76 protein-coding genes and 3 tRNA genes are annotated in these 52528 nt (G+C 34.8%); 55 read left to right on the forward strand and 24 right to left on the reverse strand.

The genetic code is table 11. The annotated features are described in order from the left end of the window. On the reverse strand, positions 1 to 407 hold a 407-nt coding region (locus tag HPY60_04530), incomplete at its 3' end, for a flavodoxin family protein (GenBank protein ID NPV50448.1). A 65-nt stretch (positions 408 to 472) separates the two neighbouring features. After that, positions 473 to 829, reverse strand: coding sequence for a hypothetical protein (locus tag HPY60_04535; GenBank protein ID NPV50449.1), 357 nt, complete (start codon positions 827 to 829; stop codon positions 473 to 475). Between the two features lie 62 nt (positions 830 to 891). Here HPY60_04535 and HPY60_04540 point away from each other — a divergent pair, with 62 nt between their 5' ends. Next, a complete protein-coding gene (locus HPY60_04540; protein ID NPV50450.1) occupies positions 892 to 1584 on the forward strand; it encodes an MBL fold metallo-hydrolase in 693 nt (230 codons plus the stop codon). Here the strand turns inward: HPY60_04540 and HPY60_04545 are convergent, their stop codons facing one another. Further along, positions 1585 to 2346 carry a DUF1624 domain-containing protein gene (locus tag HPY60_04545; GenBank protein ID NPV50451.1) on the reverse strand — a complete coding sequence of 254 codons (762 nt, stop codon included), beginning with the start codon at positions 2344 to 2346 and terminating at the stop codon, positions 1585 to 1587. A gap of 82 nt (positions 2347 to 2428) precedes the next feature. Here HPY60_04545 and HPY60_04550 point away from each other — a divergent pair, with 82 nt between their 5' ends. Continuing rightward, positions 2429 to 3136: a hypothetical protein gene (locus HPY60_04550; protein NPV50452.1), complete on the forward strand. Its 708-nt coding sequence runs from the start codon at positions 2429 to 2431 to the stop codon at positions 3134 to 3136. 47 nt (positions 3137 to 3183) lie between these two features. Here HPY60_04550 and HPY60_04555 read toward each other — a convergent pair whose 3' ends face one another. From HPY60_04555 to HPY60_04575, 5 genes are all read right to left on the reverse strand, one after another. Next, complete coding sequence (locus HPY60_04555; protein NPV50453.1) at positions 3184 to 4338, reverse strand: MFS transporter; 1155 nt, start codon at positions 4336 to 4338, stop codon at positions 3184 to 3186. Positions 4339 to 4381: 43 nt separating this feature from the next. After that, positions 4382 to 5125 (reverse strand): HesA/MoeB/ThiF family protein, encoded by a 744-nt coding sequence (locus tag HPY60_04560; GenBank protein NPV50454.1) that lies wholly within the window; start codon positions 5123 to 5125, stop codon positions 4382 to 4384. 17 nt (positions 5126 to 5142) lie between these two features. Beyond that, positions 5143 to 5772, reverse strand: a complete 630-nt coding sequence (locus HPY60_04565; GenBank protein NPV50455.1) for a thiamine diphosphokinase — start codon at positions 5770 to 5772, stop codon at positions 5143 to 5145. Beyond that, complete coding sequence (gene thiT, locus HPY60_04570; GenBank protein ID NPV50456.1) at positions 5759 to 6238, reverse strand: energy-coupled thiamine transporter ThiT; 480 nt, start codon at positions 6236 to 6238, stop codon at positions 5759 to 5761. The genes HPY60_04565 and thiT overlap by 14 nt, the downstream gene beginning before the upstream one ends. Before the next feature lie 89 nt (positions 6239 to 6327). Next, positions 6328 to 6879 (reverse strand): nicotinamide-nucleotide adenylyltransferase, encoded by a 552-nt coding sequence (locus HPY60_04575; GenBank protein ID NPV50457.1) that lies wholly within the window; start codon positions 6877 to 6879, stop codon positions 6328 to 6330. A gap of 110 nt (positions 6880 to 6989) precedes the next feature. Between HPY60_04575 and HPY60_04580 the strand changes: the two genes are divergently transcribed. From HPY60_04580 to HPY60_04600, 5 genes are read left to right on the forward strand one after another with little or no spacing between them, the layout of a single operon-like run. Beyond that, the gene (locus tag HPY60_04580; protein NPV50458.1) at positions 6990 to 7334 is read left to right on the forward strand and encodes a prefoldin subunit beta; all 345 of its coding nucleotides are present in this window, start codon (positions 6990 to 6992) and stop codon (positions 7332 to 7334) included. Positions 7335 to 7368: 34 nt separating this feature from the next. Continuing rightward, the gene (locus HPY60_04585; protein ID NPV50459.1) at positions 7369 to 8433 is read left to right on the forward strand and encodes a bifunctional oligoribonuclease/PAP phosphatase NrnA; all 1065 of its coding nucleotides are present in this window, start codon (positions 7369 to 7371) and stop codon (positions 8431 to 8433) included. After that, the gene (locus tag HPY60_04590) at positions 8375 to 9283 is read left to right on the forward strand and encodes a 4-demethylwyosine synthase TYW1 (protein NPV50460.1); all 909 of its coding nucleotides are present in this window, start codon (positions 8375 to 8377) and stop codon (positions 9281 to 9283) included. Before HPY60_04585 ends, HPY60_04590 begins: the two co-directional genes overlap by 59 nt. A gap of 50 nt (positions 9284 to 9333) precedes the next feature. Beyond that, positions 9334 to 9753 (forward strand): hypothetical protein, encoded by a 420-nt coding sequence (locus HPY60_04595; protein NPV50461.1) that lies wholly within the window; start codon positions 9334 to 9336, stop codon positions 9751 to 9753. Beyond that, positions 9746 to 11188, forward strand: coding sequence for an O-phosphoserine--tRNA ligase (locus HPY60_04600; GenBank protein ID NPV50462.1), 1443 nt, complete (start codon positions 9746 to 9748; stop codon positions 11186 to 11188). Before HPY60_04595 ends, HPY60_04600 begins: the two co-directional genes overlap by 8 nt. A 47-nt stretch (positions 11189 to 11235) precedes the next feature. Here the strand turns inward: HPY60_04600 and trxA are convergent, their stop codons facing one another. The 4 genes from trxA to HPY60_04620 all read right to left on the reverse strand — a co-directional run bounded on the left by trxA (position 11236) and on the right by HPY60_04620 (position 13100). Beyond that, positions 11236 to 11559: a thioredoxin gene (trxA, locus tag HPY60_04605; GenBank protein ID NPV50463.1), complete on the reverse strand. Its 324-nt coding sequence runs from the start codon at positions 11557 to 11559 to the stop codon at positions 11236 to 11238. 72 nt (positions 11560 to 11631) lie between these two features. Beyond that, complete coding sequence (locus tag HPY60_04610) at positions 11632 to 11982, reverse strand: hypothetical protein (GenBank protein NPV50464.1); 351 nt, start codon at positions 11980 to 11982, stop codon at positions 11632 to 11634. A 7-nt stretch (positions 11983 to 11989) separates the two neighbouring features. After that, complete coding sequence (locus HPY60_04615; GenBank protein NPV50465.1) at positions 11990 to 12808, reverse strand: radical SAM protein; 819 nt, start codon at positions 12806 to 12808, stop codon at positions 11990 to 11992. Further along, complete coding sequence (locus tag HPY60_04620) at positions 12798 to 13100, reverse strand: lipoate--protein ligase family protein (GenBank protein NPV50466.1); 303 nt, start codon at positions 13098 to 13100, stop codon at positions 12798 to 12800. The genes HPY60_04615 and HPY60_04620 overlap by 11 nt, the downstream gene beginning before the upstream one ends. A gap of 77 nt (positions 13101 to 13177) precedes the next feature. On the opposite strand from HPY60_04620, the gene HPY60_04625 reads away from it, so the two are divergent. From HPY60_04625 to HPY60_04820, 40 genes are all read left to right on the forward strand, one after another. Beyond that, positions 13178 to 14758 carry a hypothetical protein gene (locus tag HPY60_04625; GenBank protein ID NPV50467.1) on the forward strand — a complete coding sequence of 527 codons (1581 nt, stop codon included), beginning with the start codon at positions 13178 to 13180 and terminating at the stop codon, positions 14756 to 14758. 81 nt (positions 14759 to 14839) lie between these two features. Continuing rightward, positions 14840 to 15055, forward strand: coding sequence for a hypothetical protein (locus HPY60_04630; protein ID NPV50468.1), 216 nt, complete (start codon positions 14840 to 14842; stop codon positions 15053 to 15055). A gap of 213 nt (positions 15056 to 15268) precedes the next feature. Beyond that, a complete protein-coding gene (locus HPY60_04635) occupies positions 15269 to 16276 on the forward strand; it encodes a 50S ribosomal protein L3 (GenBank protein NPV50469.1) in 1008 nt (335 codons plus the stop codon). A gap of 3 nt (positions 16277 to 16279) precedes the next feature. Beyond that, entirely contained in the window at positions 16280 to 17050 is a 771-nt protein-coding gene (locus HPY60_04640) for a 50S ribosomal protein L4 (protein ID NPV50470.1), read from the forward strand. Next, the gene (locus HPY60_04645; protein NPV50471.1) at positions 17047 to 17310 is read left to right on the forward strand and encodes a 50S ribosomal protein L23; all 264 of its coding nucleotides are present in this window, start codon (positions 17047 to 17049) and stop codon (positions 17308 to 17310) included. The genes HPY60_04640 and HPY60_04645 overlap by 4 nt, the downstream gene beginning before the upstream one ends. Positions 17311 to 17320: 10 nt before the next feature. Beyond that, on the forward strand, positions 17321 to 18046 hold the full coding sequence (locus tag HPY60_04650) for a 50S ribosomal protein L2 (GenBank protein NPV50472.1): 726 nt from the start codon (positions 17321 to 17323) through the stop codon (positions 18044 to 18046). A 2-nt stretch (positions 18047 to 18048) separates the two neighbouring features. Next, positions 18049 to 18456 carry a 30S ribosomal protein S19 gene (locus HPY60_04655; protein ID NPV50473.1) on the forward strand — a complete coding sequence of 136 codons (408 nt, stop codon included), beginning with the start codon at positions 18049 to 18051 and terminating at the stop codon, positions 18454 to 18456. A gap of 4 nt (positions 18457 to 18460) precedes the next feature. Then, positions 18461 to 18913, forward strand: coding sequence for a 50S ribosomal protein L22 (locus HPY60_04660; GenBank protein ID NPV50474.1), 453 nt, complete (start codon positions 18461 to 18463; stop codon positions 18911 to 18913). Continuing rightward, positions 18913 to 19509, forward strand: a complete 597-nt coding sequence (locus HPY60_04665) for a 30S ribosomal protein S3 (GenBank protein ID NPV50475.1) — start codon at positions 18913 to 18915, stop codon at positions 19507 to 19509. Before HPY60_04660 ends, HPY60_04665 begins: the two co-directional genes overlap by 1 nt. Positions 19510 to 19519: 10 nt before the next feature. Continuing rightward, the gene (rpmC, locus tag HPY60_04670) at positions 19520 to 19729 is read left to right on the forward strand and encodes a 50S ribosomal protein L29 (GenBank protein ID NPV50476.1); all 210 of its coding nucleotides are present in this window, start codon (positions 19520 to 19522) and stop codon (positions 19727 to 19729) included. Beyond that, positions 19722 to 20030: a stress response translation initiation inhibitor YciH gene (gene yciH / locus HPY60_04675; GenBank protein ID NPV50477.1), complete on the forward strand. Its 309-nt coding sequence runs from the start codon at positions 19722 to 19724 to the stop codon at positions 20028 to 20030. The genes rpmC and yciH overlap by 8 nt, the downstream gene beginning before the upstream one ends. Further along, the gene (locus HPY60_04680; GenBank protein NPV50478.1) at positions 20027 to 20260 is read left to right on the forward strand and encodes a hypothetical protein; all 234 of its coding nucleotides are present in this window, start codon (positions 20027 to 20029) and stop codon (positions 20258 to 20260) included. The genes yciH and HPY60_04680 overlap by 4 nt, the downstream gene beginning before the upstream one ends. A 4-nt stretch (positions 20261 to 20264) precedes the next feature. Beyond that, entirely contained in the window at positions 20265 to 20576 is a 312-nt protein-coding gene (locus HPY60_04685) for a 30S ribosomal protein S17 (GenBank protein NPV50479.1), read from the forward strand. Further along, a complete protein-coding gene (locus HPY60_04690) occupies positions 20573 to 20998 on the forward strand; it encodes a 50S ribosomal protein L14 (protein ID NPV50480.1) in 426 nt (141 codons plus the stop codon). The genes HPY60_04685 and HPY60_04690 overlap by 4 nt, the downstream gene beginning before the upstream one ends. A 17-nt stretch (positions 20999 to 21015) precedes the next feature. Next, on the forward strand, positions 21016 to 21381 hold the full coding sequence (locus tag HPY60_04695; protein NPV50481.1) for a 50S ribosomal protein L24: 366 nt from the start codon (positions 21016 to 21018) through the stop codon (positions 21379 to 21381). A gap of 9 nt (positions 21382 to 21390) precedes the next feature. Then, the gene (locus HPY60_04700; GenBank protein NPV50482.1) at positions 21391 to 22104 is read left to right on the forward strand and encodes a 30S ribosomal protein S4e; all 714 of its coding nucleotides are present in this window, start codon (positions 21391 to 21393) and stop codon (positions 22102 to 22104) included. A gap of 11 nt (positions 22105 to 22115) precedes the next feature. Then, positions 22116 to 22646, forward strand: a complete 531-nt coding sequence (locus tag HPY60_04705) for a 50S ribosomal protein L5 (GenBank protein NPV50483.1) — start codon at positions 22116 to 22118, stop codon at positions 22644 to 22646. After that, on the forward strand, positions 22643 to 22786 hold the full coding sequence (locus HPY60_04710; protein ID NPV50484.1) for a 30S ribosomal protein S14: 144 nt from the start codon (positions 22643 to 22645) through the stop codon (positions 22784 to 22786). Before HPY60_04705 ends, HPY60_04710 begins: the two co-directional genes overlap by 4 nt. A 10-nt stretch (positions 22787 to 22796) precedes the next feature. Further along, complete coding sequence (locus HPY60_04715) at positions 22797 to 23183, forward strand: 30S ribosomal protein S8 (protein ID NPV50485.1); 387 nt, start codon at positions 22797 to 22799, stop codon at positions 23181 to 23183. Positions 23184 to 23192: 9 nt separating this feature from the next. Continuing rightward, positions 23193 to 23741: a 50S ribosomal protein L6 gene (locus tag HPY60_04720; GenBank protein NPV50486.1), complete on the forward strand. Its 549-nt coding sequence runs from the start codon at positions 23193 to 23195 to the stop codon at positions 23739 to 23741. Positions 23742 to 23751: 10 nt separating this feature from the next. Next, positions 23752 to 24279: a 50S ribosomal protein L32e gene (locus tag HPY60_04725; protein ID NPV50487.1), complete on the forward strand. Its 528-nt coding sequence runs from the start codon at positions 23752 to 23754 to the stop codon at positions 24277 to 24279. A 4-nt stretch (positions 24280 to 24283) separates the two neighbouring features. Next, positions 24284 to 24745, forward strand: a complete 462-nt coding sequence (locus HPY60_04730) for a 50S ribosomal protein L19e (GenBank protein ID NPV50488.1) — start codon at positions 24284 to 24286, stop codon at positions 24743 to 24745. A 4-nt stretch (positions 24746 to 24749) separates the two neighbouring features. After that, on the forward strand, positions 24750 to 25322 hold the full coding sequence (locus tag HPY60_04735) for a 50S ribosomal protein L18 (protein ID NPV50489.1): 573 nt from the start codon (positions 24750 to 24752) through the stop codon (positions 25320 to 25322). A gap of 271 nt (positions 25323 to 25593) precedes the next feature. After that, on the forward strand, positions 25594 to 26250 hold the full coding sequence (locus HPY60_04740) for a 30S ribosomal protein S5 (GenBank protein ID NPV50490.1): 657 nt from the start codon (positions 25594 to 25596) through the stop codon (positions 26248 to 26250). Positions 26251 to 26258: 8 nt separating this feature from the next. After that, the gene (locus HPY60_04745; GenBank protein NPV50491.1) at positions 26259 to 26720 is read left to right on the forward strand and encodes a 50S ribosomal protein L30; all 462 of its coding nucleotides are present in this window, start codon (positions 26259 to 26261) and stop codon (positions 26718 to 26720) included. A gap of 10 nt (positions 26721 to 26730) precedes the next feature. Next, positions 26731 to 27186, forward strand: coding sequence for a 50S ribosomal protein L15 (locus HPY60_04750; protein ID NPV50492.1), 456 nt, complete (start codon positions 26731 to 26733; stop codon positions 27184 to 27186). Continuing rightward, on the forward strand, positions 27186 to 28562 hold the full coding sequence (secY, locus tag HPY60_04755; GenBank protein ID NPV50493.1) for a preprotein translocase subunit SecY: 1377 nt from the start codon (positions 27186 to 27188) through the stop codon (positions 28560 to 28562). The genes HPY60_04750 and secY overlap by 1 nt, the downstream gene beginning before the upstream one ends. A 9-nt stretch (positions 28563 to 28571) precedes the next feature. Next, positions 28572 to 29126, forward strand: a complete 555-nt coding sequence (locus HPY60_04760; protein ID NPV50494.1) for a DUF106 domain-containing protein — start codon at positions 28572 to 28574, stop codon at positions 29124 to 29126. Positions 29127 to 29138: 12 nt separating this feature from the next. Next, positions 29139 to 29414: a 50S ribosomal protein L34e gene (locus HPY60_04765; protein ID NPV50495.1), complete on the forward strand. Its 276-nt coding sequence runs from the start codon at positions 29139 to 29141 to the stop codon at positions 29412 to 29414. Then, positions 29414 to 29956, forward strand: a complete 543-nt coding sequence (locus HPY60_04770) for an AAA family ATPase (protein NPV50496.1) — start codon at positions 29414 to 29416, stop codon at positions 29954 to 29956. The genes HPY60_04765 and HPY60_04770 overlap by 1 nt, the downstream gene beginning before the upstream one ends. A 12-nt stretch (positions 29957 to 29968) precedes the next feature. After that, positions 29969 to 30226, forward strand: coding sequence for a 50S ribosomal protein L14e (locus HPY60_04775; protein ID NPV50497.1), 258 nt, complete (start codon positions 29969 to 29971; stop codon positions 30224 to 30226). Further along, a complete protein-coding gene (locus tag HPY60_04780; protein ID NPV50498.1) occupies positions 30223 to 31194 on the forward strand; it encodes an RNA-guided pseudouridylation complex pseudouridine synthase subunit Cbf5 in 972 nt (323 codons plus the stop codon). The genes HPY60_04775 and HPY60_04780 overlap by 4 nt, the downstream gene beginning before the upstream one ends. Further along, positions 31194 to 31763, forward strand: coding sequence for a class I SAM-dependent methyltransferase (locus tag HPY60_04785; GenBank protein NPV50499.1), 570 nt, complete (start codon positions 31194 to 31196; stop codon positions 31761 to 31763). Before HPY60_04780 ends, HPY60_04785 begins: the two co-directional genes overlap by 1 nt. Beyond that, positions 31763 to 31847, forward strand: a tRNA-Ser gene (locus HPY60_04790). The genes HPY60_04785 and HPY60_04790 overlap by 1 nt, the downstream gene beginning before the upstream one ends. A 13-nt stretch (positions 31848 to 31860) precedes the next feature. After that, positions 31861 to 32316: a 30S ribosomal protein S13 gene (locus tag HPY60_04795; GenBank protein NPV50500.1), complete on the forward strand. Its 456-nt coding sequence runs from the start codon at positions 31861 to 31863 to the stop codon at positions 32314 to 32316. A 5-nt stretch (positions 32317 to 32321) separates the two neighbouring features. Further along, positions 32322 to 32858 carry a 30S ribosomal protein S4 gene (locus HPY60_04800; GenBank protein NPV50501.1) on the forward strand — a complete coding sequence of 179 codons (537 nt, stop codon included), beginning with the start codon at positions 32322 to 32324 and terminating at the stop codon, positions 32856 to 32858. Next, complete coding sequence (locus HPY60_04805; protein NPV50502.1) at positions 32858 to 33253, forward strand: 30S ribosomal protein S11; 396 nt, start codon at positions 32858 to 32860, stop codon at positions 33251 to 33253. The genes HPY60_04800 and HPY60_04805 overlap by 1 nt, the downstream gene beginning before the upstream one ends. After that, positions 33253 to 34038, forward strand: coding sequence for a DNA-directed RNA polymerase subunit D (locus HPY60_04810; GenBank protein ID NPV50503.1), 786 nt, complete (start codon positions 33253 to 33255; stop codon positions 34036 to 34038). The genes HPY60_04805 and HPY60_04810 overlap by 1 nt, the downstream gene beginning before the upstream one ends. 3 nt (positions 34039 to 34041) lie before the next feature. Beyond that, a tRNA-Leu gene (locus HPY60_04815) sits at positions 34042 to 34126 on the forward strand. 318 nt (positions 34127 to 34444) lie between these two features. Next, positions 34445 to 34648: a hypothetical protein gene (locus tag HPY60_04820; GenBank protein NPV50504.1), complete on the forward strand. Its 204-nt coding sequence runs from the start codon at positions 34445 to 34447 to the stop codon at positions 34646 to 34648. A gap of 77 nt (positions 34649 to 34725) precedes the next feature. Here HPY60_04820 and HPY60_04825 read toward each other — a convergent pair whose 3' ends face one another. From HPY60_04825 to HPY60_04835, 3 genes are all read right to left on the reverse strand, one after another. Further along, positions 34726 to 36735, reverse strand: a complete 2010-nt coding sequence (locus HPY60_04825) for a hypothetical protein (protein NPV50505.1) — start codon at positions 36733 to 36735, stop codon at positions 34726 to 34728. Between the two features lie 111 nt (positions 36736 to 36846). Next, the gene (locus HPY60_04830; protein NPV50506.1) at positions 36847 to 37302 is read right to left on the reverse strand and encodes a 30S ribosomal protein S15; all 456 of its coding nucleotides are present in this window, start codon (positions 37300 to 37302) and stop codon (positions 36847 to 36849) included. Beyond that, positions 37303 to 37860, reverse strand: coding sequence for an XTP/dITP diphosphatase (locus HPY60_04835; protein NPV50507.1), 558 nt, complete (start codon positions 37858 to 37860; stop codon positions 37303 to 37305). Positions 37861 to 37909: 49 nt separating this feature from the next. Between HPY60_04835 and HPY60_04840 the strand changes: the two genes are divergently transcribed. Then, the gene (locus HPY60_04840) at positions 37910 to 38839 is read left to right on the forward strand and encodes a hypothetical protein (GenBank protein NPV50508.1); all 930 of its coding nucleotides are present in this window, start codon (positions 37910 to 37912) and stop codon (positions 38837 to 38839) included. Here the strand turns inward: HPY60_04840 and HPY60_04845 are convergent. Both HPY60_04845 and HPY60_04850 read right to left on the reverse strand, forming a co-directional pair. Further along, positions 38836 to 40089, reverse strand: coding sequence for a hypothetical protein (locus HPY60_04845; GenBank protein NPV50509.1), 1254 nt, complete (start codon positions 40087 to 40089; stop codon positions 38836 to 38838). The two genes, HPY60_04840 and HPY60_04845, sit on opposite strands and share 4 nt — an antisense overlap. Before the next feature lie 25 nt (positions 40090 to 40114). Continuing rightward, the gene (locus HPY60_04850) at positions 40115 to 41572 is read right to left on the reverse strand and encodes a hypothetical protein (GenBank protein ID NPV50510.1); all 1458 of its coding nucleotides are present in this window, start codon (positions 41570 to 41572) and stop codon (positions 40115 to 40117) included. Between the two features lie 59 nt (positions 41573 to 41631). On the opposite strand from HPY60_04850, the gene HPY60_04855 reads away from it, so the two are divergent. Next, entirely contained in the window at positions 41632 to 42957 is a 1326-nt protein-coding gene (locus tag HPY60_04855; protein NPV50511.1) for a GTPase, read from the forward strand. On the opposite strand, the gene HPY60_04860 is transcribed toward HPY60_04855, so the two are convergent. Together HPY60_04860 and HPY60_04865 are read right to left on the reverse strand one after the other, a co-directional pair. Further along, entirely contained in the window at positions 42954 to 43307 is a 354-nt protein-coding gene (locus HPY60_04860; GenBank protein ID NPV50512.1) for a carboxymuconolactone decarboxylase family protein, read from the reverse strand. The two genes, HPY60_04855 and HPY60_04860, sit on opposite strands and share 4 nt — an antisense overlap. Next, positions 43279 to 43656 (reverse strand): carboxymuconolactone decarboxylase family protein, encoded by a 378-nt coding sequence (locus HPY60_04865; protein ID NPV50513.1) that lies wholly within the window; start codon positions 43654 to 43656, stop codon positions 43279 to 43281. Before HPY60_04865 ends, HPY60_04860 begins: the two co-directional genes overlap by 29 nt. Before the next feature lie 62 nt (positions 43657 to 43718). On the opposite strand from HPY60_04865, the gene HPY60_04870 reads away from it, so the two are divergent. Continuing rightward, positions 43719 to 44135, forward strand: a complete 417-nt coding sequence (locus HPY60_04870) for an arsenate reductase ArsC (protein ID NPV50514.1) — start codon at positions 43719 to 43721, stop codon at positions 44133 to 44135. Positions 44136 to 44168: 33 nt separating this feature from the next. On the opposite strand, the gene HPY60_04875 is transcribed toward HPY60_04870, so the two are convergent. Continuing rightward, the gene (locus tag HPY60_04875) at positions 44169 to 44414 is read right to left on the reverse strand and encodes a hypothetical protein (GenBank protein NPV50515.1); all 246 of its coding nucleotides are present in this window, start codon (positions 44412 to 44414) and stop codon (positions 44169 to 44171) included. Between the two features lie 109 nt (positions 44415 to 44523). On the opposite strand from HPY60_04875, the gene tsaA reads away from it, so the two are divergent. Continuing rightward, complete coding sequence (gene tsaA / locus HPY60_04880; protein ID NPV50516.1) at positions 44524 to 44967, forward strand: tRNA (N6-threonylcarbamoyladenosine(37)-N6)-methyltransferase TrmO; 444 nt, start codon at positions 44524 to 44526, stop codon at positions 44965 to 44967. A gap of 76 nt (positions 44968 to 45043) precedes the next feature. Further along, positions 45044 to 45238, forward strand: a complete 195-nt coding sequence (locus tag HPY60_04885) for a hypothetical protein (protein ID NPV50517.1) — start codon at positions 45044 to 45046, stop codon at positions 45236 to 45238. A gap of 101 nt (positions 45239 to 45339) precedes the next feature. Here the strand turns inward: HPY60_04885 and HPY60_04890 are convergent. The 4 genes from HPY60_04890 to HPY60_04905 form a co-directional block, all read right to left on the reverse strand. Beyond that, a tRNA-Glu gene (locus HPY60_04890) sits at positions 45340 to 45414 on the reverse strand. 43 nt (positions 45415 to 45457) lie between these two features. Further along, complete coding sequence (locus HPY60_04895) at positions 45458 to 45601, reverse strand: YHS domain-containing protein (GenBank protein NPV50518.1); 144 nt, start codon at positions 45599 to 45601, stop codon at positions 45458 to 45460. Positions 45602 to 45612: 11 nt separating this feature from the next. Next, positions 45613 to 48027, reverse strand: coding sequence for a copper-translocating P-type ATPase (locus HPY60_04900; GenBank protein ID NPV50519.1), 2415 nt, complete (start codon positions 48025 to 48027; stop codon positions 45613 to 45615). A gap of 358 nt (positions 48028 to 48385) precedes the next feature. Beyond that, positions 48386 to 48877, reverse strand: coding sequence for a hypothetical protein (locus HPY60_04905; protein ID NPV50520.1), 492 nt, complete (start codon positions 48875 to 48877; stop codon positions 48386 to 48388). Positions 48878 to 49026: 149 nt separating this feature from the next. On the opposite strand from HPY60_04905, the gene wecB reads away from it, so the two are divergent. From wecB to HPY60_04920, 3 genes are read left to right on the forward strand one after another with little or no spacing between them, the layout of a single operon-like run. Continuing rightward, positions 49027 to 50115: a UDP-N-acetylglucosamine 2-epimerase (non-hydrolyzing) gene (gene wecB / locus HPY60_04910; GenBank protein NPV50521.1), complete on the forward strand. Its 1089-nt coding sequence runs from the start codon at positions 49027 to 49029 to the stop codon at positions 50113 to 50115. 45 nt (positions 50116 to 50160) lie between these two features. After that, entirely contained in the window at positions 50161 to 51285 is a 1125-nt protein-coding gene (locus HPY60_04915) for an AI-2E family transporter (GenBank protein NPV50522.1), read from the forward strand. Next, positions 51272 to 52330, forward strand: coding sequence for a flippase-like domain-containing protein (locus HPY60_04920; GenBank protein ID NPV50523.1), 1059 nt, complete (start codon positions 51272 to 51274; stop codon positions 52328 to 52330). Before HPY60_04915 ends, HPY60_04920 begins: the two co-directional genes overlap by 14 nt. Positions 52331 to 52528: the final 198 nt, after the last annotated feature.

The following is a 52528-nucleotide window of genomic DNA, read 5'->3' on the forward strand; positions in this document are numbered from 1 at the left end:
CCAATTCCGAATATAATCGCCTGTCTACTTTGATTGGCTAATTTACTCGAATACCGTCTAGGTCTGTCATCCGTAAAGTCATAGAAGCAGTACAGTCTATCTATGAATGTTTTTACCAATGCAGGAACATTGTAGTTGTGAGTCGGAGAGCCAATTATCAAACCCACAGAATCAAAAATTAAGGGATATATACTCTGCATATCATCAGAAAAATTTGTACATATCCCATCTTTTCTACACTTTTCACATCCATTGCATGGATTTATATCTAAATCTCTCAAGTATAAGATATTAAGATCAATTTTTCTAGCATTAGCAGATCTTAAAAAACAATCTAAAAGATAGTCTGTGTTCCCATTCTTTCTTGGGCTACCACTTATTGCCAGGATTTTCTTTTTTAAGAACATGATCTTTAAGCATTAACAAAAATATAATATTAAATTTTTATAATTTTATTTAAATAAAAATAATCCTATAGTTTGAAAGATCTGTTGACTTCCTCTATTAAAACATCACAGTCAGCTTTTATTTTTTCAAGAGTTTTTATTATTCTCTTTTTCTCAAGTTCAACTGCTTTCATGTTTTCGTAGGGTCTCACTGCCTCTCTAAACATCACTTCATCAACTGTGACGTAAGGGCTATCATTTAACTTTGTTGATAGGTCTTCAATCATCTTACCTAAAAAGAGATTCATCTCTTCCTTGACTTTCCTTGATATCATCTTGTCACTATCGAGATGGGTTCTCATAAGCCTTACAATAGTACCCATTGGCAAAGGAAATTTTTGACTGTCTTCACTTGTTTCATCGTTGTTTAATTCTTCTTCCATATAAACACCTATAATCTGCATAGACTATAAAACTTATAAGACTTTCCAATATATTGAAAAATGTGGAAAATTATTTTAATATTATCCAAGTTGGGGTAACAAATTGCTATCTTTTGAAATCTGACCGGTGTAATATCCTAATTGATACAGGTTACAAAGGCAAAGCAAAGATAATCTTAGATTTCCTTGAAAAATACGAAATTTCTCCTGATAGTATCAAACTTATTATATTGACCCATGCCCATTATGATCATATTGGAAATGCTTCCGAGTTGAAAAAAATAACTGGGGCCAAGATACTTCTTCATAAAAAAGATTTCTCCTTACTGGATTCTGGAGTAACAGATTCACAAAGTACAAAACCCCTTAACTTATGGGGTAAACTTCTCTTGAGCAAAGTTTCATCAATCGACACTAAATTCAATCAAATAAAACCTGATATAATAATTGATTCTGAATTTGATCTTAAAAAATATGGATTTAATGGAAGAATAATAAATACTCCGGGGCACTCTAAAGGATCAATTTCTGTCATCTTAGATTCCGGCGATGCGTTTATAGGCGATCTTGCAATGAATGGACTTCCACTTCGGGTAGGCGCTGGAGAACCAATATTTGGTGAGGATATAGATGAAATTTATCAGAGCTGGCAGAAATTAGTCGAAAATAAGGTCAAGAAATTATACCCCTCACACGGGGATAGTTTCGACATCAAAATAATAAAAAAAATACTTTCAAGAAAAGGTCACTTCTAGCTATATTCCAATAAAAGAAAGTTTTGCAAATCCCCATAAGTATAGCAACAGAATTATTACTGGTTGATGAATGAGATAAATTTTAAGTGAATGCCTTCCTAGGAAAGATAGTGCTGTAGATAGTAAATTACTTGAAAAATCAGGGATCTCAAATCTCCTTTGGGAATTAGGGTATACTGAGTTGCCTAGGAATATTCCAATTAGAACAACGCCATACCAAGGTAGTATCGGGAAATAATCAAATGAGAAAAAGGATCTGGGCTCAAATCCTAACCATAATAGATAAGCTGTGTCAAATGTAAAGTTGCTTAAATAAGTGCCCAATAATATTACTAAAACTCCCAACACAAGATTTTTGTATCTGTATTCAAGCAAAGGATAAGAAATTATTATAGAAATCCCGATTAGATGAAGGATTCCAAAAAGAATTACCCCATTATTCACAAAAACAAAAGTAAAGAGCGTTATTATAGCGCCCCAAAAGAATATTTTGGCACCTCTTTTTAGATTTCTAAAGAAGAGATCTTTTTCTGAATATTTTTCTTTTGATTTAAAATGGCTAATTGTTAATGATATACCTACAAGCAATAGAAATAAAGAAGCTGTAGTCCTCTGGAAAAGAACCCAAGAAAGTGAATTAATTTTTATTTGGAAATTCCCTAGAAAGTAAAGGTCATAGCTTAAATGATAGATAACCATCATAACTATTGCTATCCCTCTAAAGACATCAATCTCCCAGAATCTTTTTGAGGACATTTCCATAGAAGATTTTTTAATTTTAGATATATAAGGGTGAGTTTATTTTAACCTTAAGATTTATATTTAATTAATTAGTTGATTTTTCATGGTCAAAAGAAGGGCATTTCTTTTTATTATGGCAATACTAATACCTTTGCTTATTTTATCATCAGGATGTAGTAAAACTAAGGAAGAAACGCCCCCGGTTGTCAATACTAATCCATGTGAGACTGTAGAATGTCCAGATGTCTGCAAAGGAGAGGATCTATGGGCCCAGAAATGTTTAGATGGAGAATGTGTTGATTTTGTAAGATTAGAACCATGTTCTGAAAAATGTGGGTGCGTAGTTGATTTGTGTGAAAGAATCAAATGCAATGACCAATGTAGAGGGGAAGATCTTTGGAATTACAATTGTGTAAATGGTATTTGCGTTCCTGAAGATATTAAAGAAAAGTGCTCCGTTGAATGTGGATGTTCTCCAAAATTTTTCTATAAGTTAGTTCCAGAAGCAAGATATAGACTACGAGAAGTCGGGATAATTGCAAATGTATACTCTATAAGAACTGACCAAGTTATAAGGGCAGTTGTGACTTGCAGAACCTCATTATGTACAGATCCTCCAACAGTATACTACACAAAATTTGAAGACCCTTTTGTCCGAAGTGAAGATGAAACAGTTGACTATTTTGGATCGGCCTGGAAGAACTTCGAAGTAGTGCAGGGAAATGAACTAACTGTCGATGAGGGCGGAACTTATATGATAGGCGTTAGCAATCAGTATTACATCGAAGTAGGATTCTTAGAGGATACATAGAAGATTATATTCCTTGAATAGTAATTACATTTACCATAGCCAATCTTTCAAGTTTTATGTTTTAGATGATGACTTATGACTACCCCAACGACAATAATAATAAGTGAGGCATTTATGAATATGGGGATAAATCCGAATGAGCTCAAAATTTTCCCATTTACAAAAGTTCCAACTCCTCCACCTATGAACATATTAAAAGAAGCAAGTGACATTACAGTACCCCTCTGATTAGGCATTAATTGCTGGGCAGTTTGAATTATTGTAGATTGGAGGATTATAAATGAAAATCCAAATCCAATCAAAGACACCGACATAAGAATTGGATTTTTCCATAAAATCATAGATCCCCACGAGAAGGCTCCAATAATGCCTGCATAAAGAAGCAGATTGTTACCAATTTTTTGCCTTAGCGTTCCAGCCCTTCTACCTCCAAGGGCAGTGGCAAATCCAAATAGGGATAAAAGAGCCCCTATTATTAGAATATTATATTTTAACGTTTCTTGGATGTAATTGCCAGAGAACATGAAGCTTCCAAAAACTGCAAATCCTAAGAAAAAAAGTATACTTACAACTTTCATCAAATTTTTATTGCTGAATGATTTTTTATATACCTCAATAAAATTAAGACTTTCAATTACTCCAGGATTTCTTTCCAAGCTTTTTATCATTATTAATGCGACAATAAGTTCTGCAACACCATATATTAGATATAATAATCTCCACGATCCATAATATGAAACAAGTCCGCCAATACCTGGAGACACAGCCCCTCCAAAAAACATCATTCCGATTACAGCACCCAAAGCATTCTGCCTTTTTGAATCTTCAAAGCTATCCCCTACAAGAGATACTGCAACAGGTAAAACAGCAGCAGCAAATGCACCATTTGCCCCTCTAAGTAAACAAAGTGAAACCAAATCAAATGAGAAAGAACATAACATGCTGAAAATAGCGGTGCAAAAAGCTGCAATATTTAATATCTTCGCCTTTCCATATCTATCTGCCAAAGGTCCAAAAAACAATGTAAATATTCCAAATGGGACCATATAAGCTGAAACAGATAGGGCCGCAGAAGGAATTGTCAAATTTAGATCTTTTGATATGCTCACAATCAATGGTGCCGCTGCGTAGTTGTCTCCTTGGACTAAAAAAGCAATACTACCTAGGAGCAATAATAATTTTTTCGGATTTTTTGAAACCATTTAATTTTACGCTTTTTTTAAATTTATAAGTATTCTCTAATTATTACAAATATTTTGAACAAACCGTGCAATCTTCTTTTCTCTTAAAATTGATAGTTTCAAACTCCATATATTTTAGGTCAACGGTAAGCAGTTTCCCAGATAAAATTTCGCCAATTCCTGTAAGGACTTTGATAACTTCCATAGCTTCAATCGATCCTACAACTCCACAAATTGGCCCAATTATTGGAAATATCTCCCCTTTATTTGGCATATTTGGGAATAAGCATTTTATGCAGGGTGTTTTCTTAGGAATAAGTGTGGTAATTTGACCATAGTACGCCTCAACAGCAGCATGGACTAAAGGGATTTTTTCTTTCAGTGAAAATTCATTCAAAATGTATCTTGTATGAAAATTATCTAAGCAGTCAACTAGCACATCGCTTTCTTTAAACTTGAAAATATTTTTCTCATCAATCTCTAAAGAAAAGGATTTAAGTTCTATGTCACTATTCAATTTTTCTAGTTTTTCTTTCAGCGAAGTTGATTTGTCCTTTTTTCCCAAATCTTCTTCAAAATGCATTATTTGTCTATTGAGATTTGAAAGTTCAGGTTTTTGGAAATCAATCAGATTTATTTTTCCAATACCGCTTGCGGCAAGATAAGTTGCGGTAGGGCATCCAAGACCGCCACATCCAAATATTGTAACAGTTGAATCTTTAAGAATAATCTGAGATTGTTCTCCAAAATCTTTTAGAAGTAATTGTCTTTTATATCTTTGAATCTCCTTTTCTGAAAGTTCAGTTATAGGATCACCACATTTTATTATCTTTTAAGGATAGATAAAACTTTACCTTTCTTAAAATATACCTTTGCTTTATTGTCAATTATTATATTTCTTAAAGTTAGAGTCTGACCCATTTCAACTTTTACATCTTTTAGGTTATACTTACTGCCTTCAATATTTAGCCCCTCAACTGTTTCAGATACGGGAATAAGTGATAATTCATGGCCTTTCTTCCCAAGGTATTCTTTGTTATATTTTATTAGTTCAATTTCGTACTTCTGTGTAAGTAGTCTTGAGTTAATACCTATCTTATCGGCCTTGAAAAGTAAGAATAAATTCCCTAAAGCGTGATCAAGTTCTTCCTTGAAACTACCAAGGATTGTTATCTCTTTTGAATTTTGAGAAATAGCATAGTCTAAAGCTAATTCTCCATCAGTCTTATCCTTGTCAGTCGGGAATGATATAGTTTTGATTCCTTTTTCTTGTGCTTCCTTTAGTTCTTCAATAGTTATTGAATCAAAATCTCCTAGAAGCACATCAACATCTAGCCCCATTTTACTTGCAGTTTTATAGCCGCCATCAGAAGCTAATATGAGATCGAACGTTTCCTCTAGATTACAAGGCTCAGATTCACTTAGTATTATCAATGTTTTTTTATTTGAAGGCATCTATTAACTTCTTTTTGGACAGTATATAAATAAATATCGCTGTCACGATAAGTTCAGGCAGTAAATAAGAACCGTTATAGATTGCCGAATAATATAATGGGCTAAAGCCTTCAGGGGCATACATGCCGAAAAATATGAATCCCGAAAGAAAGTGGCACAAGAATCTAAAAGCTACTCCTATACCTGCGCCGACGAAGGGATATTTTTTCAAGAATGTTGCAATCCCAAGTGCACCAAAAGCTAAAGGATAGTCCAAAAGAAATTGTGCAGGGTGGATAAAGAAGGGCTCAATCATAAATTGAACAATGCCATAAAGAATGGCACCAGTAAGTGCAACTTTTGGTCTGTTTCTTAGTGCAAGATAGATTATAGGGATCATGCTGCCGGCTGTTATTGATCCTCCTTGAGGCATCTGGAAAACTTTGATAAAACTAAGGACTGTTGAGAGCGCTATGGCAATAGCCATCTCAGATATCTCTCTAGCAGTAAATATACTTTTATGTTCCATAATCTAAACCTTTTGATTTATTAGAAAACAGTATTTAAAATTAACTATCAGATTGAGTTTGCCATCTCTTGGTAAGAAGTTTCCTTTTTGTCGGATTTTATTATTTCTAAAAGCCTAGCAACACCATCAATATCCTTTATTACTTCGGCTGTGGCCTTTGGCACTAGACTCTCCCAATCTTGATCTTTTAGGATTCTATTCCTTATCTCTTCTCCGGAGTAGGATGTTCTTTTATAGAATTCTGGCCCCCTTACATCATAAGATGATTCTTTAAATAATCTCACGGTTACAGGTTCATTTGCATATACCACATCAAAAGTCGGGGTAATAGTTTCAACATGCTTTACCCACAAGGCATTTCTATAAATGTCAGGAACTGGTAATATGTGGACACGTCTGAGATCAACACCTTCAGTTTCCAGTGTCTTTTTAATCATGAGAAATCTTTCACCTGCAGTAAAAGGATTTTGTATTGTATGGGAAACTTGGGAGCTCCCTATAGCTATTATTACCTCTTTAGATGAATTTAATATAAGCTTTACAACATGAAGATGCCCAAGGTGGAAAGGTTGAAACCTACCTATGTATAGTGCCCTCATAAATCCTTACTTCTCTTAGGATTATTTAAACTTATGCTACCCAAAGGTTTATAATTGTTGTTTTTTAGATTGGATTATATATAATATTGAGGTGATGTTTTTTGCAGAATATTCCGGAAAATATACAACAGGAACTAATGCAATTCCAACAGTTGCAGAGTCAGTACCAGATAATAGTTAGCCAATTACAATCTTTGAAATTGGAAATGAACGAGACAGAGGTAGCATTGAATGAACTTTCAAAGACCGAAAATCCAGTTGTTTACAAGAGTATTGGTAGCATTCTAATTAAATCTGAAAAAGCAGATATGTTGGATGATCTTAACAAAAAGAAGGAGTCCATCGGTATCCGGATTACTACTATCGAGAAACAAGAAGATAGAGTGAAGAAGAAGCTTGAAGAGATGCAGAAGAATCTTCAGAAGGCTTTAGGTGGACAACCTACATCAGGCTAAAGCTTTGATATTAAATTTTGTTGAGAATGAATAAATGTTAAGTAATGTAGAGTATACTAGATTAATGGAAATTTTATTGCGGCAAGACCAATATATAATACTTCTTCATCAAAATGCGGACCCCGATGCAATAGGGAGTGCAATCGCTTTAAAGGAGCTTTTGAAGTCCCAAGGTAAAAATATAATGATTGGAACAGAGACTTTAAACAATTTGTCAAAAAACTTGCTATCAAGCCTTGGCGAGTTTATTGTCACTTCTCCTACAGACCATAAAAACTTGATAATCCTTGACACTTCTACGCCAGTTCAACTTGGGATTTTTGAGAGCATGGTCGAAAAAGCAGAAGTCGTGATATCAATTGACCACCACGAAACATTTGAAACGAGTAAATTCAAGGGGACTAAATATACATATTTTATTAACAAGGAAAGGACTTCCACAGCAGAAATTATATTCGATATAATGCTTAAGATGAGAGAAGAAGGTTTGCTGGATAAAGAAAATACAAATTGTGACAAAATAATTCGAGGCATACTTACTGGGATAGTGACAGATACTGGACATCTAAGATTTTCAGATGTTAATACTTTGAAGACTTTAATTCATATTTTTAAAAGAGGGTACCATATATCCGATGTCGATGAGCTCTTGAGAGTTGAGGACGATATTTCAAAGAAAATAGCTATCCTTAAAGCACATCAAAGAATGAAACTTTATAGCGTTTCTGATTTTATTGTTGCAACTTCTAACGTATCAAGCTGTGAAGCACTTGCAGCAAAGGCAATTCTTTCAACAGGTGCTGACGTAGCTTTTGTTGGAGCGGATAATGGAAATGAAGTTAGAATAAGCGGAAGAGCAAAAAAAGTGGTCATTGATCGAGGTATTAATCTTGCAAAGATAATGTCTCAAGTTGCTCCAATAATTGGCGGTGAAGGTGGCGGCCATAAAGGCGCTGCCGGGGCCAATGGTAAATCTAACATGGAAGAAGGATTAAAGAAATGCGTGGAATTCTTTGTTCAGGACCTTGGAGGCCAGGGCAATGGAGAAAGTTTGGAGTATACTGAAGAGGCAGAAGTACAGGATTGTTGGGGCACATAGTGCAGTAAAAATCTGTCACTGGACAAAACAAAGTTTAACCGAAGGTAGAGTTTGTTACAAACAAAGATTCTATGGGATTGAAAGCCATAGATGCCTTCAGATGACTCCTTCTGTTGCATGGTGCACACACAAGTGTTTATTTTGTTGGCGTCCTGTTGAATACAATGAAGATGCACCTGCGAAATATGATGATCCTGAGGAAATAATTGAAGGATGCATAGAGGCCCAAAGAGAGCTACTCTCAGGTTACCACGGATTTCTAGAGAAAGTTGACATAAATAAATTGAAGGAAGCAGAGAATCCTACAAACGTTGCAATTTCTTTGGCCGGTGAACCAACACTTTATCCAGACCTATCTGGATTAATTGAGGGATTTAGAAAAAGGAACTTCTCAACATTTCTCGTGACTAACGGAACAACACCTGAAGTATTGTCTTCAATGAGCGCCTACCCAGATAACCTTTACATAACTCTTCCAGCATCTACAAAAGATACTTATGAACACGTATGTAATCCACAGATAAGTAATGGTTGGGAAAAATTGAACGAGTCTTTAGAGCTTTTACCAAAGATTAAGACAAAAAGAAGGATCCTAAGATTAACGCTCGTTAAGGATTTTAATATGGGCGACATAGGTAAATACTCTAAATTAATTGAGAAGGCAAATCCCGACTTCATAGAAGCCAAAGCTTACATGTACGTGGGGTATTCCAGAAAAAGGCTTGAAGTAGGAAACATGCCCACATTTGAAGATATTCTTGAATTTTGTAAGAAGTTGGAAGAAGAATCCGGGTATAGGGCAATTGATTCAGCTTCTGACTCAAGAGTTGTTTTATTATCAAGAGACTGAGACATATAAGTTAATCTTATATATAATATCTCATACATTTGGTTGGTATTATGGGAGGCGTAATTTTAACAGGAATTGAAGCAAAAAGATTCATCAGAGTTGATGAAGGTTCACCATCTGTTAGCATTGCAAGTAATCTTACTTTAACAGATGCGTATTTTAGCAATAATGATAATGTATTTGTAGAATTTGTTTTTTGTTGCAATTACACCCCTAATGTCTGCTCTATTAAAATTGAGGGCGTATTTATTTATGATGGGCCTGAAAAAGAAGGTCTACTTAACGAATGGAAAGAAAAAAAGAGGTTTGACACAGACAAATTTCTTTTTATTCACAATTCAATACTATACAGATGTTTTGTTGAATCAGTAGGTGTTTCTAAAGACATTAATGTTCCATCCCCTGTGTCTATACCTGCAGTTTCAGCAAAGAAAGAAGTTGATCCTGGAGAGGGGCTAGTTTATGGGTAAGCCACACGTTTTAGAAGAAACAATTTCAATGCTTAGAAATATTTATCTTGATCTTGGATTTGATGAAGTTTTCAATCCTCTATTCATAACTGATGATGATATGTATAAACAGTGGGGTTCTGAAACTCCCGCTATATTAGATAGGGTATATTATCTTGCAGGGCTTCCAAGGCCAAATGTTGGTCTTTCAAAGGAAGTCAAGGATAAAATATCCCAGTTTGTAGAGCTTGATGAGAGACGAAGTAGAAACCTTGAAAGAACTCTTCAAGACTACAAGAGGGGAACAATAGAAGGTGACGATTTCGTTGAAGCAATTTCAAAAGGCCTTGGAATCGAGTTTGAAGATGCTGAAAAAGTATTAGATCTTTTTAAAGAATTCAAGGACTTAATTCCAGTTCCTACAAATCTTACCTTAAGGTCTCACATGACCTCTGGATGGTTTATTACTTTACAAGCTCTTGCAGGCAGAAGTGAGTTGCCTTTGAAATTATTTTCAATTGATAGGTGTTTTAGACGTGAGCAGAGAGAAGATCAGACTCACCTTAGAAGCCATTTTTCTGCTTCATGTGTCGTCATGGACAAAGAAATAACTCCTGAACTCGGTAAAGAGATAGTCACAAATTTTACTGAAAGACTTGGATTTGACAAAGTAAAATTCAAAGTTAAAAAAAGAAGTGCTAGCTACTATGAAGCCGGAACTGAACATGAAGCATTTATTAAACTTGGAGATTGGATTGAGATAGCGGATTTTGGACTTTATTCCAAGGAAGTTTTGAAGAAATACAAAATTCCTTATGATGTCTTAAACATTGGCCAGGGAGCTGAGAGAATATCCATGATTAGAAGTGGGGTAACAGATATTCGTGAATTAATATACCCACAGTTTTACAAAATTGATTTCTCTGACCAGGACATTGCAAAGTCTATAGAGTTTGTTGAAGATATCAAGACCCCTGAAGGGGAAAAGCTATTGAAGGCTTTACTAGAAACTGCAAGGCAAAACAAAGATGCGCCTTCGCCATGTGAATTTTCTTCTTATAAGGGAGATTTTTTAGGCAGGAAAATAGAGGTAAAGATTGTGGAGCCTGAAGATAATACAAAACTAATCGGGCCTGCGGGATTTAATCAAATCTATGTTTTTGAAAAAGCTATGGTTGGGATACTTCCTGAGTCTCAGGATGAAAACTCACTAAATATGATAAAAAATGGTGTGGACACCAAAGTTTCTTACCTTGAGGCTTTCTTTAGAAAGGTTGTTTCAAAAATTGAATTAACAAAAGAACAAGGAGAATACGAGGAAAGAATTCCTATTGTTAGAAGTATTTCTGATATCAATATATCTTTACCAACATATATACACCAATACCTTAGGGGTAAAGGTAGAATAGATATCAGGGGGCCAGTCTTTACAACTGTAAAGTGGAAAATACTATAAATTTTTATATTAAAAATAAGATAATAGAAAAGTATTAATTAAAAAACTTAAATGTTTCTCTGTATTCTTTTTATGAGTTCTTCTTTAGGCACGAACCCAATTATCGTGTCAAATACTTTTCCATCCCTGAATATTGCAATTGTAGGTATACTTCTAATTCCATATCTCTGAGCTACTGAAATACTTTTATCAACATCGAGTTTACCAATTTTCCATTCTGGGTGTTCCCCTGCAACTTCTTCAATAATAGGGGCAATCATTTGACATGGACCGCACCAAGTTGCCCAAAAATCAACTATGACCGGTTTAGTAGACTTAATTACTTCTTGGTCAAAATTTGCATCTGTTAGCTCAACAGTGTTCTTTCCCATTTAATTCACCTAAACTTAAAAGGTGGATAATTACTTAAAAATCTTTGGTGTGATATTTTTTTCATATAATCGTTATAGCGATTTAACTGCTTCTTGGAGCCCTTCGTACCAATTGTCAATACTTGCCAGTACCTTCTTTCTAATCTCTTCACGCTCTAAGGATTTATATACAAAATATCTTCCTCTTTTGCCTTGGACACAGCATTTAGACTCTCTAAAAATAAGCCCCTTATCGACTAAAATTTTTAATGATTTTTGAATAGTAGTTCTATCCTTTTTCAAAATGTTTTGAATTTCTTTCACCCTCATACCTTCTGGAGGGAGCATTAGTGTAATACTTACCTCTAAATCTGTAAGATCAAAAGCACATCTTAGGATTTTTTTTATCTCGGTACTACTTTTTATAGTTGGAATATTTTCCATAAAACCACTAACAAACAGAACAACATATATCCTTTACAACTATATTATATTCATTTTTTATAAGTTTAATCATGTTTTTAGATGGATTCACAATATTGTCAAATAGGATTGCAGTTTCATCGAGTTCTTTTATCCTAGGGCGCATACAGCCTAGAGATAATTTTGCATCAGGAAATGATTTTCTTGTATAAATAAAAAAATCTTTTATTGCATGGACATCATAATTGATACTTCCTGTTTTTTCAAGTTCATTTTTAATGAGAACAAGAAGTGTCAACGATTTTATTGGATATTTCTTTAATATTTGAATTGCGTTATACTCCCCCACTATCGTTCCAAGATCAAGGCCAACACATATATGGGGGATAAAATTGACCCCTTCTTCTATTAAAAATCTTAGAGTGTCTTCATAATCAGAAACTTTGAAGGGCATCTTTAGTATATTTTTTATTGTATTGTCACTCCCCACAAAATCTACAGATACTGCATCAATTCCACTTTCCACTATCTTCTTAGCGTCATTTCTTTTTAATAAACCAGAATGGAGATTAATAATAAGATTGGTATCATTTTTTATTTTCTTAAGAATAGAATAGTCAATTGGAACTTTTCCACTTTCATCTAATCCTCCACTAATCAGTAACCCTTTTGCACCTCTTTTTTCAAGTTCAATTGACTTTTGGTATAGGTCGTCTTGGGTAACATGTAACATGAACTTCAAATATTTTCGATTACAGTGTGTACAAGAAAAATGACATTCGTCTCCAGTTATTGAAATGCTGGGGAAAGAATCTTTAGAGGGATAGCAAATATTCTTACCTTTCATTTATTGCCCTCTTAAATGCCTCTTCTAAGTCTTCTTTTTTTATTCCATAGACTTCCACATCAGAAGAAAAAAAATTTTCAATAATGCCTAGCAATTCAGATAGTTTCTTTCCTTCAATAGTTCTTTCTAGATTCTCTATCGATTCTTCAGGGAATACAAAAAAATCTCCATAAATCATTACATCTGAAAATAAGCCGTTCATATAATTAAAAGATATACCTATAAGCTTTCCACCTAATGGTTTATATTCAAAAATAGTCATTCTTATTCTACCAATTTTAAATGGAATCATTTATTTAAATAAATATTGTAATAGAATAAGAATGCCTTAATGTGTATATTTTATATATAAGTCTCTTTAATAATAATTTGAGAAAAATGTCAAATCCTGAATCTCTGAGGCTAAATGATTACTACCTTTGGAAGAAATACCCTACGTATTCTGAGTATCCTTGGGATAGATCTTATTTCAACGTTGAATTCTTAGAATATGAAAGGAAAAGAATTAGCAAGATTGAGATCTGGAATAAAGAATTTAATAGGTCTGAAAATGGAAAATCTTTAGATGAAATATCTCTTTATGTCGTGCCATTGAAAATTGATACTTCGTGGAACGTTGCAATTGAATCCCAAACTAAATCTAAGCCATTAGGACTATCTGCTCTTTTCAATACGCCTATTGTAGTAACGTTAGGTTTGATTCAAGAAGGTAAGAATATACCTGAAAATTATAGTTTGATTAACATCATTAAATCAAAGAAATCATATATTTTTAATGAGAAGTTAAACAAAACAGAATCTGCAGTTTTGATAGAAGAATGGGAAGAACTCCCTTCTGATTCAATTTATTTAGATATCCCGTACGAAAAAAGAGTTATAGAAAAGTTATTTACAGAGAATTTACCATTGGATAAAGAAATCTCAAAATCTTTCCAAGCCCCCATACTAAGTGCACCTTATGATGGAAAAGTTGGCGGGATATCCCTTTCATCTCTTTCTTGGAATTCAAAACTTGCAATTGAATTGATGAAGATTATACAGCTAATGGTTCCACCAGAATATAGGGATATAGGCCCACCAAAAAAAGCAGTTAATGGAATAAATTTTGAGTCAAATGGAATCCAGTACAAACTTTCTGAAAGACCCAAATTAGGGAATAGCATTCTTTCTAAGGTCTACTCAGATAACTATGATAAATTGCATCAATCTCTAATAGATAGAAATAATTTTGATGGCGAGTATTCGCTTTTCTCTTCAATCAAAGTAAGTGAGGGGACAAGAAGGCAGAAGATTTTAGAAACTTTCAGAAATTTTACTCAAACAGAGATTACTCTTTCAGACATAGATCAAATTCTTACGGAAGACGACATGTATGTAAGACCTTTGTTAAAAACTATCGATGAGAATTTATGGATTCAAGTTGTTCATGCACACCAGAACTTTCCTAAAGAAGGAAAGAACTATGATAAAGAATACCATGACATAATAGAATTATTATCTAAAGACTATGATGTTTTTTTGGCTGACAAATTTAAACAAGAAAAAATAAGGGAATTGATAGTTCGGTCAATGTTGAATAAGACAAGTTATAATATAAGAAGACTGGCACAATCATTTGCAAGAGCTGATGATAAAAATGAAATTAAAAATAAATATTTAAAAGAATCAAGGAGAATTACGCTGGATAACTTTGAACGTTTGATAAGTGAGCCTTCGATTAAGAAGGAAATTAATTCCATAAAGGATTACGAATCAAATGAGAGATATAATGCTGTTCAAGCAACTCTAATAAACAATCCCAATCTAACTGTGATTGAAATATTTCGAGAAGTAAAGGCTACCGATTTGTTCAAGGATGAATACGACCTTCAGGATTTATTGGACTGGATGCATAAGAAAGGACACGTTATAAGGGATTCACAGAATCGCTATTCTTTTATTATCCTTTGAAATTAAGAATGGCACAAAAATGTCATAATCAATAAAAACACTTAAATACTTATTTTCTTAACACTCAATTCCGGTGATGCATTGTCGAAGTTGCTACTAAAAAGACTAGAACAATATAGCGGAAAAAAATTAGTGGTATCAATTGACGGTAGCATCTTTAAAGGAAAGTTAGTAGATTTCGATGAAGATGTACTTTGTCTTAGTGATGTAACGGATATCGGCGGTTCCACAGGTAAGGAACTAGTTGTAAGTCTTAGCAATGTGGTCTGGATTATATTGGCTGAGGATAATAAATAATGGAAAAATTAATACACCATAACATTTATAAATCCCATATAATACTGCCAATACAGCAGAAATTGCTTAAAAAAAGACGTTACGAATTACAGACGGGGATAAAGTGAAAGCGACTTTATTCCTCAATTCTTGACTAATAGTAGTACAATAATAAAATTTGGAGATTTGGGCTAATAGGCCTAATACTCTTTATTTAAAGCCGGAGGCTTAAAAATGGGCGGTAGCGGACGAAATAAAAGACCCCGTAGAGGTTCCTTGGGATACAGCCCCAGAAAGAGGGCTTCAAAGATAGTGCCAACTTTGAATAGCTGGCCAGAAGTGGATGATGTTAAGATCTTAGACTTTCCCGGCTATAAGGTAGGGATGTCCCACATATTAAGGATAGATGATAGAAAGTATACACTTACAAAAGGAAAGGAAATGGTAGTGCCTGTAACTTTAGTAGAAACTCCACCAGTTTATGTTTGTGGTGTTAGGGCATATAAGAAGACTCCATATGGATTGAAGACTGTCACGGAGTCATGGGCTGAAGGTCCAAAAGAACTTTCACGATCAAAAACTGTTTCTAAAAATCCTGAAAAAGACCTTTCTAAAATCCAATCACTTATAGAAAGTGGAAAAGTAGATGATTTAAGAGCCATTGTTTGTACACAACCAAAGCTCATCAATCTGAAAAAGAAGCCAGAGGTCATGGAAAGTGGGATTGGCGGAGCAGATGTTAATGCCAAGTTGGAATACCTTAAGGGTGTTTTTGGAAAAGAATTAAATGTAAAAGATGTTTTAGACGAAGGAGAATTCGTTGATGTTATTTCAGTTACAAAAGGAAAAGGGTTCCAAGGCGTAATTAGACGATGGGGTGTAAAAATACAGGACAGAAAAGTCAACGATGCAAGAAGGCATGTTGGTTCAATCGGTCCATGGCATCCACCAAAAGTCATGTGGACTGTACCATTTGCGGGTCAGATGGGATTCCACACGAGAACTGAACTTAACAAAAGAATATTTAGGATAACAAATCCAAAAGATCTCGATATTACTCCGAAAGAAGGATTTAAGAATTATGGATTATTAAAATCTGACTATGCTATGCTAAAAGGTAGTGTAGGAGGATCTACAAAGAGAATCTTAAGGCTTAGAAAATCTGTAAGGGTACCAGTAAGAAGAACTGGAGGAGTCCCAAATATTACTTACCTATACAAAGCTTCTGTAGGGGAGGCATAAAGTATGAAGTCTAATGTATATTCAATAACTGGAGAGAAGATGAAAGCTATAGATCTTCCCTCAGTGTTTTCTTATGAGTACAGGCCAGATCTAATAAAGAGGGCAGTATTGGCATCTATAACCCATAGAATTCAACCTTGGGGAGTAAGCCCAATTGCAGGAAGAATGACTTCTGCACATCCAAGAAGGAAAAATCTTGGAATCTCAAGAGTCCCAAGGATGAAATCTGGCCCAAGAAGGGCTGCATTTGCGCCCCATGTTGTAGGTGGATTTGTTGCTCATCCACCAAAACCTTGGAAGGTCATAAGTGAAAAAATCAATAATAAAGAAAGAACTGTAGCTATCAAATCAGCTATATCAATAACTGGTAACAAAGAAATGGTAATGTCAAGAGGTCACAGATTTTCTGATAAAGTTGAATTCCCAATAATTGTCGAGAATAAGATTCAGACAGTAAAGAAGACAAAGGATACCCGAGAGATATTCAAGAGTCTTGGAGTTTGGGATGATATAATTAGATCAAAATCTAGAACAATAAGGGCCGGAAGAGGAAAGATGAGAGGAAGGAAATACAAGAACAAGATAGGCCCATTAATAGTTATTGGAAAGGATGCAGGCATAATGAAGGCTGCAAGGAATCACCCTGGCGTGGATATTGTAATGGTCGATAAATTAAGCGCCGAACATCTTGCCCCAGGTACTCATGCAGGAAGGCTCACAATATGGACTGAAGATGCAATAAAGTATCTTTCTAAGAATGAGGTGTTCAAGTGAAAAATCCACATGATGTGATTGTCCATCCACTTATTACAGAAAAGACTGTAGCTACTATGGAAAGAGACAATATATTGACATTTATTGTTACTATGGGTAGCAACAAGCAGGATATATACAATGCCGTGGAAGAACTATATGAAGTTGAAGTAGAAAAAGTAAGCACTACAGTTTTACCTTCTGGAAAGAAAAAGGCATATGTTAAACTAAAAGAAGAATACCCTGCTGACGAAGTCGCAACAAAAATAGGTGTATTTTAAGGTGATATGATTGGGTAAAAGAATTATTTCACAGAGAAGAGGAAGGGGAACACATACTTACAAGGCACCCTCCCACAGATATAATGGGAAAGTAAAACATAGAAACTATGATAGCATTGAGAGAGATGGAGTGACCCGTGGTGTAGTTAGAGAACTATTCAACGATCCTGCCAGAACATCACCAGTAGCAACAATTCTTTTCGAAAATAATGAGGAAAAAATATTCCTTGTACCGGAAGGAATTAGACTAGGTAGTAAAATAGCTACAGGAACAATGGCAGAAGTTGAAGTAGGTAACACACTTCCTTTGAGAAATGTTCCAGAAGGAACTTATATTTATAATATAGAATCAAGACCTGGAGATGGTGGCAAATTTGTTAGATCCTCAGGGACTTATGCTACATTAATAGCTCATGATAGCCAGAAGACAGTAATACAGTTTCCTTCAGGCGTAATGAAAACTTTGAATCCAGATTGCAGATGTACAATAGGTGTAGTAGCTGGTGGAGGAAGAAAAGAAAAGCCTTTGGTAAAAGCTGGAAAGAAGTTCCATAAACTTAGAAGCAAATCAACACTTTATCCAAAGGTTAGGGGGGTCGCAATGAATCATAACGATCACCCATTTGGTGGGGGTAATCACAAACACGCTGGTAAAGGTACAACTTCCTCAAGAAATGCACCGCCTGGTAGAAAAGTTGGGCACATAGCGGCTAGAAGAACAGGTAGGAGGCGCTAAACTTGGCTAAAAAAGAATTTAGTTTCATGGGATATTCTGTTGATCAAATGGAAAAAATGTCTATGGACAAGCTAATTGAACTCTTGCCATCAAGACAGAGAAGATCTCTTAAGAGGGGACTTCCTGTAAGACAGAAAAAATTACTTAAAAATATTAGAGAATCAAAAAAAGAAATGGAAGCTGGAAACAAATACGTTGTAAAGACTCACTGCCGTGATATGGTAATCCTCCCTGAAATGCTTGGAGTTACAATAGGAATTTACAACGGCAAGGAATTTGTTCCTGTAGAAATAACGCCTGAAATGGTGGGACACTACCTAGGGGAATTTGCACTTTCAAGAAGAAAAGTTTCACATGGAGCGCCTGGAGTAGGGTCTACAAAGTCTTCCCAGTATGTACCATTGAGGTGATCTTATGCCTTATTCAAGAACTGATATAGATGAAACAAAAACTGCAAAAGTTTACGGAAAAAATATGGATATATCTCCAAAACACAGTAGAGAAATATGTAACACGATCAAAGGCATGAAGATCGAAAGAGCAAAGGAACTACTAGAAAGCACAATGAAACTAGAAACTCCTATACCTTTCAAAAGACATTATAAAAAAGTTGGTCATAAGAAAGGACTTTCAAAATGGTTTGCCGGAAGATATCCAGTAAAAGCATCAAAGAGTGTTCTGAAACTTCTCAAGGAAGCGGAATCAAATGCGGAATATAAAGGACTGAACACTACAAAACTAAGAATAATACATGCTTCAGCTTACAGGGGCAGAGTAATTCCAGGATTCATGCCAAGAGCTTTTGGAAGAGCTTCACCATTTAATAAAGAGCTTACAAATGTTGAGATAATTGTGGAGGAGAGATAATGGCCATTGAGAGGAAGTTTATAGAAGAGAGTGTTTCAAATTTAACGATTGATGAATTCCTTGGGGATTCATTGAGAAGGGCTGGATATGCAGGTATGGACATAAAAAGAAACCCTCTTGGAACTAGAGTTACAGTTTTCGTTCAGAAACCTGGAATCGTTATTGGAAAAAGAGGAAGGGCCATTAAGGATCTAACAGATCAGCTTGAAAAATCTCCATTTAATTTAGAAAATCCTCAGATAGAAGTTCAGCAAATTGAAAATCCTGACCTTAATGCAGAGGTAATGGCATTTCAACTTGCAAGTGCTATTGAGAGAGGGGAACATTACAGAAGAGCAGCTTACAATTACCTTAGAAGAATAATGAAGTCTGGGGCAAAGGGCGCTGAAATTAAGATATCTGGAAAACTCAGCGGTGAAAGAGCCCGTTCAATGAGATTTGCAGAAGGATATTTAAAAAAATGTGGAGACCCAGCTATTGAGCATGTAAGAGTTGGATATTCACCTGCAAAGAAGAAACTAGGTATAATTGGTGTAGTAGTAAAAATAATGCCTCAGGACATATCATTGCCCGATGAAATAAAGTTTAAGTCATAGGTGTATAGTAATGGCAATATATAAAGTAGACGATATAAGGGACCTTTCAGTTGAAGAAATTGAAGGCAACATAGACGAACTAAAAAGTGAATTATCAAAGGAAAGGTCTTTACTTGCTACAGGCAGCGCACCTGAAAATCCAGGGAGGATAAGGGAGCTTAGAAGAACTATAGCAAGATTAAAAACAATAAAGGCTGAAAAGGAGAAACAAAATGAGTGAGATTTGTGCAGTTTGTGGACTTCCCAAAGATCTTTGTGTTTGTGAGGAGATAGCAAGGGAAGAACAACAAATACGCATTTTCACCGAAAAAAGAAGATTTGGAAAACTTATGACGGTGGTTGAAGGGATCGATTCATCAAATATTGACATCAAGGATTTGTGTACAACCCTAAAAACAAAATGTGCATGCGGTGGAACCTCAAAAGACGGAAAGATTGAACTTCAAGGGGATCACAAGAATAAGGTTAAAAAAATACTGATTGACCTTGGATTTAGTAAGAACATGATTGTAGTTTCATGAATCACGTAACACTCCTGGGGAAAAAAGTCGAGGTAATACAAAGCTCAAATAGATACGAGGTTGGCATTAAAGGGCTAGTCATTGAGGATACAAAAAATACGATAAAAATAAGGACAGAAAACGGAGTAAAAATAGTAATAAAAAATAATATAATCCTGATGGTCAACGATAGAAAAATTGATGGTAATTTACTCATAGGGAAGGAAGAAGAAAGAATCAAGAGGATGTGATGTGATGATAGGCATCGGTGTTAAAGAACCTAAAAAAAGTTGTAATAATGAAAAATGTCCATTTCACGGAACTTTACCTGTCAGAGGCAAATTAATGGAAGGGAAAATTGTAAGCGATAAAATGAATAAAACCGTAGTTGTTAAGAAAGAGTATATGACGAAACTTGACAAATATGAAAGATTTGAAAAGAGGAGTACAAAAGTTTCAGCACATATTCCTGACTGTATAAATGCCAAAACAGGCGATAATGTGAAGATAATGGAATGCAGACCATTAAGTAAAACTAAAAAGTTTGTTGTAGTTGAGGTGATCTGATGGCTAAAGGTGCAGGAGCAACTCGTGGAAGATCAACTGTAAGGCCTGGCAGATTTCATACAACAAAAACAAAATTAGTTTGTGCCGATAATACCGGTGCAAAAGAACTTGAAATTGTAGCTGTAATTAATTACAAAGGTACCTCTAGAAGATACCCAAAGGCCGGCGTAGGTGATATGGTAATGGTTTCCGTTAAAAAAGGTAGACCTGATGTCAAAAAGAAAGTATTGCCTGCAGTAATTGTAAGACAAAGAAAAGAATACAAGAGGATAGATGGTACTAGAATTAAATTTGAAGATAATGCAGCCGTAATTACTGGTGAAGACGGCGTTCCGAAAGGCTCTGAGGTAAGGGGCCCAGTTGCAAAGGAAGCAGTTGAAAAATGGGTAAGAATTGCTAACGTTGCAAGTATCATAGTATAGAGGGAGAGATAAGAATGATGAAAAAATACTCAGAAAAACCATCAAAGCAGAGAAAAAGGCACTTTAATGCGCCACTACATAAAAAACATAGCTTAATGTCTTCTCACCTAGCTGTAAGTCTTAGAGGTAAGATAAATGCAAGGTCACTACCCTTAAGAAAAGGCGATAAGGTCAGGGTAATGAGGGGAGATTTCAAAGATCACGAAGGAGAAATAACAAGAGTTGACCTCAAAGGAATCAGAGTATACGTAGATGGTGCAGTAGTCGAGAAGGCAGATGGGACAAGAATTGAGTATCCTATACACCCTTCAAATTTAGAGATTATTGATGTTGATAGAAAAGATGAAATGAGAGATAAAGCTATTGAGAGAAAAGGAGAATAAGGTGGTAAAGTGGGGAGAAAAGGACAGAGAAGATCATTAAAAAGATTGTTTGCTCCAAAAAATTGGAGAATTGAGAGAAAAGTCAAAGAATGGACCGTAAAACCTATTCCCGGGCCCCATTCTAAAGAAGTGTCTATTCCAATTACAATCTTACTTAGGGATTATCTTGGACATGCTACAAATAGGAAAGAAGTAAACTTTATCCTAAATAATGGAGATGTTCTTGTAAATGGAAGACCAATAAAAGATTCCAGTTTCCCTGTAGGACTTATGGACGTTATAGAAATTCCTAAAACAAAGGAATATTTCCGAGTATTATTTGATAAGAAAGGTTCTGTAAATCTTCTTAAAATTGATGAATCTGAAAAGAACACTAAACTCTTCAAATTGATCAATAAGACAATGATTAGAGGAAATAAACTTCAATTGAATCTTCACGACGGAACAAATGTATTATCTGAAGAAGGATATCCAACATCTTCAACACTAGTCATGAAAGTACCGGAAATGAAAGTTGTAGATTCACTTGAATTTAAAGAAGGTTACATTGGACTAGTTATTAAGGGTAAAAACGTTTCAAAGATAGGTAAGATTTCAAAAATCACTGAATTTGGAATATACAAAGATGCAGTATTATTAGAATCAGGAAATGACAAGTTCCAGACATTGAAAGACTATGTGCTTGTCGTTGGAAAAGATTCTCCCATAATTAAAATTGAGTGAGGCTGGTAAAGATGGAAGAGATACTAAAAAATTGGGAAAATCCTATGAGAAAACCTTACCTCTCAAAAGTAACTGTAAACATTGGGGTAGGAGAATCAGGAGAAAAACTAGAAAAAGCTAGGGCACTTCTTGAATTCCTTACTGGTCAGGCACCTATTAGAAATAATGCTAGGCAGACCAATAAAGACTTTGCAATTAGGAAAAGTGAACCTATTGCAGTTTCTGTTACTCTTAGAAGAGAAAAAGCAAATAAATTCCTTATGAGAACTCTTGAAGCTGTTGAGTTTAATTTAAAGGAAAGAAGTTTTGATAATCATGGTAATTTCTCTTTTGGTATAAAAGAACACATTGATCTACCCGACGTTCAATATGATCCTGATGTCGGAATCTTTGGAATGGATGTTTGTGTTAATCTCCAAAAGAGAGGATATAGGGTAAAAGAGAGAAGAATTAAAAAGAGCCACGTACCCAGAAAGCATCAGTTAACTAAAGAAGAAGGGGTACTGTTTGCCAAACAGGAGTTTGGGGTGAACATTATATGAATAAGAAGTTTGGAGTAGGCTCAAGAACGTGCAGACGCTGTGGCACACACCGTGCAGTTATTCGTAGGTATAATCTCATGGTCTGCAGGCGCTGCTTTAGAGAAGTAGCCAGAAAAATTGGCTTCAAAAAATATCATTAGGTGATTAAAGATGAAAATAGATCCTTTGGCCGACGCACTTTCAAATATTTATAATTATGAAAATGCTAGAAAGCCCGATTGTGTTATCCCGGCATCAAAACTTATGGGAAATGTCCTAAGAATTATGCAGAAATGGGGATACATAGGAGCGTTTGAATTTATAGACGATGGTAAGAATGGCCTGTTTAAAGTTGAATTAATGGGGGCCATAAACAAGTGCGGAGTTATCAAACCAAGAACCCCCGCAAAGAATCATGAAATTGAAAATTGGGAAATGAGATACCTTCCTGCAAAGGAGTTTGGGATATTGATTATGTCAACACCAAACGGGGTAATGTCCCATAAGAAGGCCAGAGAGCAAAATATTGGAGGCATTCTTTTAGCTTACGTTTACTAGGTGATGTTTATGGTGCAACATGTCGAGTGGTTGATTGATATACCAGAATCTGTAAAAGTTATGATAGAAGGGGCAAGAGTAACTGTAGAAGGCCCAAAAGGTAAATTAGAAAGAGATTTTCACTTAAAGAACCTTAAGATGGAAAAGCTAGAAGAAGATAAAATTGTTAGAGTATCAATGCCCCATGCATACAAAAAAGAAAAAGCTATGATAGGTACCATCAGTTCACATCTAAAAAATATGATAAAGGGCGTCTCAGAAGGATTTGAGTATAAAATGAAAATAATATATGCACATTTCCCAATGAACGTTAAATTAGATGGCAAGCAGCTTGTGATTTCTAATTTCCTTGGGGAAAAGAGTCCAAGAAGGGCTAATATTTTTGGTAATGTAGCCGTTAAAGTATCTGGCGAATTTGTTACTATAAATGGTATTAACATAGAAGAAGTTGGCCAAACTGCAGCCAATATAGAACTTGCTACTAGGGTTAGAAAGAGAGACCCAAGGGTATTCCAAGATGGTATATATTTATTTGAAAGGGACGGAGCCCCAATATAGGTGAGAAAAAATGAGTTCACGATTATTAAGAGTGAGAAAAAAGCTTAATAGCAAGAGGCCAAAATTTCTGAGATCTGAAACATGGAAACATAAGTCCTTTAAGAACGATCCTAAATGGAGAAAACCTAAAGGTAAAGATAACAAGATGAGGATGAAAAGAAGTGGGAAACAACCACTAGTTTCAGTTGGCTACAGGGGCCCTAAAGAAGTTAGAGGCACACACGCATCTGGCTTGAAAGAGGTCATGATTTCAAATCCCGGGCAAATTGAAGGATTGGAAAATGTTATAGTCAGAATCAATGCATCAGTTGGAAACAAAAAGAAGATTGAAATAGTCAAAAAGGCAGTTATGTCTAACCTCAAAATAGCAAATCCCTCATTGGTATATGTAAAAGTTTCTTCAGTTGAAGAATTTGATGCTATTGAACCTATTAAGAATCATATTCAAAAATTGATAGTCCCGCTTAGCCTTGAAAGCGACACAAGGTCGGATATAGTTAGAAAGGCCGAAGATGCCGGCTTAACGGTGGAGGAGTGATCATATGGATCTAAGTGTACAGAAAAGACTTGCAGCACAATTATTAAAATGCGGCGAAGGCAGAGTTTGGATTGATGGTAACAGCGCATCAGAAATTTCTATGGCAATTACAAGAGAAGATGTAAGAAAATTGATTGATAGCGGCAAAATCAAAAAGAAGCAGGAAGCAGGCATATCAAGGCACAGAGCAAGAGAGAGACACGTTAAGAGAAAGAAAGGAAGAATGAGTGGATTTGGATCTAGAAAAGGAAAAGCCACTGCAAGATATCCTAAGAAGAGAAAATGGATTAATACAATTAGACCATTAAGAAGAACTTTGAATGACTTGAGAGAAAATAAGAACATCGATAAAGTATCTTACAGAAAACTTTATAGGATGGCTAAAGGTGGAGCATTTAGAAGTGTTTCTTACATGAATACTTACATAAAAGAACACGGCCTTATGTCCGAAAAGAGGAAGAGGTGAAACAATGTCAACAGGACCAAGATCAAGAGTACCTTTCAAAAGAAGAAGAGACGGTAAGACTAACTATAAGAGAAGATTAGCCTTAGTTAAATCTGGAAAGAATAGGGTCGTAATAAGAAAATCACTAAATAATATAATAGTCCAAATTGTAAGTTCTACCTTTGAAGGTGATAAAACCCTTGTAACTGCCTTTTCAAAGGAATTAAGGGAGATGGGTTGGACCTTCCATTGTGGCAATACCCCAGCGGCCTACCTAACAGGATACCTTTGTGGTAAAAGGGCTTCTAAAATAGCTGATGAATTCATACTTGATATAGGTCTTCAAAGGTCTATAAAAGGAGGAAGGAGTTACGCTGCTTTAAAGGGATTTATCGATGCAGGGTGTAGCGTTAATGTGGACGAGAGTATTTTCCCCCCAGAGGAGAGATTAAAGGGAGGGGACATATCTTCATATTATGAAGGTCTCGACGGATCTTTAAAGGAAAAAATATTCTCAAATTATTTAAAAAATAAAACAGACCCTTCAAAAATGCCAGGGACTTTTGAAGAGGTTAAATCTAAATTAGACAAGCTATGAGGTGTATATAATGCCAAGAAAGAAAAAAGAAATCATTGAAGAACCTGTTGAGGAAGTTAAGGAAGAGCCATTAGAGAGTCTTGATACTAACGAGATAATTGAAGAACCAAGTGAGGTAGTTGAAGATAATACCGAAGAAGCATTAGAAGAAACTCCCCTGGAAGATGAAGGTACTGAAGAGGACATTATTAAAGATACAGTCTCTGAAGAAGAAGTAATAAAGAAATTATCCATATCAGAGAAAAAGAGACTTGAGGAAGAGAAAAAATCTATGGGAAATAGATGGGTCCCCAAGACAAAACTTGGCAGAATGGTTGCAAATGGAGAGATTACCGATATATCACAAATATTAAATAAGGGACTCAGAATAATGGAGCCTGAGATTGTAGATGTATTACTACCTGAAGTGACTGATCAGAACAATCAGGAAGTCTTGAATATAAACATGGTCCAGAGAATGACTGACTCTGGAAGAAAAGTTAGATTTTCAGTGATGGTTGTTATTGGTAACAGAAATGGTTACGTTGGAATAGGGAAGGCCAAAGCAAAGGAAGTCGGGCCTGCAATTAGAAAAGCAATCAACAATGCCAAACTAAACGTTATCCAAGTTAAGAGGGGATGTGGCAGTTGGGAGTGTAAATGCGGCACAGCACATACAGTTCCATTTAGAGTAACAGGTAAGGCAAGTAGTGTCACTGTAACTTTAATACCCGCTCCAAACGGTTTAGGACTTGCAGTAGGGGGAGTTGGAAAGAAAATCTTAGGACTTGCAGGAATTAAAGATGTGTGGTCAAAAACAGATGGCCAGACACAGACAACAGTTAACTTTGCAAATGCAGTAATGGACGCGCTTTACCAAACAAATACAATGAGTGCTCAGGAGAGAGATATTAAGGTCATAGGTATTGTCACAGGAAATACTAATTAGGTGAGATTATGAACAGACTAGCCGTTGTAAGAGTAAGAGGAAGGGTGGATGTAAGAAAAGATGTACAAGACACTCTTAAAATGCTTAATTTAACTAAAGCAAATCACTGCGTTATAATTGATGATAGGGAATCCTTTGCAGGAATGCTTCAAAAAGTTAAAGATTATGTTACGTACGGGCCGATTGACTCTGATACTTTAGCCAAACTCATAATTAAGTGGGGTAGACTAGAAGGAGACGTTCGAGTAACTGAGGAATATGTAAAGGAAAAAACAGGTAAAGACATAGAATCGTTCTGTAAAGAATATTTGGAATTTAAAGCTGAACTTTCTGACCTTAACATAAAAAAGGTATTTAGGCTTCACCCACCCCATAAAGGGTATGAGGCAACTAAAAAACCTTATACATTGGGCGGAACTCTAGGTCCAAGGGATGTTGAAATCAACGGCCTTATTCAAAAAATGATTTAGGTGTTTTAAGATGATCAGAGTAAAAAAGAAGAGTACAAAAATGAGAGGATCAAGGACATGTGGCGGTGGCTGCTCTAAGAAAAGAAGAGGGGGCGGTCACAGGGGTGGAAGAGGACTTGCTGGTAGCGGTAAGAAAAAGAAGACAAAATGGACAAGAACAATTATCACAATGCCTGGTCACATAGGATCCTATGGATTTTCTAGAGATTCATACTTGAGAAAAGATACTTCCTTTATCAATGTCGGGGCTATTGAAGAACAGATTGAATCTTTAATGGATAAGAACGTTGCTGAAAAGAAGGAAGGAAAGATATATGTTGATGTTTCAAAATTAGGCGTTAAAAAAGTATGCGGAAAAGGTAACGTCAAGGGAACATATGTTATCACAGCAAATGAATTCTCTAAAAAAGCAGAAGAAAAAATATTATCAGCTGGCGGAGAAGCTGTAATTGCAGGTGACAATTAATGAGTGCAGCCGTTGAAGGACTTCAGCAAAGTATATTTAGATTTTTGCCAGAAGTAACATTACCAAAAAAGCGTATCAATCTAAAGAAGAGATTAATTTGGAGTGGATTGATGTTATTCATCTATTTCATATTGGCAGAAATACCTATATATGGGGTAACAGGAAGCCAGATTGATTACTTTGCTGGTCTTAGGGCTATCATGGCTGGAGAAAATGGGTCAATTTTAACATTAGGTATAGGGCCAGTTGTTACTGCAGGAATTATAATGCAGTTACTCGCAGGTTCTGAAATTATAAAATTTGATCTTTCTTCCCCTAAGGGAAAAGCATCCTTCCAAGGCACTCAAAAAATATTAGCAATTTTCCTATGCTTTTTTGAAGCGGCAATATGGATATTGGGTGGTGCATTTGGTAGACCTGATAGTTCATTTTTGTTAGGCTTCATGATTTTACAGCTTGCCATCGGCGGGCTTTTAGTATTAATGATGGACGAAGTTGTTACAAAGTGGGGATTCGGTTCCGGTATTTCTTTATTTATCGCAGCAAATGTTTCTCAGAGGATATTATGGGAAGCCTTTAGTTTTGCCAAGTCACCGATTAATCCTGATGAATTTATTGGGGCTATCCCTGCATTTGTAAAATCATTTATAGATGGGCAACCTGTCTGGGTTAGGGGAGGTTTACTCCCAGATATTACGCAGGTATTCTTTACTTTATTAGTATTCTTAATTGTAGTCTATGCCGAAGGAATGAGATTGGAGATACCACTATCATATGGTAAATTCAGAGGGGCAAGAGGAAGATATCCCATCAAGTTCTTATATGCTTCAAATATCCCAGTCATTTTAGCAGCAGCATTATTCGCAAATGTTCAGTTATTTGCTAGAGTCTTAACTAGTAGAGGAATAAATTGGCTTGGAACGTTTAATGAATTTGGGGGTGCAAAAAGTGGCCTTATTTATTACTTAACTCCTCCTCATAGTCTTGAAGTATTAATCAATGAACCTTTAAGAGCAATAATATATTTAGTTATATTTATAGCCCTTTGTGCCATGTTTGCAGTCCTTTGGATTGATTTAACTGGTATGGGCCCAAAAGAAGTTGCCAAAAAACTTCAAGGTTCAGGAATGCAAATACCTGGATTTAGAAGGGATATTAGAATATTAGAAAAAGTTCTTGACAGGTATATTCCTCCAATTACTCTAATGGGAGGTATATTTGTCGGACTTCTTGCAGCATTTGCCGATTTCACTGGGGCCCTTGGTACTGGTACAGGAATACTTTTAACAGTGGGTATTGTTTATAGAATGTACGAGGAATTAGCAAAAGAGCAAATGGGTGAAATGATGCCTGCATTCAGGCAATTTTTAGGTTAGGTGGAAATAATGAGTTTATATGATGCTATATTAAATCCCATATATAGGGCACTGGACGTAGCATTTGGATGGCTATTTGCATACGGGTCGATGTATGCTATTTTAGTGGTAGCTATTGTAATAGGAACTACACTTACACTCGTTCAGTACCTTCTAGTAGATCAAAAGGAACTCAAATCAATGAGGGAAGAAACTACTGCATTTCAGAAAGAAATGCTTGCTGCACAGAAGGCAAATGATAAGAATAGAATAAAAAAGCTTCAGAAAAAGAAAGGCAGAATAGATGAAATGCAAAGAAAGCTAATGTCAATGTCATTTAAACCCTTGTATATAACTATGATACCAATATTTATCTTCTTTTCATGGCTTAGGCAGTCCCCTGCAGCAGATATTGTAGATCCAGTAGTTGTTAAACTACCTTTTGACACACTTCTTGTTCAATTGTTTCACAGAAGTAGTCCCGCTGGATTACAAACTGGTGATTGGCTAGGATGGCTTGGATGGTATATATTTTCAAGTTCAGTAGTATCAAATATACTTAGAAAAATAATGGGAATGGCTTAGAGGTGAGAAATTATGCCGAGACCGATGTATAGATCAAGATCTTTAAAGAGAAAAAATGTAAGAACACCTTCTGGAAAAGTAGTAACACATTACAGAGAAAAGAGAACAGGTACACCTCATTGTGCCGAGTGTGGAGCTATTCTTGGTGGAGTGCCACGAGGTTTGAGATCTTACGAAATGAGAAGATTACCAAAAACTAAAAAGAGACCAGAAAGAAAATTTGGAGGCGTTCTCTGCCCTTGTTGCACAAGCGACCTAATTAAAAAGGAAGTAAGAGGACAAATCTAATGCGTGTGACTATCGGGGGACCTCCCGGCAGCGGAAAAACAACTGTAGCCAAAATTGTTTCAGAGGAACTTCGATATACACACATATATACTGGAGATATCTTTAGAAATCTTGCTAAAGAAAGAGGAATGTCCTTAGGTGATTTTTCTAAACTAGCTGAGAATGATTACTCAATTGACATTGAAGTTGACCGAAGGCAGAAAGAACTAGGGGCCAAGGACAATATAATCCTTGAAGGAAGAATGGCAAGATTCATGATAGAACCCGACTTAAGTGTCTGGATTACTGCTCCTTTTGATGAGAGAGTCAGAAGAATATCTCAAAGAGAAAATCTCAACTACGATGTGATCTTTAAAGATACAGAATTAAGAGAAAAAAGTGAAATAAGCAGATATCAAAAGATTTATAATGTGGATATATCTAATTTGGCTTCATATGATCTTGTGATTAACTCACTTAGGTTGAGTGCTGAGGGAGTAAGCCAGATCATAATTGCAGCCATAAATAACATATCACCGGTACCAAAGGGCGACCGGGTATAAATTGGAGGTGACATAATGGCAATGGAAATAGGAAGAGTTTGTACAAAACTTTTAGGAAGAGAAGCAGATAAAAACTGCGTTATAGTAGAAATTGTAAACAAAAACTTTGTTGTTGTTTCAGGGCCAAAGGAATTAACTGGTGTTAAGAGAAGAAGATGCAATATAAAGCATCTTGAGCCTTGGGACGTTAAAATTAACGTCGAAAAAGGCGCATCTGACGATACCCTTAAGGAGGCCATACTAAAGGCCAAGGTAGAGGGGTACAGTTGAAATTGTCCGATGGAGACATATTATATAAATCAAAGGACAAGACAAGTTCGAGATATGGGAAAAAACCTGAAGAACGAAGTTTAAACGAACTTTTGCAGAAAGGTATTGTCAATATAGATAAACCCAGAGGGCCTACTTCTCACGAGGTAACTTCTTGGGTAAAAAAAGTTCTTGGCATATCAAAAGCTGGTCATTCTGGAACACTTGATCCTAACGTTTCAGGAGTATTACCTGTCACTCTTGGGAAAGCTACAAAACTTGTTAAACTTTTAATGACCTCTCCTAAGGAATATGTTTGCGTGCTTCATCTACAAAAAGAAGTGCCACAAAACGATCTTATGGGGATATTAAAAGAATACGAAGGTGTTTTGTATCAAAAGCCACCTGTAAAAAGTGCAGTTAAGAGAAGAGTTAGGACTAGAAAAGTACATTACCTAAAACCAATAGAGATAGAAAAAAAAGATATTCTCATGAGAGTCGGGTGTGACGCTGGGACATACATAAGAAAGCTATGTTACGATATGGGGCTTTCATTGGGATGCGGTGCAAGCATGGAAGAGCTAAGAAGGACTAAAACGGGAATTTTTGGAGAAGAGTCCACAATATTGCTTCAAGACCTTCTAGATGCAAAAGTTTTTTCGGTAGAAGAAAACAATGAAGATATATTAAAGAAATATATAATGCCCTATGAAATAGTTCTCGATCCATTAAAAAAAATATGGATTAAAGATACTGCAGTAGAGGCATTATGCCAAGGATCAGTGCTTACAGTTCCTGGCGTATCTAAATTACAAAGCGGAATATCAAAGGGAGAAACAGTCGCTATAATGACTCTAAAAAACGAGGCAGTTTCAATTTCAGAAGCTGAAATGACTTCAGAAGACATACTTAAAAATGATAATGGTATTGTTGCAAAATCATTATCCGTTTTAATGGAAACTGGTGTCTATCCAAGGACGTGGAATTAATGCCGCACTATTACTCTGAAGATGTTACAGCACCCTTGAAAATAGACAGAATCTCAGAAATGATATTGGGAAAAATGTATCAATTTGATATTGCACCGGGTGTTTTCTCTTCAAAGAGAGTGGACAAAGGAACTTTAGCACTATGTGAACTTATGGAGTTAAATAAAAATCATAAAGTACTTGATATGGGATGCGGATACGGAGTCATAGGAATAGTTGCATCATCTTACGTTTCAGAAGTCCATATGAGAGATATAAACAAGAGGGCAATATATTTAACGAAAAGAAATATAAATCTTAATACTATCAAAAACGCATCGGTAAGTCATGGAAACCTTTATGAAGAGCTTGATAAGTTTAATATTATATTGACAAACCCCCCTGTGTCTTCAGGAATGGACGTAGTCGGACTTATGATAGATGAAGCACCAAAACATTTATATGAAGGTGGAAATCTACAACTTGTAATACGAAAAGGGGTAAATATTATAAAAGAGAGATTAGAAAAAAGCTTTGAAAAGGTGAATATAAAGAAGAAATATGGGTATAATGTTATATTTGCTTCATAGCCGGGGTTGCTGAGCTTGGGACGGCGCGGGCCTGGAAAGCCCGTTCTCCATTGGAGTGCATGGGTTCAAATCCCATCCCCGGCGCTATGGTGATTATATGGATGAAGAAGTAAAAGGTATTGTTCGTGTACTAGGTACAAACATAATGGGAAACGACATCTTTGAAGTTGGAATATTGAAAATAAGAGGTGTCGGACCAGTTATGGCTAGAGCTGTGGCTCAAGTGGCAGGTATATCCTCAAAGACAAAAGTAGGAAATATACCTCCAGAAAAATTAAAATTAATTGAAACAATTATTGAGGATCCTATAAAAAATGGCATTCCAGTATGGCTTGTTAATAGGAGAAAGGACTACGAAACTGGCGAGAATATGCACGTAGTCGGGCCAAAATTGTTAATGTCATTGAGAGAAGACCTTAACAGAATGAGAAAGATGAAAAGCTATAAGGGTGTTAGACACCAGCTTGGCCTTCCTGTAAGGGGGCAAAGAACAAAATCCTCATTTAGAAAAGGAACCTCATTAGGAGTTCAGAGGAAAAAGGCTGCAAGGTGATTTGAGTGGGCGATCCAAGAAAAACTAGACGTAAATATGATAAACCATCTCATCCATGGCAAAAAGATAGAATTGAATCTGAAAACGTATTGATGAAAAAATACGGACTTGCTAACAAAAAAGAAATTTGGAAAGCTTTGAGTTTCCTTAGAAATGTTAGAAGACAAGCAAGAGCTCTATTGGCAAGCCATGATGAGGCATCAATGAATCAGACTAAAGACCTTATAACAATGCTTCAAAAATATGGAATATTAAAAGATGAATCTACATTAGAGGACGTATTAACGTTATCTCTAGAAGATATACTTGATAGAAGATTACAATCACTTGTATTAAGGAGGGGACTGGCAAAAACACCAAAGCAAGCAAGACAGTTCATTGTTCACAAACATATTGTATTAAACGGTGCCAAGGTATCAATCCCAAGTTATCTAGTTCCTAAATCTATCGAAGATTCAATTGGATATTCTGCTAGATCAACATTAAATGATCCAAGTCATCCAGAAGTTCCTAAAAAAACAGTAGTTGAGGAGGGTAATTAATGCCAAAAGAAGGTGGAAGATGGGGAGTAGCCCATATATATGCTTCATATAACAATACTCTAATTCATATAACAGACCTAACGGGTGCTGAAACTATAAGTAGAGTTTCAGGCGGTATGATCGTTAAAACAGGTAAAGATGAATCATCCCCTTATGCTGCAATGAAAGCAGCAGCTAAAGCAGCTGAAGAAGCTATAGAGAAGGGAGTAGTAGCTGTCCACATAAGAGTTAGGGCGCCAGGCGGAAACAAAGCAAAGACCCCAGGCAGAGGAGCTCAAGCAACTATCAGGGCTCTTACTAGAGCGGGACTTAGAATTGGAAAAATTGAGGATGCTACACCTATACCTCATGATGGTACAAGAGCCAAAGGGGGCAAGAGAGGTAGAAGAGTATAATGGAAATTGAGATTTTCAAAAAAGACGAAAGAGAATTAAGATTTCTGGTCAGAGGAGTATCTGTACCATTGGTCAACGCCTTGAGACGTATTTTTATTTCAGAAATGCCTTCAATGGCAGTCGACTATCTTAAATTTTATAAAAATAATTCTCCAGTTTTTGATGAAATAATCGCACATAGGGTAGGATTAATTCCATTAAATAATGCATCTGAAATCTATATATCTCCTGAAGAATGCGGGTGTAATGAAGGGTGTGAAAAATGCTCAGTTACTTTATCTCTTGAAAAAACAGGCCCATGCACCGTTTACTCAAGAGATTTAGTTTCTGGAGATCCAGATATACATCCAATTCTTGAAGACATACCAATTACTAAACTCGGTGAGGGGCAAGAATTAAAATTTGATGCCATAGCAAGAATTGGAACCGCAGAAGATCATGCAAAATGGCAGATAGCAAATGCAGGTTATAAATATATTCCTAAGATTGATTTGAATTTAGATAAATGTGATATATGCGAAGAATGTGTTCCTAAATGCCCCAAAGATATTCTTTACAAGGAAAAAGATCAAATTAAAGTTAAAGATATTTATGAATGCACAATGTGTAGAGCCTGTGAAGAAGCCTGTGAACAAGGAGTTATTAAAATATCTTATGAAAATGACGCATTTATATTCTTTGTAGAATCTTATGAAAATATGAATGCTAACGAATTAGTTTCAAAAGCTTTGGACATGCTGTCAACAAAATTGGACAATTTGAAAAGTCTAGTTGAAAAGATTTGAAGCGCGGGGGTTGCCGAGCATGGCCAAAGGCGCAGGATTGAGGGTCCTGTTACGTAGGTATTCGTGGGTTCGAATCCCATCCCCCGCACTTTTTAACACTCTGTTTTAGAAATTTTGTTTCCCAAACATAATGGAGATTTATAGTTAATTTTAGAATATTGTTCAAACGGCCTGTTATTAAGATTTTACCTTTATTGTAGATAATGCCCCTAAAAACTTTGGATTTGTTATCAATTCTTACTATCTTTTACTTAATTTATTTAATATTAGGCATACGTAACTATTTTTAGCCTTCCTACAATTGCCGATATTAATAAACATATTTTTATACAATCAACGAAAACTTTATATATTAAAAAGCATATCTTAGTATGTAATTATGCATCGAATGGCATAATTATAGGAGTTGAAACTAATGGCAATAGAAAAAACTTATCTAGATCTTGTAGAAGTAATAAAAAGCGAATTGGGAGACGCTAAAAATCCGTCAACACGCAAAACAATAGAATCTGCTCTGGCAGAGATTTCAACGAAATACGGAGTAGGCGCAGCACACAAAGCATACGATGCTTGCAAACTAGAACCTTTGGGCATTTCAAAGCCAATGTAATTATAGTTTAATAAAATATTTTCTTTATTATTTTTATTAATCCACTCTTTCAATAGTTTTTATTGTACTCTGCGAGATTAATCTAGTCCAAATAGCTTCCGTATATTATCTAAAAAACCGGGATTACTTTTTTCTTCAATATTTTTTTGATAGTTAATATCGACAGAATAAAGGACATTTGGCGACTCAGAAGGTGATTTTATAATTTCATTGCCTGTATCTAATTCAAAATAATAGAATAACTTATTCCTTCCTGAAGGATCTACTTCACTTAAGTAGCTATTATTCCCTTCATTATTCATCTTTAGAATGAAAAAAGAACTGTTTGATTCATCATATTTGTAATATAAATAGACATTTGATGCATTAATGTCTTCTAGTTTCATTGATATCGTGATAAACTTAGAGCTATTTACATCTTCAGGGGTCGTGTTTAATATCAAACTTCTTTCAGAATCAAGCATTTCTTGATTTACATTTCTGTAAAATTTCTTACTGGCAATGTTATTATTTTTATTAGTCTCATTAATCTTGTTTTCTTCATCGATAGATACAATAACTTCCCCATTATTTTTAGTTGGGACAAACCTAATACTTTCTTCAACTATTTCTTCTGGGTCTAAAGAAAGATATATTTTTTCTATAAATATATTATTAGAACTATTATTATCTTTTTCATAAAAAGTAACTGAAAAATCTTCTACTCTAGTACCGCTCTTGTTTTTTATTTTGGCTTTAACAGTAAGAAATTCGTTTTCTTGTTCTTCAATAGTAATATAATATGGGTATATCAGTAAATCAATATCTTTATTGGTTTTCACATTATTTTGAGCCGTAACTGAACTGTTTTCTCTTTTCATTACCCTTATGTTGAAATTAATATAGTTATTAGATTTTGATATTTCATCAATAATGTTTTCAGGATCAACTCTGATTTCTATGCTATATTCGCCTGGGTCCGTGAATGTAAGATATAAAGACATATCTATGTAAGAAGAAGATAAAAGCTGATTTATATTTGAAGATGATTTAAGGTTGCCATTTACATAAACTTTAACTGGAACTTCAAAAGCAGTTGACTTCCCAATGTTTCTTATCCTAAATGAAACTAAAGAAGAAGTCCCTTGGTATACGTTTTGGGAGTAGGATAGCTCACTATTAGAGAGGTATAAGTCTGATTTACCGCTTGTTGTAGGTGGTGCAGTATTATTTACTGTTTCTTCTGTACCATTTTGCTTTGATGTCGACTTTATTGAGAGGGAATAAGTTTCTATATTGTTATTTTCGTTCTCTTCTTCAATTTCATTGTTGTAATCCACAATAAAATATAATGTATAACTTCCTTCTGAAGGGAGCGTCCAATTAAAATTGGCAGTTATGCTTTGTCCTGCATAGAGTGAAGAAATATTTACTTTTCCTAAAAAATTTCCTTTTTCTGGCAATCCTTCAAAAACAGCAAATACAAATTTTCCGGCATTTTTCTTACCTGAATTATTTAGCGTTATTTTCATGGATATTGGTTTTAAAGATTCAGTTTGTCCAGAATAATCTATACTTTTTATTGTTAGATCAGGTTTTCCTTGTGAGTCTTGAGATTGAGTATTTGAGGGAGTCACCAAATTTCCTGCCTGTGTTCCAAAAAGTTGAGTTATCATTTTTCCATATGGCCCACCATCAACTATACCTATTCCTACCTCTTTGTAGGCTGAATTTAAGATATTTGTTCTATGAGAAGGGCTACCCATAAGAGAAGAATGGCCTGCATCTATTGAGGGATTTCCACAAATATTTTCGGCCAATGCAATGAAATTATATCCTGCATTTCTAGCCCTATCTGAAGGGGCTAGGCCATCAGGATTTACATGATTGAAGAAATTCCTATTAATCATGTCCTGGCTGTGGAGTCTTGCAGCATTAGAAAGAGCTGAATTCATGGTAAGGGGCTCAAGGCCTTGTGATTGCCGTTCATTATTAATTAGATTAAGCATATAATATTCTTCAGAACTATCTGAATATATTGCAGGCATCGCCCCTAGTATAAGTATTGCCAAAATAGGGGGCAATAGGAATCTCCTATAATCACCCATATATCAACACTTTCAAATGTTCTTTTTAAGAATTTCTGAATAGAATATAATCAATTTTATTCCTTTATTTATTATTTAAATGAAAATTAATAAAATAGAATAAAAAAAGATTTATCTTACAATAAGCTGAGCCTTTTCTGGGTGGTATCTCCAGTCTTGCGGAATTCTACCTTTCGCAGAATAGTATTTCCCAAGTCTTCTAATCTTTGACTCAATAAGATTTAATCCTCTTGTTGAGTGGAGATCCTTTGGATTAAGCTCAAGATGCTTTCTTAAGTTGACGGCTCTAGCAATAAGATTGAAAAGGTCTTCTGGATATTCACTTTGGAGATTGTTCTCCTTCAATATCTCATTAATGCTCTTCCCAGCTATAAGTCTTACATCAGGGATACCATACTGGTCCCTTAATACAATTCCTATCATACTGGGTCCGTGACCTTCTTTTGACATAGTTACTACTAAATCAACAACCTCTTCTGGCCTTTTTTCAACCCAATGTGGCATTGAAGTTCTTACCGGCTTTTTTGAACCGGATTTTCCTCTTCTTCTTGAATGCATTCTTGCCATTTATTCAACTCCATTTTCAAGGTACTTTGCCATGATTTCAAGAGTTTTGCCCCTATGAGAATATTTATTTTTCTCAATAGTAGTCATTTCTCCAAATGTTTTTGAGGTTCCTTCGGGAATGAATATTGGATCATATCCAAATCCTCCTTGACCTCTTATTTCATTTGAGATAGTGCCCCTAGATATGCCTTCAAATATATGTGGGCCATTCATATATAGGCCCACGGTAGATTTGAAGTATGCACTTCTATTGTTTGAATTCAACAGAAGCTTTAGGATGCCCTCGTTTCCAAGGGTTTCATGGACATACCTTGAGTACGGTCCAGGAAAGCTGTTTAGTTCTTCTATGAACAGTCCCGAGTCTTCTAAAAAGAAGGGACTTTTAAGGCTTTCGCTACAAAAATCAATCCCAAATAAGGCTATTTCCTTAAGATCTGAAGCTTGAATTTCTGGATATCCAATATTTGCTTGAATAAGTTCAACATCAATATGTTTCAGTTTTTCTCTGGCTTCTTTGAATTTTCCACTGTTGCCAGTGATAAAATATAATTCTTCCATAAACTTACAAACAATAACCCTTATAAAAAAATATCTTAAAAAAACTTTAATGGGCCAGTCTAAGAAGGACACAGATTCTCAGAAACTTAAGATCATGGTTATAGGAATCGGAGAAGAGAGTTTTAAAATATTAGAATCTAAACCTCAAAATCTTGACTTGAAAACTCTAGCGATTGGATACGACAAAGAAAGATTAAAATTTTTAAAAACAGAAAAGAAATTTTTTATAAATGACACGTTAAAAAATAAAATTGATTATTCAGAAAACATTCAAGATTTATCGAAGGTCGCTTCAAAAGTTGGAGAAGAGTTTAGTGGATTTTTTAGTATAGCAAATATTGTTTTTGTTTTGACTGATCTATCTGATATAAATATTAAGTTAGCTTCAATTCTACTTAAATTGGCAAAGGATAGTAAAGCTGTGCCTATTCCCGTAATAAAGGCAGATGATGTACTTAACGTGGGTAAAGAAATTTCAAAAGAGAAATTTTCTGAATTGAAAAAATATTCAAATTCTTACATTATAAGGGAAGATGAACAACGAACAGTATTTTCAAGAGGATTCTCTCCTTTTTGGGAAAAGATTGAAGGATTGTATCTATCCCTTGCACTTCCGAGTCTTGTTAATATTGATTTTGCCGACTTTAGAACTGTTATAAATAAAGGCGGAGCATGCTATATCGGGGTAGGTGAAGGTAAGGGGGATAATAAGACAATTAATTCCTATGAAAGTGCATTAAAATCTAAATTTGATTTAGAACTAGAAGATGTTAATGGTGCGCTTATTAATATAATTGGAAACAAAGATTTGGCTTTAAAAGAATCAACAAATGTAACTGGCCACATAGAGGAAAGAATACATAAAAATGCAGAAATAATCTGGGGTGTATCTCTAACAGATAACTCTCCAGACATTCTTAAAGTTGTTATTGTCCTGACGGGAGTAACTTATCCCGAATTGGAGGAGTATTTACCTTAATTTACCTCTATTGCAGGTGCACTGGGCTTATCTTCTGGGATTGTAGGGATTAATATTTGTTGATCCATTAGTAATCTTACAACATCATCTAGAATTTTTCCTTTTTCTTCAATTTTGGCATCAGTAGCTTCACTTAGGGGCAGGTCTGGATCAATGTATATCCATCCTTTGTTCCTAATTCCAAATTGGTCATATAAGTAGTTAATGTCTGAAACATTAGTTTTGTCGCTATAGAAATCAATTACAGCTTCAAATGGATAATATTTGTCTGCGCCATAGTGCCTGTAAACATATGGTCCTGAGATCACCCCTATGATTATACCATACTCTCCATCTTTTTTATAATCGTAAAGAACACACTCTTTATAGAAGTCTGTTGTAATTGGGTATTCTCCTGTATTCCTATACTCCTTTTCAAAATTAGAGAAATTTCTCCAAACTTGTGAATCATATTTGTATATCCTTTTTACTTCGAATCCGTCTTGTTTGTCAAGATTCCAATAATCTTCACTTAAAGTTCCAGAAGTGTATCGACTCCACCTATCTAGTGTGCCGTCCTTTCCATCATCAATAAAGAAGGATTTTTCAAAAGGATCTTGCATAATCAAAGTTATGCTATCTGTAGTCATTTCATACTCAAAATCAGATTTGGCAGCTATATCTATTAAGAATTTATTTTTATCAAATATCCTAAGTAGTAAATCTGCAATATTAATTGCATCAGTTGAAGCCTGAGGGAATTTAATTTCCATAAAATCTGATATCTTTGGGGGAAGTTTATCCAAGTAGCTGTTGTAAAGCTCTTGCCTTTCTTTTGATTGAGCTTCTGTAGTTATAACGCTTAAAATGATTTCATTCAGTGTTGTTTTAGAGAAACTATCTTTAGAAATAAGATTATTCAATATTGAGTTTTTTTGATCTTCAGGGAATCCTCTATAATTTAGGTAATTTCTACAATATTCAAGATTCTCGGGTGTTTTAAGGTCAGATAATAATTCCCTATCTGTCACTGGGTCAATAATCATCATATTAAAGTCAAAATATCTTTTTGAGCCTTTAAAAGCTAGATCGACATAATAAATATCTCCCACTCTCTTGATTTTGCCTTCGCTAGTCTTTTGGTTTATATACGCTTCTCCAACGATGCCTTTCGCCTTCTCAAACTCATCTATTGAGAGCTTTGCTTCATATTCTCCCAAGTCTGACGATTGATTGGTACAACCTAAGAAAAATATTGAGATTGTAATCAAAACCAAAGTAGGATATGCCAAAATCTTATTTATAATTATCACCCCAGAATATGTACAGAGAGGTTTTACCTGTACTGTATAATTTATCAATTGAAGAAGCATTTAAATAGCTTTCACTATTTTTAAACTCTGCCGTTTCTCTAGGTCCAAGGTATGCATATTTTATATCATAATTATCTATAACGGTATGATTTCCAGAATAAAGGGCTTTTATGTCTTGACTTCTCTTGACATAGTCCCAGCTACCTGAGGCATACCCCCCTTCCACAGTTTTCAACCCTGAAATTTTACCGATTATAGGAGAATTAAACCAAGACGAAGCAACTGTGAAATCCCCCGGAATAGAATTTTCACTTAGATATGAAAAGCTTGAATACTCCTCATTTACCAACATTGGCTTGACTTTTGAAACATATTCTGCAGCTGGGAAAGAAGATATAATCATAATTCCAACAATTGCTGCAATAACTACTTCTTTTCTTTTATCTTTAGCAAATTCAAATATGGCATAAGAAGAATAAAAAGCAAGTGGATAGGCCAAAAATTCTAAGAATCTAAAGGGGAGAAGATCCAGACTTGCGATATAGTTTCTGGATAGAAGAAAAGACACCATGCCCCAGGAAATTAACATTAAATCTTCTTCTCTCTTTCTTAGTATCAAGAATACTATTCCTGGCAAGGCTAAGGCCATAGTTATGTACCCTAATTTTACCGGGTAGAATGATAGTTTGAATACTCCTCCATAGGGAATGTTTGATGCAATTCCATACCTCAGGAGCTGAATAATCCATGGGAAGGAGATAATAAGCGTTATTAAAGCAAATATTAAGAAATTATGGAGTTTAATTTCTCTTTTAGTAAAATATAAGAACAACGTGAACACTATAATTGATAAAAAGAATACAATAAATGAAAGGCCGTGTGTATAAAAAATAGCTGAAGATATAATTCCAGAGACATACAAGTATTTCCTTTCTTTTAAACCTAAAAGGTATGTAAGAAGGCCTAGAGGAATCAATACTAATGCAAGAGATTGTGGCGAGGCTATTATTCCCCTATCAAGAGAGACTTGTATAACAAGTACAAAAAATGATGTTAGAAGACCTATTTCTTTTCCATAAAATTTATTTACAAATAAGAATGTTGATATTGCAGATAGTGGGAACAGTATTGCGGGCATTATCCTTGCAGCGTCCATAATAGATAATCCGGTAAGATTCAATATTTTGTATAATCCTAATAAAAGTAAATGGAAAAGTGGGGGATAGGTATGAATTCTCCCTTCAGGACCAAAAGAAACTGGATCAAAAGTAAAAAATCCATTTGAAAAGTTCTCCACAATTCTCATATGATACCATATATCCCATGATAAAGGATATTGAAATCTACCATAGAGAGGATATGTTTCACACAATGCAAGTATTGTTATTAGGATTATTGGAATAAGAAAATACTTTATATTTTTTATTTCAGGCAATCCCATTGATTAATTAAATAGGCATCTTTTTATATAGTTTAGGGTATACACAAAGTGGAGATTAAATGAAGAAAAAAGTAATTATAATGGGGGCAGCCGGTAGAGATTTTCATGATTTTAATACTTATTTTAGAGACAATTCAAAGTATGAAGTTGTATGTTTCACAGCAACACAGATACCAGATATAGAGGATCGTGTTTATCCCAAAGAGTTAGCGGGTTCATTATATCCTAATGGCATCCCAATATATTCTGAAAGCAGATTAAGGGAATTAATTAAAAGATATAACGTTGATAAGGTTTTTTTATCTTACAGTGACATATCCCACAATTATGTTATGGACAAAGCATCAGTTGTTCTTTCAAGTTGTGCCGATTTTTCAATTTTGGGGCCAAAATCTGTAATGCTAGTATCAAAAAAACCTGTCATAAGTATATGTGCAGTAAGAACAGGAAGTGGCAAAAGTCCAACAACTAGAAAAGTCAGAGATATACTGAAAGGCATGGGATTGAAAGTTGTTGTCGTAAGGCATCCAATGCCATATGGCAATCTTTTAAAGAGTGCAGTCCAAAGGTTTGAAACTTATGCAGATCTAGACAAGGCAGATTGCACAATTGAAGAAAGAGAGGAGTATGAGCCGCATATTGAAAATGGAACAGTTGTATTTGCTGGTGTCGATTATCAAAAGATATTAAGGGAAGCAGAAAAAGAAGCGGATGTTATACTTTGGGACGGGGGAAACAACGACCTTCCATTCTTTAAACCTGATTTGCACATTGTAATTGCCGATCCATTAAGGGCAGGTCAAGAGCTAACATACCACCCTGGTGAAACAAATGCAATGATGGCCGATGTAATAATAATAAATAAAATTGACTCTGCTACAATTGAGCAAGTTGAGACTATAAAAAAGAATATTCAAAAAATAAATCCTACTGCAACTATAATACAAGCAAAATCTCCAGTTTATGTTGAAGATTCTAAATTAATAGAAGATAAAAATGTTCTAGTTGTTGAAGATGGACCAACTCTTACTCATGGAAACATGAGTTTTGGGGCAGGAATAGTGGCTGCAAATAAATTTAATGCCAAGGAAATCATTGACCCAAGACCATGGGCAATAGGCACAATTAAAGAAATATTTGAAAAATTTAATCAACTTGGGAAAGTACTGCCTGCAATGGGTTACAGTAAAGAACAGATAGAAGAGCTTGAAACAACGATAAATAACGTTCCTTGTGATTCTGTTATCGTGGGAACGCCCATAGACATAGGCAAGCTAATGGAGTTAAATAAACCTCTAATTAGGGTAAAGTATTCATTAGAAGAAGTAGGAAAACCAGATTTAATTGATATCTTAAGTTCATTTAAGAAAGAAAAAGGAATTTAACTTTCAATCGAATCAATTACCTTTTTACATTCCCTTAAAGACATACCAAGGGCAGAGGATTCTGAGATAAGGGCGCTTATTTCAATAACATTGAATAATTCATCTACTGTAGCACCTGCATTTATGGCGTTTCTTATATGTACATCTAGACAAAAGGGGGTTTTAAGTGCTGCAGCAGCCGAAACTGCAACAAGTTCAGCTGTTTTTGTATCAAGGGCGCTTCCACCCATAAGGTGAAGAACTCTCTTGGTCCTTGGAACAAAGTACTCTTCATCTTTAGATATCTCTTGAGTAATAAATGGTATTTCTCCATATTTTTCCTTAATCTTTTTTAGTAATTCCTCTTTCATTTTCTATCTCCTTTAACCTTCTAAGCCCCACAGCAAGTGAGGACGATTCTGCCATAAGAGCAGCTATCAATATAACTTGGAATAATTCTTCTTCAGTAGCCCCAAATTTTAGGGCTTGTTTAATATGAAACGCTAAACAATGACTGCCATTATTTCCGACAGCACTTGCAATAGCAAATAGTTCAGTTTCTTTTGGTGAGAAAACTTTATTTGACCCCATTAGGTGAAAAAGTTTTTGGACCGAAGTTATGAAGTCTTTTTCATCTTTAGATATCTCTTTTAGAATAAAAGGTACTTCTCCGTAGAAATCCTCTATCTTCTTTAGAGTTTTCTCAACATTTAATGTCATAAGAACACCATTAGAGGGTCAAAAATGAATATGTTTAAATATTTTTGGGAGAAATTATTTTTATGAAAAAAAGAATACTTTTCATATGCACCCATAATGCAAATAGATCTCAGATTGCAGAAGGATTCGTAAATTCTCTTTATCCTGATTTATATGAGGCATATAGTGGAGGTATGGAACCCACAGAAATTAATCCTATGTCGATAAAGGTAATGAAGGAAATTGGGATAGATATGTCCAAATATAAATCAAAGGGGATTGAAGGATTTTTAGATAAAGAATTTGATTATGTTGTAATGCTTTGCGACTCATCTACAGGATGTCCATTTTTTCCAGGTGGAAAAGAGTATATTCATATGAATTTCGAAGACCCTTCCCTATTTAATGGAGATGAAGAAACTAAGTTAGCTTCTTACAGAAAACTGAGAGATGGAATAGGGAAATGGATTAAAGAAACTTTTATCAATTCAAAAACATAGAAACTCAATTTTAATAATTAGAGATTTGAAAAATTAATCTTCTGATTCTAATAGCCTGTCAAGTTCTCCGTAGAATCCCATTTTTCTTGGCCCATACATCAGTCTTTTGAAAAGATCCATATCATTTCCTTCCATTATTATTGTTATAACTCCAGAAATACCACTTTTAGAATCTTTTTCCGAAATAACAAACTGAAGACTACTAACATCTGTTTTCCAAGAATAAATTTCATATATTTGCTCTATATTTTCTTTGTCTAGCTTTATTATAGCTTTCATAAATAATAATAGTTTTAGTTTCTTAAAAATATTCTTATTTTAATTTAACTGTAATTATAATCATTTCTATAAAGAAAATAGATATATATCTTTTATTAAAATTAGTTTCATGGAAGAAATAAAATTAAGGCCAATAGGTGTTGTACATTCCCCTTTTAACGAACCTTTTGGCGTACCAAAGGACTCAACAGACGGAATGGAGTATAAAGGAACAATTGAAATATTTCCAGAATATAAAGATGGTTTAAAAGATCTTGATGGATTTTCCCATATACTAGTTCTTTTTTATTTTCATAGATCCGAATACTCTCATCTTATTGTTAAACCTTACCTGGACACAAATCTAAGGGGGGTGTTTGCCACACGGTCCCCTCACAGGCCGAACTTCATTGGGCTATCGGTAGTTGAGTTGTTGAAAATAGAGGATGGGATACTATTTATAAGAGGGATAGATATGATCGAAGGAACACCTGTGTTAGATATCAAACCATATATCCCAGAGTTTGACTCAAATGAAGGAATAAGAATTGGATGGCTTGAGGGAAAGATATAGATTTCTAAAAGCGGCTGGCCATGCCATCCATCAAAAGTAATTTATATTAAAGAGTAGTATATATTTTGGTGAAATTATGAAAGTCTGTCCTGATTATGCAAAAATTGATGACAAAACTCTTGGCAAGATAAAAGCGCTAGAGAATGAACTTGGGGTAATTTTATTGGCATATGAAAAGACCCCTTCTTATGCAAAGATGCAAGATAGTGACGTTATTAAGTTGAAAGAAGTAGAAAGGTCAATGGGAGTTACCCTAGTAGCTTTTTCTTAAATTCAATATTTTTATTTTTAATAATTAAAATTTTAAATACAAAATTTATATCCAGAACTTTCAGGCATTTTTCAGCCGGGGGATTTCAATCGCTGTAAAAGTGCCCCGTACGGGATTTGAACCCGTGCCACGGCCTCGAAAGGGCCGCATTCTTGACCGGTCTAGACTAACGGGGCCTAACAAGCCATTTTTATAAATGCTTATAAAACTTTTGGTTATCTATTTTAAATATTTTTCAGGATTCTGGTCGAACGCTTTTTTACAGCCCGGCGCACAGAAGTAATACATTTTACCTTTATAGTCGCTCTTAAACTTTGCAGTCTTTTCATCAACAGTCATTTTACATACAGGATCAATTGCCATATTATCACCCCTTAATTTTTATCAGGATTAAACCTCTTTAACATCAAGGACAGAGTTACAACTGTAACAGAGCTCATGGCCATTGCAAAACCAGCAAACTCTGGCCTTAGAGAAATACCAAATGAAGGATACAAGACCCCTGCTGCAACTGGTATAAGCGCAGTATTGTAAGCAAATGCCCAGAATATGTTTTGCTTTATTCTCTGCATGACTTTTTTACTTAACTTTATTGCCGAAACGACATCTCTTGTATCATTTTTTACAAGAACTATGTCTCCGCTTTCTATGGCCACATCTGTACCACTCCCAATAGCAATTCCAACATCCGCTTGGGCAAGGGCAGGGGCATCGTTTATTCCATCACCTACGAAAGCAACAACTTCACCATTTTTCTGAAGTCTTTTTACTTCCTTTGCCTTGTCTTCAGGCAATACCTCTGCAAGTATATTTTTTATACTCAAAATATTTGCTATAGCAGAAGCTGTTCTCTTGTTATCTCCAGTAATCATGTAGACTTTGAGGCCATTGTTCATTAATTCCTTAATTGAATCTATAGATGTCTGTTTTAAGGTGTCTGAAATTCCGATAATTCCAGAAAATTTATTTTCGGAAGATACCAGAACCGCAGTCTTTCCTTCAGTTTCTAGCTTAGTTATCTGTAATTCTATTTCTTTTGAGATATCAATTTTCTTTTCAGTAAATAGAGTTCTGTTCCCAATAAGTACTTTTTTTCCAGAAATATTTGCCTCAACACCTTTTCCCCCAAATGTATCAAACTTTGTAGTAGTTGTGAGACTAATCTTTAGTTCTTCAGATTTTTTAACAATAGCATTTGCTAATGGATGGTCTGAATTCTTCTCAACACTTCCTGCTATTTTCATTAGTTCTTTTTCTGATATTTCAAATGGAACAACATCTGTAACTTCTGGCATCCCTTTTGTTAATGTTCCAGTTTTATCAAATAAGACTGCCGTCAACTTTTCCGATATTTGGAGGGCGTCCCCATTTTTTATGAGAATGCCTAGGTCTGCTCCTTTACCAATACCTACAGTAACTGCAGTCGGCGTTGCAAGACCTAAAGCACAAGGGCATGCTATTACAAGAATGGATATAAGTCTTGTGACTGCGAAAAGGAAAGTGCTATCAAAGATAAAATACCAGCTAATGAATGAAATGGCTGCAATTGTCAAGACTGTGGGTATGAAATAGCTCACAGCTTTATCTGCTATTTTTTGAATTTCAGGTTTTGACCCTTGAGCTTCTTCAACTAATTTTATAATTTGTGATAAAACAGTGTCTTTACCTACTTTTGTGGCTCTAAAATTAATTACACTGTTCTTGTTAATTGTTGCTCCAATTACTTTACTTGTCTTTTCCTTAAGGACGGGTATGGGCTCTCCAGAAATCATTGATTCATCAACATAACTCTGTCCAGATATTACTTCTCCATCGACTGGGATTTTTTCTCCAGGCTTGACTATAACTATATCCCCCACAACAACATCTTCAATAGGAATTTCTATTTCCTTTCCGTCACGTATTACAGTTGCATTCTTTGCTTGGAGTCCCATTAATCGTTTTATTGATTCTGAGGTCTTTCCCTTAGCTCGCTCTTCAAGAAACCTGCCAAAAGTTAGGAATGTTGCAAGCATTACCGCGGCTTCATAAAACATGAATTCACTGCCTAATAAAATATTGAAAGTTCCAAGGATACTTGAAAAGAAAGCAACTCCAATACCCATAGAATACATAACGTCCATGTTTAGATTCTTGTTTTTCAAAGATCTATACGCAGCATTAAATATTGGGTAACTTAGATATAAAAAAGCCGGGAGAGCTATTAAAAACATTAAAAATGACATCGATATTGGGAGCATCGTCATTGGGGCGTACATAAGTCCCATCAATATTGCAGAATCTATTGCCCCTATAATTATCCTAATTTTTTTCTTCTTTTGATTTTCTTCTCGTTTTAAATCCTCAACAGCTTCTCCTTCTATACCAAGATACTGGTATCCTGAGCCTTCAATGGCTTTTTTCATTTCAGCTATTGAAATTATTTTTGGATTGTAAGTTACATACACTTTTTCAGAGGAAACATTTACATGGACTTCAATAACTCCATCGAGATTAGATAATGTGCCCTCTATAGTATTTGCACACATTACGCAAGTCATTCCTCCAACTTTTAACACGGCCTTCTCATTTATTACATCATAACCTGCATCTTTTACAGCACCATCAAGGTCATTTATTTTAAGTTTGTTTGAGTCATATTCTACAGAAGCCGTTTCTTTAGCAAGATTCACTTCAGCTTTACTTACTCCTTCTAAATTCATAAGTGACTTTTCTATAGTTGAAGCGCATGTCGCGCATGTCATGCCAGTAACTTTAATCTCTGCTTTCTTAGTTTTCTTATCTTCCATCTTATTCCTCTATCTATAAATTTATGATTGAATATATTTAAACCTATCATTTTTAAGAAATAAAATAAATTTTAAAATCTCCGTCTACTATTTTTAAGTCTTCTTTTTTATTTACTGTTTTTTCATAGCCCTATTCACTAAAAATAACAAACTAATTAACATTGGTATAAAATCATTAGTAGATAGGTACTATGTTATTTATAATATTGAATATTGGATAAAATTATATTAAAATCTCATAACCAGTACTTTCAAAAGTAGCGAAAAACATATATAGAATAATAAAAGAAAAGATTTGAGGGAGAACTTAGAGTCTCCATTGGATTTTTCGACTCATAAGATTCTTCCTCAAACTCTTTTAACAGTCTGTGCAACTACTAGTATAACAGCATGAGCATGAACTTGGGCAGTACCAGTCATAGTAACAGTAGCCGTTGCATGTGCAATTATACCTGTAGTATCCACATGAGCAGTAGGATGTATATGTAACTGTAGTCTTATGCTCACAATCGTAAAGCTGATCTTCTAATGAGTCTACCCTAGTTTCATAATTGTCAATTACCTTTTGTTTCAAATCAACGCTTCTTTGGGCGCTATCGTATTGAGATTTAAGAGATCTCACTTCAGATTCAAGATCCGTTATTTTCTTATTTTTATCCGCTATCTGCGATTCCAATAAAGATATTTTATTATCAAGGCCTATCTTTTCAGTTAGCAAAACATTATATTGGGCTCCTTGTCCTGCGTCTGATAGCGACCTATACAAGAAAAAGAAGTTTCCTATTATAGATACTAATAAAAGCACTGCAAGAACTGCAGATAAAACTTTCAATCCATCGCCATTACTCATAGCATACCTCCTTATTATAATTTGATTATTACACTATACCTAAAGATGAAACAATATATAAAAGTTTAGATGAAATAGTAATAAAACCGTTTCATATTTTGAAAAAGTCAAATCCAAACTCTTAAAAACATATTTCTTAATGATTTTTTATGAAAATACTCTCAATAGTGGGCGCAAGACCTAATTTCATGAAAATAAAGCCCATATATGAAGAGTTAAAGAAGAGAAATATTGATCAAGTTCTAGTTCATACAGGTCAACACTATGACGAGAACATGAATAGAGTTTTTTTTGAAGATTTACAATTGCCAAAACCTGATGTTTTTCTTGGGATAGGATCTGGTACCCACGGCGTTCAAACAGGGGCAATGATGTCAAGAATTGAGGAAGTATTGGCACAAGAAAAACCCGATTTAACAATTGTTGTAGGGGATGTAAATTCTACACTTGCAGGTGCAATATCTTCAATTAAAATGCAGATTCCAGTAGCGCATGTAGAAGCAGGATACCGTTCTTTTGATATGATAATGCCTGAAGAAATAAACAGAATACTTGTTGATAGAATCTCTCAATTTTTGTTTGCGCCAACAGAAGATGCAGTTAATAATCTTTTATCCGAAGGATCTGATAAAAATAGAATTTTCTTTGTAGGAAATGTAATGGTTGAAACGTTGCTATCACATCTTCAAAAATCAAAAAAATCAAATATTTTAAAGGGCTTTTCTTTGGACTCTCAAAATTATGGCCTTATGACAATTCATAGAGCAGAGAATACTGCCGACCCAGTTAAACTTGTTGAATTATTTGATTCTTTAAATAAGATAGAAACAAAGATTATCGTTCCCCTTCACCCCCGAACTAAAAAAGTATTGGAAGATATTGGACATCTAAAAAAACTTGGGGATAATATAGAAATAATAGAGCCTTTGGGCTATCTTGACTTTTTATGTTTGATGTCAAACTCTAAATTTATAATGACAGATTCTGGAGGGATTCAAGAAGAGGCATTAATGCTAGATGTGCCATGTATCACGTTAAGAGAAAATACCGAGAGGGTAGTGACATTAAAAAATGATGCCAATATCCTTGTAGGCACAGACCCAGTAAGGTTATCTAATGCTATAGAGGATATATCAAAAAGGAAGAAAAAATATCCAAAGCCTCCTTTGTGGGATGATAAAGTTTCAAAAAGGATAGTTCAGGCAATATTAGATCATCCTGAATTATTTTTCCTTTAAATTTATATACTCTTAACTAATTTATTGTTAAAAGAGAGGGATCTAATGGAAGAAAGCGAGTATAGAATTGCAATTGCTTCAATATTCATATTTTTTCTAATAATAGCAGCTCTTACACTTTTCCCACTTGTAGACGCACTTATTGTAACTTTTGTTTTAGTATATCTAATGCGGCCAATTAATACAATATTATTAAGATTTATGAACAAAACTTATGCTGCGATTCTTTCTGCAATAGCGGTAATAGTCCCTGCATTTTTACTTTTCTTTTATCTTGCGGCCGCCACTATAAATTATGTAATGAGGGAAAAGATTTTTGAAAAATTAATTATTGTATTTGGAGATCTTGATACATATTCTAAAAATTTATTCATTTCATTCTTAAATTACTATAACATAGAATATTCTGAAGATCTTGACAAAATTGTAAATGTTTTAACTTCTAAGTTACATGAATTAATATCGTACATCTCTGAGGAGATTATTGATCTTACAATCCATATGCCAGAATATGCAATGAAACTTTTGCTTGCATCAATACTGGCATTGTATCTAATAAAAGAAGGGGTTACTATTCGAGATACATTTGTCTCTTTACTGCCAGATACTAAAAAGAAGACAATATCTTCTCTTCTTAACGGAATTGATATAGTCTTTGAGAGTATCATCCTTGTTAATATTTTAAAGGCTATCTTCACTTCAATAATTAGTTATTTCATATTCCTAATTTTTGGAGTTCCTTATCCAATGCTTTTAGGAATAATGTCGGGTTTTATGGACTTTGCGCCAATCTTAGGTCCATGGATGTTATTTTCTGGAATTGCAGTTGTCTATATAATGAACGGTCAAGCAATGACTGGGATCTATATCTTTATTATTGGTCAAGTATTAGTTACTGTAATACCTGAACTTTACATCAAACCAAAACTTGCAGGAAAATATGCCAAGATTCATCCAATGATATTCCTTTTTGGATTCTTTGGAGGTCTTCTAGCCTTTGGGGCGATAGGAATTTTTGTAGGCCCAATAGCAATTGGAATCGTGATTGTATTCATTAAATACTACCTTTTAGGTAAAGAGCTAGAAAACAAAAATTCTTTTATAGACAAAATATTGAACCAAGTAGACAAGATGATAAAACTAGAGGGAACTAAAAATGGTAAATTATAAGGCCATTCTACCTTTTTTCGCCGGAATTGTTTTAATATTTATTTTTATACATTTTGTAGGATACGGAGAATTCATTACTTTAATTAGGAGTTCTAATCCTCTATATCTAGCTCTTGCGCTTTTATTCCAAATATTAAATTTATTTTTTGAAGCATACAAGTGGAAACCTATCCTTGAATCCCTAAAACCTAACATATCCATAAAAAACGTTTTCGTAGCTACAATGGTAGGAATTTTCTTCAATAACGTTACTCCGGGTGCAAGAACGGGCGGAGAGCCGATGAAAACTTTCTTAATTTCAAGGGAAGAAGAGCTCAGCCCAATTGAAACTGTATTTGCAACAGTGACGGTAGATAGAATTGTGGAGTCTCTTCCTTTCTTTGCCCTTGCAGTTTTTTCAGTTATGTATGTCAATCTTTTCTATACCGTCAAATGGGGAGTAATTGTTTTACTTTCATTAATAATTGTCGCATATATTGCAGTCCTATTGGTAGCTTCTTATATATGTTTCAATAAAAATGCAGGAGAGAAAGTTGTCTTTAGATTATTGACAATAGTTGGAAAGTTTTCCAAGAGAATCAAAAAATACGAAGACCTTGCGTTATCAATGGTCGAGAACTTCCACACCCAGTTTCAGTTAATACTAAAAAGTAGGAACAATCTTTACCGATCAATTTTAGCTTCAGTGATAATGTGGATTTGTTGGATACTAAGAACATATTTTGTGTTTTTAGCATTGGGAAAACCATTAAATCCGGTTTTAGTTGCTCTAGTTACTACCATAAGCCTTCTTATGGGACTCATACCCTTTTTACCCGGGGGCCTTGGGATAGTTGAGGTAACAATGTCAGTGTTATACGCAGCATTGAAAGTTGGAAAGAACGTAGCTTTAACTGCCACAATTCTTGATAGAATCTTATCTTTTTGGTTTGTTTTGGTCTTCGCAGGAATTATATCCTCTTATAATCTACCAAAATTAAAAAGCATGAAATCTGATGCAAGAAATAGAATGACAACCTATAATATTGAAAAAGAAACAGATTAATATTTAAATAGAACCGATAATTATAAATTAATTTTATATACTTTATATAATAAATTTAATAAGGTGAATTTGTTGAGGGTTAGGGAAGCTTCGTTTAGAGACCGGTATAATATCTATGATCTTATTGAAAGTCTGCACAATGTACCTCTAAAGTCTCCTGATGAAATTGCTAATTTTTATAAGGTACTTACAGAATAC

The sequence above is a fragment of the Methanofastidiosum sp. genome (assembly GCA_013178285.1).
GTDB lineage: Archaea > Methanobacteriota_B > Thermococci > Methanofastidiosales > Methanofastidiosaceae > Methanofastidiosum.

What these genes read in the sequence shown, in the direction of transcription:
- HPY60_04735 (NPV50489.1), top strand. Translation starts at nt 24,750, where the DNA reads ATGTCAACAGGACCAAGATCAAGAGTACCTTTCAAAAGAAGAAGAGAC.
- HPY60_04715 (NPV50485.1), top strand. Translation starts at nt 22,797, where the DNA reads ATGAAAATAGATCCTTTGGCCGACGCACTTTCAAATATTTATAATTAT.
- HPY60_04875 (NPV50515.1), bottom strand. Translation starts at nt 44,414, where the DNA reads ATGAAAGCTATAATAAAGCTAGACAAAGAAAATATAGAGCAAATATAT.
- HPY60_04590 (NPV50460.1), top strand. Translation starts at nt 8,375, where the DNA reads ATGGAGAAAGTTTGGAGTATACTGAAGAGGCAGAAGTACAGGATTGTT.
- trxA (NPV50463.1), bottom strand. Translation starts at nt 11,559, where the DNA reads ATGGGAAAGAACACTGTTGAGCTAACAGATGCAAATTTTGACCAAGAA.
- HPY60_04600 (NPV50462.1), top strand. Translation starts at nt 9,746, where the DNA reads ATGGGTAAGCCACACGTTTTAGAAGAAACAATTTCAATGCTTAGAAAT.
- HPY60_04710 (NPV50484.1), top strand. Translation starts at nt 22,643, where the DNA reads ATGAATAAGAAGTTTGGAGTAGGCTCAAGAACGTGCAGACGCTGTGGC.
- HPY60_04850 (NPV50510.1), bottom strand. Translation starts at nt 41,572, where the DNA reads ATGGGATTGCCTGAAATAAAAAATATAAAGTATTTTCTTATTCCAATA.
- HPY60_04885 (NPV50517.1), top strand. Translation starts at nt 45,044, where the DNA reads ATGAAAGTCTGTCCTGATTATGCAAAAATTGATGACAAAACTCTTGGC.
- HPY60_04895 (NPV50518.1), bottom strand. Translation starts at nt 45,601, where the DNA reads ATGGCAATTGATCCTGTATGTAAAATGACTGTTGATGAAAAGACTGCA.
- HPY60_04810 (NPV50503.1), top strand. Translation starts at nt 33,253, where the DNA reads ATGGAAATTGAGATTTTCAAAAAAGACGAAAGAGAATTAAGATTTCTG.
- HPY60_04685 (NPV50479.1), top strand. Translation starts at nt 20,265, where the DNA reads ATGATAGGCATCGGTGTTAAAGAACCTAAAAAAAGTTGTAATAATGAA.
- HPY60_04635 (NPV50469.1), top strand. Translation starts at nt 15,269, where the DNA reads ATGGGCGGTAGCGGACGAAATAAAAGACCCCGTAGAGGTTCCTTGGGA.
- HPY60_04555 (NPV50453.1), bottom strand. Translation starts at nt 4,338, where the DNA reads ATGGTTTCAAAAAATCCGAAAAAATTATTATTGCTCCTAGGTAGTATT.
- HPY60_04550 (NPV50452.1), top strand. Translation starts at nt 2,429, where the DNA reads ATGGTCAAAAGAAGGGCATTTCTTTTTATTATGGCAATACTAATACCT.
- HPY60_04545 (NPV50451.1), bottom strand. Translation starts at nt 2,346, where the DNA reads ATGGAAATGTCCTCAAAAAGATTCTGGGAGATTGATGTCTTTAGAGGG.
- HPY60_04620 (NPV50466.1), bottom strand. Translation starts at nt 13,100, where the DNA reads ATGATTCCATTTAAAATTGGTAGAATAAGAATGACTATTTTTGAATAT.
- HPY60_04805 (NPV50502.1), top strand. Translation starts at nt 32,858, where the DNA reads ATGCCAAAAGAAGGTGGAAGATGGGGAGTAGCCCATATATATGCTTCA.
- HPY60_04835 (NPV50507.1), bottom strand. Translation starts at nt 37,860, where the DNA reads ATGGAAGAATTATATTTTATCACTGGCAACAGTGGAAAATTCAAAGAA.
- HPY60_04825 (NPV50505.1), bottom strand. Translation starts at nt 36,735, where the DNA reads ATGGGTGATTATAGGAGATTCCTATTGCCCCCTATTTTGGCAATACTT.
- HPY60_04535 (NPV50449.1), bottom strand. Translation starts at nt 829, where the DNA reads ATGGAAGAAGAATTAAACAACGATGAAACAAGTGAAGACAGTCAAAAA.
- HPY60_04610 (NPV50464.1), bottom strand. Translation starts at nt 11,982, where the DNA reads ATGGAAAATATTCCAACTATAAAAAGTAGTACCGAGATAAAAAAAATC.
- thiT (NPV50456.1), bottom strand. Translation starts at nt 6,238, where the DNA reads ATGGCTATTGCCATAGCGCTCTCAACAGTCCTTAGTTTTATCAAAGTT.
- HPY60_04665 (NPV50475.1), top strand. Translation starts at nt 18,913, where the DNA reads ATGGCCATTGAGAGGAAGTTTATAGAAGAGAGTGTTTCAAATTTAACG.
- HPY60_04750 (NPV50492.1), top strand. Translation starts at nt 26,731, where the DNA reads ATGATCAGAGTAAAAAAGAAGAGTACAAAAATGAGAGGATCAAGGACA.
- HPY60_04760 (NPV50494.1), top strand. Translation starts at nt 28,572, where the DNA reads ATGAGTTTATATGATGCTATATTAAATCCCATATATAGGGCACTGGAC.
- HPY60_04695 (NPV50481.1), top strand. Translation starts at nt 21,016, where the DNA reads ATGAAAAAATACTCAGAAAAACCATCAAAGCAGAGAAAAAGGCACTTT.
- HPY60_04870 (NPV50514.1), top strand. Translation starts at nt 43,719, where the DNA reads ATGAAAAAAAGAATACTTTTCATATGCACCCATAATGCAAATAGATCT.
- HPY60_04795 (NPV50500.1), top strand. Translation starts at nt 31,861, where the DNA reads ATGGATGAAGAAGTAAAAGGTATTGTTCGTGTACTAGGTACAAACATA.
- secY (NPV50493.1), top strand. Translation starts at nt 27,186, where the DNA reads ATGAGTGCAGCCGTTGAAGGACTTCAGCAAAGTATATTTAGATTTTTG.
- HPY60_04920 (NPV50523.1), top strand. Translation starts at nt 51,272, where the DNA reads ATGGTAAATTATAAGGCCATTCTACCTTTTTTCGCCGGAATTGTTTTA.
- HPY60_04725 (NPV50487.1), top strand. Translation starts at nt 23,752, where the DNA reads ATGAGTTCACGATTATTAAGAGTGAGAAAAAAGCTTAATAGCAAGAGG.
- HPY60_04660 (NPV50474.1), top strand. Translation starts at nt 18,461, where the DNA reads ATGCCTTATTCAAGAACTGATATAGATGAAACAAAAACTGCAAAAGTT.
- HPY60_04830 (NPV50506.1), bottom strand. Translation starts at nt 37,302, where the DNA reads ATGGCAAGAATGCATTCAAGAAGAAGAGGAAAATCCGGTTCAAAAAAG.
- HPY60_04900 (NPV50519.1), bottom strand. Translation starts at nt 48,027, where the DNA reads ATGGAAGATAAGAAAACTAAGAAAGCAGAGATTAAAGTTACTGGCATG.
- HPY60_04615 (NPV50465.1), bottom strand. Translation starts at nt 12,808, where the DNA reads ATGAAAGGTAAGAATATTTGCTATCCCTCTAAAGATTCTTTCCCCAGC.
- rpmC (NPV50476.1), top strand. Translation starts at nt 19,520, where the DNA reads ATGGCAATATATAAAGTAGACGATATAAGGGACCTTTCAGTTGAAGAA.
- HPY60_04785 (NPV50499.1), top strand. Translation starts at nt 31,194, where the DNA reads ATGCCGCACTATTACTCTGAAGATGTTACAGCACCCTTGAAAATAGAC.
- HPY60_04765 (NPV50495.1), top strand. Translation starts at nt 29,139, where the DNA reads ATGCCGAGACCGATGTATAGATCAAGATCTTTAAAGAGAAAAAATGTA.
- HPY60_04640 (NPV50470.1), top strand. Translation starts at nt 16,280, where the DNA reads ATGAAGTCTAATGTATATTCAATAACTGGAGAGAAGATGAAAGCTATA.
- HPY60_04705 (NPV50483.1), top strand. Translation starts at nt 22,116, where the DNA reads ATGGAAGAGATACTAAAAAATTGGGAAAATCCTATGAGAAAACCTTAC.
- HPY60_04740 (NPV50490.1), top strand. Translation starts at nt 25,594, where the DNA reads ATGGGAAATAGATGGGTCCCCAAGACAAAACTTGGCAGAATGGTTGCA.
- HPY60_04840 (NPV50508.1), top strand. Translation starts at nt 37,910, where the DNA reads ATGGGCCAGTCTAAGAAGGACACAGATTCTCAGAAACTTAAGATCATG.
- HPY60_04595 (NPV50461.1), top strand. Translation starts at nt 9,334, where the DNA reads ATGGGAGGCGTAATTTTAACAGGAATTGAAGCAAAAAGATTCATCAGA.
- HPY60_04730 (NPV50488.1), top strand. Translation starts at nt 24,284, where the DNA reads ATGGATCTAAGTGTACAGAAAAGACTTGCAGCACAATTATTAAAATGC.
- tsaA (NPV50516.1), top strand. Translation starts at nt 44,524, where the DNA reads ATGGAAGAAATAAAATTAAGGCCAATAGGTGTTGTACATTCCCCTTTT.
- HPY60_04680 (NPV50478.1), top strand. Translation starts at nt 20,027, where the DNA reads ATGAATCACGTAACACTCCTGGGGAAAAAAGTCGAGGTAATACAAAGC.
- yciH (NPV50477.1), top strand. Translation starts at nt 19,722, where the DNA reads ATGAGTGAGATTTGTGCAGTTTGTGGACTTCCCAAAGATCTTTGTGTT.
- HPY60_04915 (NPV50522.1), top strand. Translation starts at nt 50,161, where the DNA reads ATGGAAGAAAGCGAGTATAGAATTGCAATTGCTTCAATATTCATATTT.
- wecB (NPV50521.1), top strand. Translation starts at nt 49,027, where the DNA reads ATGAAAATACTCTCAATAGTGGGCGCAAGACCTAATTTCATGAAAATA.
- HPY60_04855 (NPV50511.1), top strand. Translation starts at nt 41,632, where the DNA reads ATGAAGAAAAAAGTAATTATAATGGGGGCAGCCGGTAGAGATTTTCAT.
- HPY60_04565 (NPV50455.1), bottom strand. Translation starts at nt 5,772, where the DNA reads ATGCCTTCAAATAAAAAAACATTGATAATACTAAGTGAATCTGAGCCT.
- HPY60_04865 (NPV50513.1), bottom strand. Translation starts at nt 43,656, where the DNA reads ATGACATTAAATGTTGAGAAAACTCTAAAGAAGATAGAGGATTTCTAC.
- HPY60_04860 (NPV50512.1), bottom strand. Translation starts at nt 43,307, where the DNA reads ATGAAAGAGGAATTACTAAAAAAGATTAAGGAAAAATATGGAGAAATA.
- HPY60_04575 (NPV50457.1), bottom strand. Translation starts at nt 6,879, where the DNA reads ATGAGGGCACTATACATAGGTAGGTTTCAACCTTTCCACCTTGGGCAT.
- HPY60_04905 (NPV50520.1), bottom strand. Translation starts at nt 48,877, where the DNA reads ATGAGTAATGGCGATGGATTGAAAGTTTTATCTGCAGTTCTTGCAGTG.
- HPY60_04585 (NPV50459.1), top strand. Translation starts at nt 7,369, where the DNA reads ATGTTAAGTAATGTAGAGTATACTAGATTAATGGAAATTTTATTGCGG.
- HPY60_04770 (NPV50496.1), top strand. Translation starts at nt 29,414, where the DNA reads ATGCGTGTGACTATCGGGGGACCTCCCGGCAGCGGAAAAACAACTGTA.
- HPY60_04720 (NPV50486.1), top strand. Translation starts at nt 23,193, where the DNA reads ATGGTGCAACATGTCGAGTGGTTGATTGATATACCAGAATCTGTAAAA.
- HPY60_04745 (NPV50491.1), top strand. Translation starts at nt 26,259, where the DNA reads ATGAACAGACTAGCCGTTGTAAGAGTAAGAGGAAGGGTGGATGTAAGA.